Genomic DNA, 57,671 nt, shown 5'->3' with positions numbered 1-57,671 from the left:
TTGCGCGCCGCATCGATCGCCGCGATCACCGCGCCGGCCTGTCCATGGACATCGACGCCGAGTGCTTTCAGATGGGCGAAATGGACCGGCATTCCCGCCTGCCGGCCGATGTCGATGGCTTCCTGCACCGATCCGAGCAGGCCGATGCTGTAGCTCGATTCGTCGCGCTGGTGGGTGTCGTAGATGCCGCCGCGAATCGCCGCCTCGCGCGCCACGGCCACGACCTCTCCGGTGGTGGCAAAGCTTTGCGGCGCATAGAAAAGTCCGGTCGAAAGGCCCACCGCGCCTTCGCACATGCCCTTGGCGACCAGTGCCTTCATCCGGCCCAGTTCCGCCGCGTCCGGCGCCCGGGCATCCTGACCGAGCACCCGCCGGCGAACCGGTCCGAACCCGACGAACGATACGATATTGGTGCCGATCCCCGACCCCGCCAGCTTGCCGGCATCCGCCGCGACATCGGGCGTGCCCGAACCGTCGACCCCGATCATCACGGTGCTGACCCCCTGATCCAGCCAGGCCGCGTTGACGCGCACCGCCTTGTCGGGCGAGCGAATGAAGCTGTCGGCATGGGTGTGCGGATCGATGAAGCCGGGCGCGACGATCATCCCCTTCGCGTCGATGACCCTGGCCGCCGAATAGCGGCCCGGGCGGCCGACATGGACGATCCGGTCGCCGCGGATCGCGACATCGCCGACAAAGGGCTTGCCCTCGCCGCCGTCATAGATCGTCCCGCCCCGGATGATCACATCGACCGCCTCGTCCGGCTGCGCCGCCGCTCCCGCCACACAGATCAGCGCCGCAGCCGCCGAAAGCGAACCGATCGTCCGGCGAACCGAAAGCGAGGCAGGCGGCGACATCGGCGTTATCCTTCCGTGGGAGGGCGTGATGGCGAACGGCATTCGACGCATGCCGCCGGTCAGTTTTTTCCGGGGATCAGGATGTCCCGAATACGCGCTCCGCGTCCAGAGAGTGTTGTTGCACCCCCTATAACCCGATGGCATAGAGGTCAAAGCCGCAGCAAATATGCGGCCAAAACAAGGGGTGAATATACTCCCCCTGACCGCAGCTTTGGGATCGCAACGGATGAACCTGCGCCAGATCGAGATATTCCACGCGGTCTTCCTGCATGGCACGGTCAGCGCCGCCGCGCGGTCGCTCAACGTGTCGCAGCCGTCGGTGACCAAGGTGCTGCGCCATGCCGAACGCTCGATCGGCCTGACATTGTTCGAACGGTCGAAGGGGCGGCTGATCCCGACGCAGGACGCGCACACGCTGTTCGCCGAAGTGTCCGACATTCAGGACCGGGTGCGGTCGCTGCGCCAGGCCTGCCAGAATATGCGTCACGGGCGCGGCGGTCTGCTCCGCATTTCCGCGCTTCCCTCGCTGGGCCTGGGCGCGATCCCCGAGGCCGTGGCCCGGTTTCTGGGCGACCATGCGGACATCATGTTCGATCTCCAGACGCTGCATCATGATGAAATGGTGCGCAAACTCTACGAGCAGGAAACCGACATCGCGATCAGTTTCGAAGTTCCGCTGTCGGCCCCTGTCGCCCACCAGGTGATCGGCGAGGGCGAGTTGGTGGTCATCTATCGCGAAGAGGATATGCCCGGCGCGCCGCCGCGCCTGCGCCTCGACGAGCTATGCGGGCACAAGTTCATCAGCCCGGTCCAGGGCGGCCCGATCGGACGGATGCTGTCAAGCGAGCTCAATCGCCTGGAGGTCGTGCTGGACGAGGTGGTTTCGGCGCGCACCTATTATGTCGCGGCGGCGCTGGTCGGCGCGGGGATCGGCATGGCGATCGTCGACAATTTCACCGCCCATGCCACGTTGCCCCTCGGCTTGGCGAGCCGGCCTTTACAGCCCGCGATCACGTTCGACATCAACGCGGTCTATCTGCAGAACCGCCCGCCATCGCGAACAGCGTCGCAGTTCCTCGCGGTGCTCGCGACGGTGATCGAGGGGCTATAGCATCAAGCTATAGGATATAGGGCGCTAGATATTGGGGCATTGCGGCAGGTGGAGATAATATTGGCCTCTCACCATCACGCAGGTTTCCCTGACCCATGATCGAAACACCCTATCTTCTCTACCTCGGCCATTCGAACGACCCCGCCGACATCAAGACCTCGCGCGGGCTCGCTGTGTTCCGGCCCGACATCTGCATCGGCGAATATCGCCACGACGATTGCCCGCTGACTTTGGACCTGCCGTGTATGGATTTCGCCGCTGCGCACGCCGCTGGCGCGCGAACGCTGGTGCTGGGCATCGCCAATGCAGGCGGCAAGCTGGGCGAGGATCTGATCGTCGATGCGCTGGCTGCGATGGAGGCGGGGCTCGACATCGCATCGGGGCTGCACCACCGGCTGAACGCCGAACCGCGTCTGATCGAAGCCGCGGCGCGGCTGGGCCGCAAGCTGCACGACGTGCGCGAGCCGCGGCCCGACATTCCGATCGGCAACGGCAAGCGACGCGCGGGCAAGCGGCTGCTGACCGTCGGCACCGATTGCTCGGTCGGCAAGATGTACACGACGCTCTGCCTCGCAACCGCGCTCGAAAAGCGCGGGCTTAAGGCCGATTTCCGTGCGACCGGACAAACCGGCATCCTGATCGCGGGCGGCGGTGTCCCGCTCGACGCGGTGGTCGCCGATTTCATCTCGGGCGCGATCGAGCAGATTTCGCCTGCGCGCACCGACGACGGCTGGGACCTGATCGAAGGCCAAGGTTCGCTCTATCACCCCTCGTTCGCCGGCGTGTCGACGGGCCTGCTGCACGGCGCGCAGCCCGACGCGCTCGTCCTTTGTCACGACCCGGTACGCCCGCATATGCGCGGCCTGCCGCACTATCCGTTGCCCGGCATTGCCGAGTCCATCGAAGCCAATCTGCGCGTAGCGCGGCTGACGAGCGCCGACGTGCGGATGGTGGGCATCGCGCTCAACACCTCGGCGATACCCGAGGAGGAAGCGATCGCGCTCTGCGCCAGGATCGAAGCCGAATTCGGGCTGCCGACCAGCGACCCCTATCGCTTCGGGGTCGAGACGATCCTCGACCGGCTGCTCGGGACGGATGTCACTGTGCAAAGCATCGCTGAAACCGCCTGACCCGCCTGTCATGCACCGCACCCTGACCGTCGCCGGCGAGATCCTGCCGCTGCACACGCCCTTTCGCATATCGCGCGGGGTCAAGACCGCGGCGCAGGTCGTGACCGTCGCCATCATGCAGGATGGCGTAACCGGGCGCGGCGAATGCGTTCCCTATCCCCGCTATGGCGAGAATGCCGAAAGCACGGTCCTCGCGATCGAGGCAGCGCGCGGGGCGATCGAGCGAGGCGCGGACCGGCAAGAGTTATTACAACTGATGCCCGCCGGCGCCGCGCGCAACGCGGTCGACTGCGCGCTTTGGGATCTGGAATTACGGCTGGCGGGACGCGACTTCGCGACGGCGTTCGACCTCGAAAAACCGCTGCGCCCGATTGTCACCGCAATGACGGTCAGCCTCGATACGCCCGACCGTATGGCAGTCGCTGCCGCGGCGCTCGCCGACGCGCCGCTGGTGAAGGTCAAGGTCGACCGGAGCGATCCGGTCTCACAGCTCAAAGCCGTCCGTAACGCGGCGCCAAGGCCGCGGATGATCGTCGACCCGAACGAAAGCTGGGCCATCGACGAGGTCCGCGATCTGCAGGGGCTGATGACCGATTTGCGCATCGACCTGCTCGAACAGCCGCTGCCCGCCGATGCCGACGGCGACCTCGCCGGTTTCCGCTCGGCGATCCCGATTGCAGCCGATGAGTCGGTGCATGTCGCGGCCGATCTCAACGATCTGCCCGATGGCTATGCGGTCGTGAACATCAAGCTCGACAAGACTGGCGGGCTGACCGCCGCGCTCGATCTTGCGCGTGCGGCGCACGAACGCGGACTGGGCGTGATGACGGGCTGCATGATCTGTTCGTCGCTGTCGATCGCACCCGCCTGGGCCGTTGCGGCACAGAGCAGCTTCGTTGATCTTGACGGGCCGCTCTGGCTTGCAGAGGATCGCACCGGCGGCGTCAGCGGGGCAAACGGCATGCTATCGCCGCCACGGCCCGGCTTTTGGGGCGGGATTTGACACGATCGGGGCACATGGGTCGATGACAGGATTTCTTCGCGGCTGGTTCGCGATTCCGCTGTGGCAACGCGTGTTGGGCGCCATGGTGATCGGCGTGGTGCTGGGCCTTGCCTGGCCCGCCGCGACATCCGCAATAGCATTTGTCGGCGAATTGTTCGTCCGGCTGATCCGGATGCTGGTCGTCCCCATCGTGTTCATCAGCATCGCGTCGGGGGTCACCGCGCTCGCCGACCCGCGCAAGCTCGGGTCGGTCGGCGCACGAACGATCGGGCTGTTCGCGGCGACCACTTTCTGCGCCGTGTCGATCGGCATCGTCGTCGGCCTGCTGCTCGAGCCGGGTAAAGGGGCCGCGCTGGGCACCGCGGTCCCCCACGCGCTGGGAGAGGCCAAATCGCTGCACGACCAGCTGATCGGCATCGTGCCCGTCAATATCGTCCAGTCGCTGGCCGAGGGCGACATGCTCGCGATCATCTTCTTTTCCATGATTTTCGGCTTCGGCGTCATCCTGGCGGGTGAGCAAGGGCGCCCGATGGCGGACTTGTTGCAATCGGCCGGACAGGTGCTGTTCCACCTGGTGCGGATCATCATGGAAATGACCCCCTTCGGCGTGCTCGCGCTGATCGCCAAGGCGGTGGCCGATAATGGCGTCGCCGTGTTCACCCATATCGGCTGGCTGGCGGTCGGCGTCGCGGCGGGCGTGATCCTGCAAATCCTGCTCGTCCACCTGCCGCTGATCGCCTTTGTCGCGCGGCAGCCGGTCCGCCGTTTCTACCGGACGATCATCGACGCGCTGGCGGTGGCCTTTTCGACCGCGTCGTCCGCCGCCACCCTGCCCGTCGCGCTGCGCATCGCGCTCGAAGACCTGCGGATCGCCCCCGGCGTCGCGTCGACGGTGTTGCCGATCGGTGCGAGCATCGGCAAGGACGGCACCGCCATGTATGTCGGCCTGCTCAGCATCTTCAGCCTTCAGGCGGTGGGCGTCGATCCCGATCTGTCGATGCTGGCGATCATCCTGCTGACCGGCGCGCTCGCGGCCTTCGGCACCGCGCCGATCCCGTCGGCATCGCTGTTCATGCTCGCCGCGGTGCTTTCGTCGGTCGGCGTTTCGCCCGAGCAGACAGCGCTCGTGGTCGGCTTCATCCTCCCCTTCGACCGATTGCTCGACATGACGCGCACCGTGGCGAGCGCCAGCGCCAATCTGACGGTCACCACCGTGGTGGCGCGCTGGGAGAAGGCGATCGGGCCCGAGGCGGACGACCCGAAGGCAGACGCATGACCGCGGCGGCGATCGAAGCGAACGCCATGACGGGGGCGCTTCCGGCGCGCCCATCGCCGCGTCGCCTGCTCGGCCTCTATCTGCTTCTCGGCTTTGCGGCGGGGCTGCCCTTTTACATGTTCAATGCCGTGCTGACGCTGCGCCTCTCACGGCATGGCGTGGACATCGTGATCATCGGCTTCTTCGCCTGGATCGCGCTACTGCCGACCTTCAAATTCGCCTGGGCACCGCTGCTCGATCGGTACGATGTGCCGGGCTTCTCGCGCTTCTGGGGGCGCCGGCGCGGGTGGATCATGCTCTCGCAGCTCGGCATCTTTCTGTCGATGGTCGCGATGGCCTTCACGTCGAGCGACGAGAGTCTGCCACTGACCGCGCTGTTCGCCATCCTGCTCGCCTTCTGGACGACGACGCTGGAGGTTGCCGCCGACGGCTGGCGCATCGAACTCGCGCCGACGCAGGCCGAACAGGCGCCGATCGTCGCCGCCAATTTGTGGGGCTATCGCAGCGCCATGGTCGCGGCGGGCAGCGGCGCGGTGCTGGTCGCGGCGTGGGCCGACTGGACCTGGGCCTATCTGGCCATCGCGGTCGCAGCATTTGCGCCCTTTCCGATCCTCGCCGCGATGCGGCCCGAACATGAAGGCACCACAGGCCGCGTGCGCGCGCTGATCGCGGGGACGCTCGCCAGCCTGGCCGTGCTGCTCGGGGTCGCGCTCGTCACCACATTGGTGGGCTGGGCATTGTTGTCCGCGGTGCAGGGCGCGGGCTTTTCGTCGAAGACCAATGTGACGCCGATCGTCCTGGGCGTGGCGCTATTGCCCTTCGTAGCGCTGGCCTTGGCCCTGCCCCGCATCCGCCGCCTGCCCGCCGACGCGCCGGCGAGCATGTCCGCCTTCGTCGCGCCCTATGTCGAGCTGTTCTGGCGTTATGGTTATGCGGTGCTGGCGGTGCTGGCCTTTGTCTCGCTCTATCGCATGGGCGACGTCCTCACCCTGACGCTCTCGCATCCGCTGTGGAACGAGGCGGGCTACAGCCTGCAGCAGATCGGCGTCGCCGACGGCGTGGTCGCGCTTTCGGCGAGCATGGCGGGCGTCGCGCTCGGCGGCTGGCTGACGACACGATTGCCGCTCGCCTGGACGCTCGCAATCGGCGCGGTGACCGCGGCGGCGGGCAACTGGATATACGTCTGGCTCTGGCACAGCGAGCCGTCGGCCTTCGTCCTCTACACCTCCGTGGCGATCGACCAGTTCGGCAATGGTTTCGCGGGCGCGGTGTTCGTGGTCTATCTCTCGATGCTGGTGAGCCCGAACTATCCCGGGGCGCAATATGCCCTGCTGTCGGGCTTTGCCTTTCTGCTGCCGCGCCTGCTCGCCGGCGCATCGGGTACGATGCAGACGCAGATCGGCTACGACGGCTTTTTCCTGCTTTCGGGCGCCCTGAGCTTCGCGGCGATCTTCCTGTTGCCCGTGATCGCGCGTGTGAAAGGACGCACGCCGCCATGACGATCGAGGCGATTTGCGAACAAGGGTTCGCACCGGCGCTGGAAGCGGTCGAGAGCGGCCGCATCCCGGGCGCGGCACTGGGGGTAGTGCAAACCGACGGGCAGAGCGCCGTGTGTTTCGCCGGAATGGCGTCCCTCGTCCCCGAGCGCGAAACGCTGACACGCGATCACTGGTTCGACCTCGCCTCGCTCAGCAAGGTGATCGCGACCACCACGATGATCCTGACGCTCGCCGAACAGGGGCGCCTCGACCTCGACCGGCCGCTGACCGACGCGATACCCGACCTGCGCCAATATGATGTCGCGGGCGCCGCCGAGCGCCGGCTGACCTTTCGCGACTGCCTTATGCACCGGACCTTCCTGCCCGCGGTCGAGCCCATCTATACCTATGGCGACGACCCGGCGCGGCTGCGCGCCTTTGTCCTCCAGCGCGAATGGCGCCACGGCCCGCCGGTCTATTCGGACATCAACTTCATCCTGCTCGGCATCGCGATCGAGCGGATCACGGGCGCGCCGCTGTCCGACTGGCCGCTCGGCGAGGGGCTCGGCTTCGGCCTACCGCCCGGCCCGGCGGTCGCGACCGAGGATTGCAGCTGGCGCGGGCACGTGATGAAGGGCGAGGTGCACGACGAAAATGCCTTCGCGCTCGGCGGCGCGCCGGGTCACGCCGGACTTTTCGGCACCATCGACGGCGTGTTGGGCTTTGCCCGCGCGATGCTGGACGGATCGATGCTTTCGTCCGCGATGATGGCCGAGGTCCGCACCGCGCACGAAGGGCATCGGACCTGCGGCTGGGAGCGCGCCTTTGCCGGATGGCACGGGGGCGACGCGGGCTCGGCCGACACCATCGGCCACACCGGCTTCACCGGCACCGGGCTGTGGATCGATTTCGAGCGCGGCCTCGCATGGACCTTGCTCACCAACCGGGTCCATCCGACCCGCCACGCCGACAGCGGCATCGCCATCCTGCGCCCCGCGGTGGGCGAACGGCTTATCGCAGCATGGGACGAACAGAAAATCATATGAAAACATCGATCAAACATGTGGCCCCGGCCTTCGCCGCGTTGCTGCTTGCCCCCGCTCCCGCCCATGCCCAGACCGCCGCGAGTCCACCGGCCGCACCGCTGCTGACGACGGTCGAGCAGAAATTGGCCGAAGGGCCGGCGGGGGCGCGTTTTGGCGTGCTCGTCACGACGCTCGATGGCGAAATATTGGTGTCGATCGCACCCGACCAGCGTTTCATCCCCGCGTCGAACACCAAGATGTTCACCACCGCCATCGCTTATGCGCAGCTGCCGCTGCTTCAGCGGACCGCGAAGGGCACTGGGGTACGGCTCGAAGAAAGCGGCGGCGTGACCGACGTCGTGCTGCACGGCCGCGGCGACCCCCGCCTGTCGAGCGCCGACGACTGCGTGATCGACTGCCTGCGGACGCTGGCCGATGCGGTCGCCGCGAAGACGCGGCATGTCCGCCATGTCATTGGCGACGACAGCTGGTTTCCCGACGAGCGCTGGAGCCCGGGGATGAGCTGGAACAATATCCAGTCGCGCTATGGCACCGGCACATCGGCGCTGACGCTCGACGACAATGAGCTGGTGATAAAGCTGGCGCCGGGCGCCGTCGGCGCGGGCGCGAATGTGGAGGCGTCCGGCTATTATGAGATCGAAAATCGGGCCACCACCGTGGCGGGCAAGGCCGAGGACATCGCTGCCGTCCGCGCGCCGGGCAGCCGCACCTTCCGTCTGACCGGCACAATCGGCGCCGAGGCGCCGCCCGTCACGCTGCGTTTTGGTATCGACGATCCGGCGCATTATGCCGCGTGGCGCTTTCGCGACCTGCTGCGCGCGCGCGGGGTGCGGGTGGACGGCGATGTCGTGGCACGCCATCAGCCGCTGGCTCCCGCCTATGACGCGGCGGACCGCAAGGGCCCACCAGCTGTCGCGCAGGCCGAACCCGCGATGCTTGCCGAATTGCCCGTGCCGCCGCTCGCCGAAAACATGGTGCGGATCAACAAGGAGAGCCAGAATCTCCATAGCGAACTGATGCTGCGGCGCGTCGCGCGGCAATCGGGCAGCGGCTCGATCGCCGACGGGCAGGCGGTGATGCGGCAGGTGATGACGCAGGCGGGGCTGCCCGAGACCAGCTATGGCTTTTCGGACGGGTCCGGCATGTCGACCTATAACCGTATCACGCCGCGCGCCGCCGTCGGCCTGCTGACGTGGATCGCGCGCCAGCCCTGGGGCGCCGCGTGGCGCGATACGCTGCCGATCGCCGGGCGCGACGGCACGTTGCAGAGCCGCTTCAAGGGAACATTTCTGGAAGGCAGGCTGTTCGCCAAGACCGGATCGCTCAACGCATCCCGCGCGTTGTCGGGTTATTTCGTCACCCGCAGCGGACGGATGCTCGTCTTTTCGGCGCTGGCCAACGATATGCCCGACGGGACCGACAGTCAGGCGACAGCGGCGGTCGACCGCGCGCTGGTCGCCGTCGCCGAAGCGCTATAGGTCAATCGGCGGCAGGCGCCAGGATCAGTCGCGCGGCGGCGTGCCGATCGACCGCCGCCTCGCTGAACCACAGCGGCTGCATGGCGCCCGCAAGCCAGCGCGGATAGAAGTCGCGATAGCGCGGTGACCGGGGATCGGCGGACTGGCCGGGCAGCAGCAGGAAGCGGCTGTTGTCCCAAGCGCCGACGTCGGCAACGAACAGATAGCTGGCGCCATGCGACACCTGGAAACCGCGCTTGGCGTTGAAGCCGCGCGCCATCGGCGTGGTGCCGTCGCCGCCCGACCGGCCGCCGTCGATCTTGGGGAAAGCGGCTGCGATCGCCGGATTCGACGACAGCGGATGCGTGATGTTCACGCGGTGCAGGTCGCCCCACCGCCAGCGTGCGGGATCGGGGCCGCCCAGTTCGACCGCCTTCTTCCACCCGGCCGCCAGCGCGGCGTCGATCAGCGCGTCGCGCGCGGCAGCGGGATTCTCGCCCAGACGCTTGTCCGGCGACGCAAGGATGCGCAGCATTTCCGACAGATTGACCGACGGGATCAGGTCGCGCGCCGCCGCCGGCACAATCCGGTCGTAGAAGTCCGACGACAGCGCCGGCATCACCATTTCATACAGCAGCGCGGCCGCGCTGTCGGCCTCGATCCCGCAATCCCATCGCCGGAGCAGCGCGGCCGCCGGCGCCGCTTCTGCCGATAGGCTGGCCGGAAGGAGCTTCAACAGCGCCCGCGCCGGAAGCGACTGGACGTCGTGCTGGAGCGCGATGCTGTCCTCGATCCGATGCTTCGGCTGGCTGCGCAGCACCTCGGCGACTCGGTCGTAACGAAAGGGGTCGCTCCAGCTGAAGCTGATGATCCGCTCGCGATAGGGATAGCCGGCGGGCAGGTTCATCTGGTTCGCCGACGCGAACCATCCTGCGGGCGGGTTATAGACATGGGGCATATCCTCGACCGGCAAAATGCCCGTCCAGTCGAAATCGCCGTCGCCGGGCGCGGGGAACAGGCCGTCATGCTTGGGCCGCCGCGGGGCGAATCCGATCGTCTGCCAGCCGGTGTTGCCGTCGATGTCGGCATAATGGAGATTGGTCGGCGATACATGCAGCTTGCACGCCTGCCGCAGCGATGCCCAGTCCTTCGACAGATTGATCGCGATGATCGCGAACCGCTGGTTCGCACCGGGCAGCATGCTGACCGTGGCAAAGGCGACCGCGCGGCCCCGCGCTACGTCCTGCGACACGATCGGACGGCCCGCGGCATAGCGCAGCGTCACGCGTTCACTCGGCGCGCCCTTGACGACGATCTCGTCCTCGAACGTCTCGAAGGCCCGCCACGCGCCCTTGTGCCAATATCGGCCCGGATCATCCTCCTTGGTGCGCAGGATGAACAGGTCGGTCTGGTCGATGTGGAAATTTGTGCGGCCGAAGGCAAAGCGATCGGTGTGACCCTGCATGATGCCGGGCAGCCCCGGCGCGCCCGCGCCGATGACATCGAGCCCCGGTGCCGTCAGATGGCACATATGACGCGGACTCGCGCGGCCGATGCCGAGGTGCGGATCGTTGGCGAGGATCGGCCGCCCCGTCGCGCTGCGCGACGGCGCGATCGTCCAGGCATTGCTGCCCAGCGCAAAGCGGTCGCCCCAACGCTGTTCGGGATCGAACCGGGCCTCTTGGGCGGGATCGAAGGATGTCGGCCGGGTCGCCGGATCCAATATGCCGAGGTCGGCGTCGCTCACCGCCGCGCAGTCGAGCCCTGCCGGCACGGTGAAGGACCAGGCGGGGCGCAGCGGCGCCATCAGCAGATCCGCCTCCAGCAGGCCCCGCGCCTGAAGCTGCGCCCGGCGCACCTCGTCGTCGGCGTCGCCCATGCCGATGCCGCGGTTGCGCACCAGGTCGTTTATATCCCAGCGCAGCGGGCTGATCCCCAATATACCATATTCCAGCGGCAACCCTGCCGGATCGGCCACCAGTTCGTCGATCCGGGCGTTCACCCCGGCAACATAGCCGCGCGCGCATTCGAGCACGTCGGGCGGCAGCGCCGCCAGTTCGGCTTCGACATCGCCGCGATAGAGGAAGAGCCGCGCGCCCCGGTCGGCGGCGACAAAACGCGGGCCGAAGGCTTCGGCCATCCGTCCCATGTCGCGGCGATGCTCCATGTCAATCTGGAACAGCCGGTCGCGCGCGACCAGATAGCCCTGCCCGAAGAAAGCATCGTGCAGCGAGGCGGCGCGGACATGCGGCACACCCAACTCGTCTTCGATGACCTCGATCGCCGCACGCGAGCCGGGCAGCCTGATGGAGCGGGCGACGCCCTTGCCGCCTTTGACCCTTGGTTTCGCAATAAGGCTTCCCGGCATCGCGACGAGCGCGGCGGAAGCCAACAGGAACGCACGGCGCTGGATCAACAGGGCCTCCCCGACAAGGAATGAAGATGACGAAGCCCGACCTATCGCAACGCGGTGCCGCAACGCCATAGCAAGCGGTCTGCCGCCTATAACCGCAAGCTATCCGCATCCGGCGCCGACGCATTTCGGCGAAACCATTCCCTTGGGCTATATATCCATATCGCCAGGTTCATAGCGAAGCGGTTGACCGGCTGCGGCCACCCTGTAACCTCGCTGTCACGAACCCGGCTGTCCGCGCGCCTTGAACGTGGCGATGGCCGGACCGATACGACGAATATCACGAAAAACATAAGAAGGCGGAGCCAAGCGCCCGCCGGGCGGTCAGGTGGGACATAAGGGCAAGCCAACTCGGCGCACCGGCGCCGGGGTACGCCTCGGGCGGCGTGCGGCTTGGCTTCTGGGCAAAAAAAGGGGACTGTTAACATGCGTGATCTTGGACGAGCTCGTCGGCCGCTGGGCCACAAAATCCGTTTCGGCGCGGCGATGACCGCACTGGTTCTGGTTCAAGGAGCGCCGGCGCTGGCGCAGGAGGCCACGGCTTCCGCGGACAGCGATGCGGCGGCGGCCGACCAGATTGTCGTCACCGGCACGCGCATCGTGCGCGACGGGTTCCAGGCGCCGACGCCGCTGACCGTGCTGAGCGAAACGGAGATCGAAAACAGCTCGCCGACGAACAACATCGCCGATTTCGTCAACACGCTGCCGTCGCTTGCCGGCTCGACCCGTCCGTCCAATTCGCGCCTCAACATTTCAAGCGGTCAGGCGGGCATCAACACGCTCAACCTGCGCAACCTGGATGCTAATTCGAGCGGGACTCGGACGCTGGTGCTGGTCAACGGCCGGCGTTCGGTGGGCTCGGCGATCACCGGGGTGGTCGACATCAACACCATCCCGCAAGCGCTGATCTCGAGCGTCGAGGTCGTCACCGGCGGCGCCTCCGCGGCCTATGGCTCGGATGCGGTCGCGGGCGTTGTCAACTTCATCCTCAACAACAAATATGAGGGGCTGAAGATCGAGGCCGACAGCGGCGTCACCCAAGAAGGCGACGGCTTCAACTATTCGGCCAGCGTCGCGGGTGGGATGGCGTTTGCGGGCGGGCGCGGTCACATCCTGCTGAGCGGCGAGGTCGCGCACCGCGACGGCATTTTCCAGGTCGATCGCGACTGGAATCAGATCGGGTTTCTGCGGTTCGAGAACCCGGCCTATCTGGCGAACGCCAACTCGGGCGCGCCGCAGTATATTTTCGTGCGCGGCGCGGGCCCGGTCAACTCCACTCCCGGCAGCATCATCACCAATTCGACCGGCGGTGCGGCCAACCGGCTGCGCGGCCTCTATTTCGGCAATGGCGGGTCGGTCAACCAGTTCGTCTGGGGCGATATGACCTTCCCTTCGCCAACCGGCACCGCGGTGCCGCTGCGCACCCGGGGCGGCGACTGGCGGGTCAACGATTCAGGACGCAATATCGGCCTCGATCCGCGCGACGACCGTTACGGCGTGTTCGGCCGCCTCAGCTATGAGGTCAGCGACGGCATCGAACTGTTCGCCGAAGCCGCTTACAACAAGCAGGAGGTGTTGTTCAACGCCGGTCCGAACCTGCAGACCGGCATCGTGCTCAATGCGACCGGCTGCACCCAGACGCCGGTCCCGATCACCTGCAACGCTTTCCTGCTCAACACGCTGGGCGCGGCACGGTTGCAGGGCATCACCAGCGTCACCGTCGCCACGACGTCGGCCGACCTGCCGTTCCGCGGGATCAACAACAAGCGCGAGGTGCAGCGTTACCTGATCGGCGCGGAGGGGGAGTTTGACGCATTTGGAAAGACGGCACGCTGGGATATATACGGTCAATATGGCCGCGCCGAACTGCGTGAGCAACTGCGCGACATCCAGAACATTGCACGCATCAACGCCGCACGCGACGCGGCCTTTGCGCCCGCCGGCAGCGGCTTTCCCGCAGGGTCGATCCAGTGCCTGATCAACGTCGATGCGAACCCGAATAACAACGATGCGGCGTGCGTTCCGTTAAATCGCCTCGGCCTCGGCGTCGCTGATCCGGCGGCGATCGATTATGTGCTGGGCGATCCGTACCGCGACCAGGTGATCGAACAGATGGTGGTCGGCGCGAACTTCTCGGCCACGCCGTTCGCGACCTGGGCGGGCGATGTCAGCGTCGCGATCGGCGCCGAATATCGCAAGGAAGAGGTCAGCGGTTTTGTCCCCGATGAGTTCCAGCCGGTGCCGATCCGCGATGCGAACGGCAACGTCACCGGTGCCACCAATCGCTGGTCGGTGGGCAACTATCTGCCCAGCCGCGGATCCTATAACGTCAAGGAAGCCTATTTCGAAACCGTCGTTCCGCTCGGTTTCGGCCTGGAATTCAATGGTGCGGTGCGCGCGACCGATTATTCGACCGCCGGCTATGTCACGACATGGAAGGCGGGCGCGACCTGGCAGCCGATCGACGATATTCGCCTGCGAGTCACCCGTTCGCGCGACATCCGCGCACCCAACCTCAACGATCTGTTCCAGGCGGGTACGGCGAACAGCGATTCGGTCAGCAATCCCGGTTTCATTACGGGCACCAGCCCGTCCTTCGTCCCTGCCGGACAGCCGCCGCAGGCGGGCTACAGCTATTCCGGGTTCGCGACCGGCAACACCGATCTGACACCCGAAAAGTCTGACCAGTGGAATGTCGGCGCAGTCTTTACGCCAACCTTCCTTCCGGGGTTCAACCTTGCGGTCGACTATTTCGACATCAAATTGAAAAGCGGGATCAGCGCTTTCAGCGCCCAACAGATCGTCAATCTGTGCTTTCTGGGCGAGCAGGCGTTCTGCGACGCGATTAGCGTCGATCCAGCGCGAACCCAGAACCCAGCGCAGCCCTATTTGGTCATCCTGACGCGGCCGTTTAACGCGGCAAGCCAAAAAATGCGTGGCCTCGACATCGACGCGTCCTATCGCATCCCGCTCGGAGAAAGCAGCGGCACCTTCACGCTCCGCGGCCTTGCCACGCGCTATCTGGAAAACCGCTTCGACAGCGGCGTCCCCGGCACGGTGGTGCTCAACACGGTGGGCGTGAACGGCGGCCAGTTCAGCACGCCGAAATGGATCTACCGCGTCAGCGCCGCCTATGATCACGACGATTTCAGCATCACGGCAGTTGGCCGCGGCGTAAGCGCGGGCAAATATGTCGCCAACGGCATCGAATGCCAGACCACCTGCCCCGTCTCGACGGTCAACGCGCCGACCTATGAAAAGAACCGCGTCAAAGGAGCATTCTACGTCGATCTCAATCTGACGCAGAAATTCTCCGGCGGTGGCGACACGCAGGGCGAGTTCTTCTTTAATGTGACGAACCTGCTCAACGGCGACCCGATCCTGCTGCCCGAAACCGGCCTGGCCGCGAACAGCACCTATTCGGACCTCTTGGGCCGTGCATTCCGCGTGGGCGTTCGGTTCAAGACACGCTGACGCGAGGCGAACGAAAGAAAAAGGGAGGGCCCTGTAGCCCTCCCTTTTTTTAAGGCCAATCTCTGGGCCGATGCCCCCCGCGCTGCAGCCGGTCGAAGCGAAACACTGGCCTCCGGCCGCCATTTCGTTCATCAGACGGCGCTCACACTTGTCAAAGGTCTGGCGCCCCACTACCCCATCGCGGATGTAGCCCCGGCACGTTGACCAGCGGACGCCACCACCAAAGATTGCTTCAGCTGAGCCCTGTTCCAGCCACCCCCTACGTTGAACCGCTCAACATCGGGCTTGGGCGCCGCACGCTTGCCATAAGCCTGGCCGTTCTGATTCCCGGGCTCCTGCTGCTCATGCTGCTCACCTTTGGCTCGGAAACGCCGCCCGATTATCGGGAGGCGCGCGTCAGCGTGGTGAGCCTAGAGGCCACCGAGATTTCGGAGGAAGCGCCCAAACCGAGCAGCGCGGAGCGAACCGAGGAGCAGCCCGAACCGCCGCAGCCAGCACCTGAGGAACCGCTGCCGTCCAAACCGGCCGAACCGCTGCCCCCGCCCGTAGCAGTATCCAAGGCCGCGCCGGCAATAGCGACGCCAGCCGAACGGCTACCATCGCCGGCGCCTCCCCGGATCGGCACTCGTCCACCTGGCGGGCAGGTCTATGGGCCACCTAACATTGGCGGGAGCTCTTCCTCCCGCGATACGGAGCGGGTGGGAACGGCCCCCAATGGCGAGCCGCTCTATGCAGCGGCATGGTATCGCGAGCCGCGAGATGACGAGCTGCGCGGCTATTTGTCCACCGCCAGCGGGCCCGGTTGGGGACTGATCGCTTGCCGCACAGCGCCGGATTATCGAGTCGAGGATTGCGTCGGGCTCGACGAATATCCGAACGGATCGCAGATCAATCGCGCGGTGCTCGCCGCGGCGTGGGCGTTCCAGGTGCGGCCTCCGCGACTCGGTGGACGGCCGCTGGTGGGCGCTTGGGTCAGGATCAGGATCGATTACGGCATTGGCCGGCGTTAGTCAGGCCTCAAAGGCATCATAGCCTGAAGAGGACCGGGGCGGCGAGAACGATGGCGAGAGCAAGGCCTTCTGGCGGCTATCCGGACGAACTCGATGAAAAGCCGCCGCGGTCACCGCTGGCCATACCCTTTGAAGGCTTCCAGGATTCGCTCCATCTCGACAGGATCGAGCAGCTTGGGACTGCCGATCGCCAGCGTGCCGCAATAGACCGCCGCCTGCTCTTCGACCTCTTCGGCGATCGCCATGGCAGTGGCGAGGCTCGGGCCGAGCGCGATCAACCCATGATTGGCCATCAGGCAAGCGAAGCGGCCACCAAGCGTTTGCGCGACCCCTTCCGCAAGTTCCTCGCTGCCGAAGGTTGCATAGGGCGCGACCGGAACGCTTGCGCCGCCACTCACCGCGACCATGTAGTGAAGCGGAGGGATTTCGCGATGCGCGCACGCCAAAATGGTCGAATGACGCGCATGGCAGTGGACGATGGCTTTTGCATCGGCGCGGCGGCGGTAAAGGCCGAGATGCATCTGCCATTCGCTCGAGGGTCGCGCAGCACCCGGCGCGACGCTGCCGTCGCCGTCGACGAAGACGATCGTGTCGGGCACGAGGCGATCGGGCGTGATACCCGAAGGCGTGACCAGCATGCCGGAAGCGTAGCGCACCGAAAGATTCCCCGATGTGCCGCGATTGAGTCCGCGCGCATCGAGCGCGCGCATCGCATCAACGAGTTGCTGGCGGGCTTCGGCGTCGGTCATCGCACCTCTCCACTAACGGGTGTGTCGCGCGCAAACGCGCGCGTCTCATCATAGCCTCCGAGCCGGCCCAGCGTTCCGATGCCCAGAGCAACCTGCGCCGCCGTCGCAACCGCGAAGCGCAGGGCCGCCTCCCCATCGAGTCCCCGGCTTCGCCCGGCATGGAAGCCCGCGCACAAACTGTCCCCGCAGCTTGTCGTATCGACGGGGTCGATCCGATAGGCGGGGACGTGGATTTGCCGGTCCGACTGCACCAGCAAGGCGCCCTTTGCGCCCAGCTTCACAAGGCAGCCGCCAGCACCCTTGGCCATGAAATATCGCGCACCCTCCACCGGATCGTCGGTGCGGGCAAGCGCGCGAACTTCGGCCAGGCTTGGCATGAACAGATCGATATGCGGCAGCAGCCTATCGAGGTCGGCATTGGCGGCGTCCGACGGCGCGATCAGGTCGCATGACGTGAACGCGCCCAGCGCGCGCGCCTGACGGAGAAAATCGGCGCCGCGATCCGCGACGCCCGGGAAGTCGACGGCTCCCCAATGAACCGCCGTCGTACGCGGCAGCGCTGCGAACATCGCATCAGTGACAGGCGCAAAGACGCTGGCGCCCATCATGTGCCAGTTCGGCCGTTCACCGCCCGGACGGACCGGGAGCACGGTCGTCGAGGTCGGCATATCCGACTGCGTGGCGAGCATGCGGGTGTCGACGCCTGCTGCAACGAACATCGAACGCACAAGCTTACCCTGCGGATCGTCGCCGACCGCCGAGGCGATGCCGGCCGCCATACCGAGTTTCTGCGCAACAAGCGCCGTCCCGCCGGCCGTACCCGCGGGCGAAAGCACGATCGAATCGACAAGGTCGCCGGTATCGGCGTCGGGAAGCGACGACACCGGATGGACGGTGATGTCGAGCGTCGTGAGCCCGACCGCCAGCAGGTCGAGAGGCTGGTCCATGCGGCGCCTCAGCCGGCCGTTTCGGGCGTCGCCATCGCCGCCGCCATCGCGACAAGCACCGCGTGCGGGACGAGCTCGTCGCGGCGCGCAGCAATGGCGCCGAACGCATCCCTGGCGGCGGCGATAGTGCGGTCGATGTCGGCCTCGGTCATCGCGGCGCAGAGGAACATGTTGTGCCACGGGTGAACATAAATCCCGCGCGCGAGCATTTCCTCGGCCCAAGCATAGCCGACGCGGAAATCGGGGTCGCCCTCGAACATGATCTGCGGCATCTGGACCGGGCCGGTCTGGCGCAGCACAAAACCGCTTCCCGCGGCGGCAGTGTCGAGCCCCGCTCGCAGTCGGTCGCCGAGGCGGATCATATGCTCAAGATAATCGGTCTCGCGAATGATACGCAGCGTCTCGATCGCCGCCGCCATCGGGACGGCGGAAAGCCAGAAAGACCCGGTCGCATAGATGGCACCGGCACCCTCGCGGCAGCTGTCCGAGCCGAGCAGCGCCGAAATCGGGTGCCCGTTCGCGAAGCATTTGCCCCATGCGCTGAGGTCGGGCGCCACGCCGAGGTCGGCCCAGCTGCTGCCCCGCGCGATACGGAAGCCCGCGCGAACCTCGTCGACGATGAGCATCGCGCCGGTCGTGTCGCAAAGCGCGCGCGCGCGGCGGGCATAGGCGGGGTCGGGTGCTTCTTGATCGATGAAGGCATCGTGACGGAACGGCGATGCGAAGATCGCGGCGAGATCGTCGCCCGCGTCGGCGACCGCCGCCTCGAGGCTGGCGACGTCGTTATACGCATAGGTACGGACATGCGCGCGATCCTCGGCGACCGTGCCCGCGGGGATCGGCGTGCACCACGGCGCGGCCCCATGATAGGCGCCTTTCGCCACCAGCACGATCCGCTTGCCCGTCTGCGCGCGCGCGCTGCTCATCGCCATCGTCGTGGCGTCGGTGCCATTTTTGCAGAACATCACCCAGTCGGCATGATCGACCATCGCCACCAGCGTTTCGGCGAGTTCGACCATCGCGGGCGACGGACCGGTCAGCGTATCGCCGAGCGCCGCCTGCGCGCGCGCCGCGGCCTCGACCCGCTCGTCGCGATAGCCGAGCAGGCTCGGGCCATAGGCGCACATATAATCGAGATAGCGATTGCCGTCGGCATCCCAGATATAGGCGCCTTCGGCCTTGCTGAAGAATTGCGGAAAACTGTCCGGCAACAGCCGCACCGATTCATGCCCGTACATCCCGTTCGGGATCACTTTGAGCGCGCGCGCGCGCAGCGCAGCATCCTGCATTCTGGTCATATCTATCTCGCTTGCTTTGTCAGAATTTCAAGACGGCCTGAACGCCGTAGGTCGCCGGATCATTGTAGTTGAGCTGATCCATCGTCACGACGGGCGAGACATAGGTCACATAGCGCGTGCCGGTGATATTCTTCGCCCAGAGCGCGACCTCCAGATTCTCGTCGGCCGAGAGCCAGGACAGGCGCGCATTGGCGATGCCGTAGGGCTTGACCCGGTTGGCCCGGATATTGTCGGGCGTGAGGAAGGTTTCGGACTGGAGGCTGCCGTCGACGCGCAGCTTGAGCGCGCTGTCGCCCGGCAGCGGCTGGGTCAGCGAGAAGCCCGCCGAGATTGCATATTCGGGCGCATTGACGAGCTTGTTGCCCGAATAATCGTCGGCCGCCAGCGCGGTGAAATCCTTGTAGCGCGCGTGCAGCAGGCTCGCGTTGACGAAGGCGTTGAAGGTGCGCGAGGGCTGCGCCTGAAGTTCGATTTCAAGACCGTAAAGCTCGGCATTGCCGGCATTGAGCTTGCGCTGGACCGGCAGCACCCCCGACGTGTCGAAAACGAACACCTGCAGATCGCGATAATCATAATAAAAGGCCGCCGCGTTGAAGCGTAGCGTCCGGCCGAGCAGATCGCTCTTGAAACCCGCTTCATAGGCATAAAGCTTTTCCGAGCGGAACGGCTGCAACTGCGCCAGATCGCTCGACGATCCGCCCGCAAACCCGCCGCTGTTATACCCCTTCGACGACGAGGCGTAGAAGAGCAGGTCGTCGGTCGCCTGGAACGACAGCGCCGCGCGCCACGACAGGTCCTTGAATGTCTTCGACCCCTCGAAATCAAGCACCGGAACGACGATCACATCGTCGAAGAAGCTGTGGAAATCGAAATCGATGCTGTCGGCCGAATAGCGCAGGCCGCCCGTCAGCGTCAGCCGATCAGACAGCTTCACATCGGCCTGCGCGAACGCCGCCCAGCTTTCAGTCTTCTGGGTATAGGGATAGGCGAAATTGCCGATCGAATTGACCGGGTCGAACGTGCCGAGAAGATCGTTCGGATCGCGGAACACGCGCAATATGTCGAACGCGCTTTCGGTCACCAGCTTGTCGTGGAAATAATAGCCGCCGACGATCCAGTTGACCGCGCCGCCGTCGCGCGACTGCAGGCGCAGTTCCTGGCTATATTGCTGCGGCCGATCGATATAGGTCGCGGTCAGCACGTTGTTCGGGCTCGCATCGGTATCCTCGACCGTGCTGCGGCGTACCTGCTCATAAGCGCTGATCGAGGTCAGGGTGACGCCCGAAAAATTGATGCTGGCGGTCAGCGAGGCGCCGAACACATTGACGCGCTCCTGCCCCTCGATGTCATAATCGCCCGCGTTCAGATCGCCATCGGTGTCGGCATAGCCCAAGCCATCGAGCGGCACACCGTCCGCGAAATTGGGATTGCCGGCAAAATCCACGCCCTGCCCCCGGTGCTGGAACTGGCGCGCGCCACCGCGATTCTGGCCGCCGTGGACGATCGCGCGGATCAGGACATCTTCGCTCGGCGTGAGGTCGACGATTGCGCGGCCCGCCCACATATCGAGGTCGTTGAGCTTGTTGCCGGTGACGCGGTTGAGCAGCCAGCCGTCGCGGCGAAGATAGGTGCCCGCGACGCGCATCTTGAGGAGATCGGTGACGATCGGCCCGCCAACGCCGCCTTCGACCTGCACCTCGTTGAAACGGCCATAGGATAGCGCGGCGTTGGCGCTGAACTCGTCGGTTGGCTTGCGCGAGGAAAAACGGATCGCGCCCGCAGTCGTATTGCGGCCGTAAAGCGTGCCTTGCGGGCCCTTCAGCACTTCAATGCCATCGCTGTCGAAGACGTTGAAGAGCTTGCCGGCATTCGCGCCGAGGAAGACATCGTCGACATAGACGCCCACCGCGCCCGTCGTGTTCGAGTTGAAATCGCCGATCCCGACGCCGCGTAGAAACAGCGAGGTGGTCGTGGCCGACGTCCCGGCTTGCGACGAGAGGCCGGGGACGAGGATCGAGAGGTCACGCGGATCGCGGATGCCGACCTCGGTGAGCGCTTCGCCGCTGATCGCTGCGATGCTGATCGGCACATCCTGGATATTCTGCGACCGCCGCTGCGCGGTCACGACGATCTCGCCGAGGCCCTCCTGGGGGGCAGTGGAGGCCGCATCGGCCGGGACATCGGCGTCCTGCGCCGATGCAACCGCCGGAGTGAGTGCCAGCAACGAAACCGAAATCATTGCAAAACCGCGTTTCATCGACTTCCCCTTCTCCATTTCGGATATTTATCCGGTTTAGAGAGCAAGCAGCAACCAGAGAGTCAAGAAAATTTCATCTTGCCGACATCAAAACCAGATAAAAGGTTGATTTGAATTGACGCCTGAGGAATAGTCGACGCGACCAGGAGCGCGCATGACCACAAGTGAATTGACCCGGGCGGAAATCCGCCGCCCCGCCCAGAAACGGAGTCGTGCCCGGTTTGAAGCTATTCTCGACGGCGCCGAACGCTTGCTCGACACGCTTCCGCCCTCGGCGATCAGCATTCACGCCATCGCCGCCGAGGTCGGCATCTCGCCGCCGTCGATCTATCATTTCTTCCCCGAGCCGCAGCTCGTGTTCAGCGCGCTCGCCGAGCGCTATCTCAAGCGCTTCGAGGAAGGTGTGCTGACCGAAGCCCCGGGCCATGTCGAAAGCTGGCAGGAACTGCAGACCCTACAGTTTCGCGCCGGGCAAACATGGTTCAACGCGCACCCGGCCGCTCGCCAGGTCCTGCTTGGAGGGCCCGCATGGTCCTCCGACATTCACGCGCAGGATCTCGACAGCAATTTCGTCATGGCCGGCCGCAGCATCCAACTGATGGCCCAGCGATTTTTGATGCCCGACATTCCAGACATCGAGGATCGCCTGGTCGAGGTCATCGCGATCAGCGACGCGATCTGGTCGCTGTCGATCCATCGTTACGGCGTCATCACCGACGCGATGGAAGAACAGGCTCGCCGCGCCCGGATTGCCTATTCGCGGACCTTCCTTCCCGAATATCTCCCCCTGCGCAATGACGGGACCCTGCCGTCTTGACCGCGCCGCTTCTGCCGGTCGACGGTCGCACCCTCACCACGTCCATCCTGATCGGGTCCTGCGCCCTGCTCGTCCTCGGGGTGCAGCCCGTGCTGCTCGGCGCTCTGGTGCAGGAAGGCCGGATCGCCGACAGTCAGGTCGGCAATCTCGTCACGATCGAAATGCTCGCGATCGTTCTCGGGTCGCTTCTCGGCATCGGGATGCTGCGCAGAATCGGCGCGAGGATTGTGATCGGCGTCGCCGGGGTCACACTCGCGGCCGCCAATTTCGCGATGCTCGGGCAATCGGGGATGCTCTTTCTCTCGCTGATGCGGGCCGCAACGGGGCTGACCGAGGGGATTCTTGTCGCCGCCGCGCTCGTCGCCATTTCGCGCGTCGCAAGGGTGGAGCGCGCCAGTGCGATCTTCCTCGTCGCGCAGACGCTTCTGCAAGCGGCCGTCGCCGGGGCGCTTCCCCTGCTGTCGGTCGCCCAATCGCGGACCGACGCCGCGCTCGCCACGCTGGCGGCGGCCGGCGTGGTTGCGGCCGTATCGGTCGTCGCATTACCGTCACAGCTCCGGCCAGCCGAGCCCGACGGCGAACGCGGCGCGCTGACACCCGCCAGCCTGACCGCGCTGCTTTGCGCCGGGCTGTTCCTCGGCGCTATTGTTTCGGTGTGGAGCTATTTCGGCCTTTGGCTGATCCAATATGGATACCCGCCAGCCTTCGAAGGAACGGCGGTAGCGCTATGCCTCGTCTCGCAGGTCGTTGGTGCGCTTGCCGCCGCGCGCTTCGGTGAACGACTGCCCAACCGGAAGACGATTGCCGGCTGCGCCCTGACGGGTGCGTTGTTGGTGGCGCTCTTCTTCCTCTTCCGCGGCAGCGCCGCTGCCATCATCACGATCAGCATGGCGTTCGGTTTCGTCTGGCTCTTCACACTTCCCTTTTTCGCAGGGTGGCTCATCGAAATCGATCCGGCCCGCCGCGCTATTCTCTATCTAACCGCCTTCCAACTCGGTGGAGCGGCGCTGCTGCCATCGCTGGCCGGCCTGGCCGTCGGTCGCTTCTCGATCAACGCGATGCTCGTCTTCAGCGGCGTCATATTTGCGGCGCTCGCCGCAATCGCGTGGAACGCCGGCGGGCGAAAGGCATAGCTTGGCCGGTTGTGGCCACACCGCTTTTGAGGGCGCCCCCACGGAGCGGACGATCGATGTAGACGCCTTCATCCTTTTCCATCATCTTGAGACCCGGCTGCAACTTTTGCCGCGTGCAGACGAATATGGAATTGGAGGACCGCAGATGACGATCCAAAAGAAGATTGCGATGTCGTTTGGCCTTGGCCTGCTGCTGGCTGTCATTCCTGCTCAGGGTATCGCGGCGCTCCAGCAAGGTGCGAAGGCGCCCGACTTCACACTGAACGCCGCGCAGGGCGGCAAGCCCTTCAGCCTGTCGTTGAAGCAGACGCTGAAGAAAGGGCCGGTCGTGCTCTACTTCTTTCCCGCCGCCTTTACGCCCGGCTGCACGGTGGAAGCCCATCTTTTCGCCGAAGCGAGCAGCAGCTTCAACCGGCTGGGCGCACGCGTCGTTGGAGTAACCGCCGGCAACATCGATCGCGTCGCGGAGTTTTCCAGGTCGGAATGCCGCGACAAATTCGCCGTCGCAGCCGATCCGGGCGCCAAGGTCGCGGCGAAGTATGACACCGCCGTACAAGGCCCGGGCAAGACGATGATCTCCAGCCGGACGTCGTTCGTGATCGCACCGAACGGGACCATCCTGCTGAGCTACACCGATAGCAAGCCGCAGGCGCATATCGAAAAGACGATGGCTGCGGTTCGCGCCTGGAAGGCCAAGCACCGCTAATCCGCGTTTACCGAACGACTGCCTTCAGGGCAGGCCCATCGTTTTTCGAACGACCGAGTTGGGGCGTGAAGCGGTCATCTGGACGATATTCGCCGCGCTCGCGTCGGATCGCGTCGCGCGCGATCAGCGCCAAGGAGTAGCAGCAACTCCGCCATCGGTATCCCCGCCTCCTGCCCGCTCAAAATCGCGATCATCTGCTCTTCGTTGAGCCCGCTTCGCTTCATTCCATCCGCCTCCATCCCGTCGGACTCTACTCAAATCCGGTCGCATTTTCCGGGGAGCTCATCGGTTCCCTTGATTGCGGCAGGCCTCTCGAAATTCTCTTTTTTTCCCGCGTGTTACGAGCCAATTTCGTAGATGTTTCAGAGCATAGAATAAATGGTAGCTTTCTATATAAAATTAGATATAGATACCTTACTACTAATTGGCGGCGCGAGATCGTCCAAATGGGAGAGAGAAGGATGAAAGTGGGGAATTTCGGTCGATCGGCCATGGGCCAGGGCGCGAGTCGGTTTGCCCTGGGCGCAGCATTTGTCGCGTCGCTTTGGGCCATTCCAGCCTGGGCGCAGGAGGCTGCGCCCGCAACAGCCGAGCCGCAGGATGACGGCACTGCGGAAGAAGACGCGGCCATCGTGGTGACCGGGTCGCGACTTGCGACAGGATTCAACGCGCCAACGCCGGTGTCCGTGATCGGCGCCGACCGATTGGAGGCGAGAGGGTCGAGCAATATCGGCGACGCGCTGAACGAGCTTCCCTCCTTCCGAGCCACCCAGACGCCCGCGTCGTCCGGCCTCAGTGCCGCCGCGGGTTATGTCGGGGGCCGCATCCTCGACTTGCGTGGGCTCGGCTCGGTTCGCACCCTCACTTTGGTCGACGGCAAGCGCTTCGTGCCTTCCACCACCCAATCGACCGTCGACACCAACATGATCCCGTCCATCCTGCTGTCGCGCGCCGAGGTCGTCACCGGCGGCGCGTCCGCAGTCTATGGCTCCGATGCCGTTGCGGGCGTCGTCAACCTGATCCTCAACGAAAAACTTGAGGGCTTTCGCGTGACCGCGCAGCAAGGAATTTCGAAATATGGCGATAATTCCACGACGCAGCTCGGTGCGGCCGCGGGCTTCAAACTTGGTAGCAACGCGAACCTCGTCGTTGGCGGCGAATATGAAAAAAGCCGCGGCGTTGGCGGCTGCCCGGAGCGTGACTGGTGCCGGGAAGAGTGGTTGAACTGGGGTCGCAACCCCGGCCTGACAAGCCTTCCGGCGAACAATATCCTCTCGAATGTCATTCCATGGACGGCCAATTATAACGGCGTCACCACGCCGCCGAACGCGGCCTATGCCGGTCGACTATTGCCCGCTCTCCGCCCGATCGACGGTATCACGTTCAACAATGACGGCACGCCCCGCCGCTTCCAGTTCGGAACCATGGCAAACAATCTCTACCAGGTCGGCGGAGAGAGCAACGGCGACGGCGAAAACATCTATTTCAAGGGCTTGTACATCGTCTCGCCGACCGAGCGCTATTCGACGATGGCGAACCTGAGCTGGGAGCCGAGCGACGGCCTCAAGATTGGCCTGAACGCCAGTTACGGCCATCTCACGGGTCGCCATCGCGGCGTCGCCTATCGCAACACCGCGATCACCATCATGGCGGACAATGCGTTCCTGCCCCGGTCGGCTGATCCAACGCTGGATATCCCGACAGTGCTTGCCGCGAGCGGCCTGACATCCTTCACCCTGGGCAAGGGCTTCGACGATGTCGGCCAGGCGGACATCCGCATCAGGAACAATGTCTATCGCGCGGTCGCGTCGGTCGAATATGACATCGGCGGCGGCTGGGACTTCGACGCCTATTATCAGTTCGGCCTCAACAAGTTCCGCAGCGATACGACAAATGGCAGCATCGCAGCGCGCGTGCTGAAGGCCGTGGACGCGGTGCGCAATAGCTCGGGGCAGATCGTGTGCCGCGTGAATGCCGACGCGGTCGCCACCAACGACGATGCGGCCTGCGTTCCGCTCAATCCGTTCGGCTATGCCAATGGCCCAACCTTTGCGGCGGCGCGCGATTATGTCACGGAAAATGGTTTCCAGACCAACAAGACGACCGAGCACGTGCTGGCCGCCAACGTGCGGGGCGAGCTGTTCGATTTGCCCGGCGGCCCCGTGGCGGTTGCGGTCGGCGGTGAATTCCGGAGCGACAAGGTCAACGGCGTCGCCGATCCCCTTTCGCTCGCCAACCAGTTCTTCTCGGGCAACGGTTCCCTCATCTCCGGCAAGATCGATGTGACCGAGGGATATGCCGAAACCGAAATCCCCTTGCTCAGGGACACGCCGTTCTTCCACGAGCTGGGTCTGAGCGGCGCGGTGCGCCGGACACATTACAAGCGATCGAGCGACTTCCAGCCGAGCTCGACGGTCAATGTCACAACCTGGAAGGTCGGCGGCGTTTGGGCGCCGGCGGAATTTATCCGCTTTCGCGCCACGCGTTCGCGGGACATTCGCGCGCCCAACGTATCCGAACTGTTCGGCCCCACGCTCCGCGTGCAGGGAATCCTGACCGATCCCGCGCGCGGCGGCCTCCAGGTTGTAGCCCCGATCACGCTCGGGTCCAACGGCAGCCTTATCCCGGAAAAGGCGGATACTTTCACCGTCGGCGTGGTGTTGCAGCCCCGCGGCGGCTTCCTCGGCCGCTTCCGCGCCTCGATCGACTATTATGACATCAAGATCGACGACGCGATCAGCACGCTCGGACAGCAGAATATCGTCACCCGCTGTTTCCAGGGAGACACGCTCAGCTGCTCGCTGATCACGCGCGATCCGGCCAATACCGACGGCGATGGCAATGTCGGCAACAATCCGATCATCAACATCGTCGATACGTTCCAGAACGTGAACAAGCTGATCAGCAGGGGCGTCGACGCCGAATTGAGCTACCGTCAGCCATTGGGCGGACTGGGCGAACTCGATACCCGCGTTCTGGTGTCCTATGTGAAAGACCTGATCACGGTGGACGCGATCGGACCCACCCAGCGTGCCGGGCAGACGGGCCTGCGCGCCGGGACGCCACCGGGAATTCCGGACTGGACGGTCGATCTGCTGGCAACGTGGAAATATAATGACAGCTTCTCGCTTACCGGACACGTCCGTTACATCGATTCCGGCTTTTACAACGCGGCGTTCATCGGCGCGGAGCAAGATGGCTATGCCATCACTTTGCCCAACAGCTCCAACACGAACCGGGTTCCGTCCAAGACTTATGTCGACCTGCTCGCGACGTACAAGGCGAACGACGTTTTCACCTTCTATGCCGGTGCGGACAATATCTTCAATGTCGATCCGCCGCGGGTTCCCGGTGCGAACGGCACCGGCAACAACGTCATCTTCAACCCGGTCGGTCAGACCTTCAAGGCCGGCGTGCGACTGAATTTCTGATGGCCTCCCCTGGGCCGTGCCCGCGAACAGGCGCTGCCCATTTTTCCAGCTAATATAAGGATAGTTCATGCTCGACCGCCCCTTCGACCCGGAAACACGCATCGTTTCGCGCAAGGACCAGCCTCCGGTCCTGGAGCGCTCGTGCGATATCTGTGTCGTCGGGTCCGGCGCATCGGGGGCGTCCGCCGCGATAGAGGCGGCGCGCGCCGGCAACAGCGTGATCCTGGTCGACGGCCTTCCGTCGCTCGGCGGTCAGGCGGTCAATTCGATCATCGGCATGTTTTGCGGGCTCTTCACACCCGGACCGGAGGGAACCCAGCTTACGCATGGCATTGCCGACGACATCATCCATGATCTCGGCGCCACGGGTGACGCGCATATCATCGCAGGCGGGGTGATGAAGACCGTCATGTACAACGAAGTCGCGCTCGGTCGCTGGGTGGAAAATGCAATCCTGAAAGCCGGCGTCCAGCCGCTGACCGGGGCGATCATCCGCGCCGTGAACATGGAGGGACGCCGCGTCGCATCGCTCGACATCGCCACGCGTCATGGCGATGTGCGGATCACCGCCAACGGTTTTATCGATGCATCGGGCGACGCCGCGATCACCTGGCAGGCGGGGCTCGATTGCCGTGTCCAGAAGACCGGCCAGATCTATGGGTCGCAGATGCTGATTATCGAGGACTTCGACGACAGCAAAAAGCCCGATTGGGATACGATGGCCGCCCGCATTGCGGAAAAGGGCGAGAAATACGGCATGATGCGGCGCGATGGTTTCGCCGCGACATTCCCTGGCCGCAATGTCGCGATGGTCAATATGACGCATATCGAAACCCCGCTCGATCCGTTCGACGCCGCCGCCAAGCAGATCGACGGCAAGGAGCAGGCGGATCGCACGCTCGTCTTCCTCCAGAACGAATTTCCCGAAGCGTTCGGCACAGCAAAGATCCGCGCCTATGGCCTGCCCGGCATTCGCCAGACACGCTGGATCGTCGGTACGCACCATCTGACCACCGAAGAAGTGCGTGGGGCGAAGAAATTCGACGATGCGATCGCACGATGCTCATGGCCGCTGGAGCAGCATCACAACCAGGAGGGCTATGTCTGGGAGGTGTTCGGGCCGGACCACGTCCATACTGTGCCACTGGGGTCGCTGACGGTGGCGGGCGCGGACAATCTGGTTGCAGTGGGGCGCTGCATCGACGCGGACTCGACCGCGCTTTCGTCGGTCCGCGTCATGGGACCGTGCATTGCGATGGGTGCGGCCGCCGCGCATGCCTTGACGCTTGCCGGATCGGGCAGCGTGCATCAGATCGACATGGCGGCGCTCAAGAACCGCCTGAGAGACAATCTGGAGGGTTAGGATTATGGCGAGCGCCCCGCGCACCATCGACATCGCAACGTTCATCGACGGGCGCAAGCTGGGGCCGTTCAACTATAAGCTGATCATCCTCTCGTGGCTGATCACCGTGTTCGACGGCTTCGACATGATGATGATCAGCTTCACGGCGCCCTACATGCGCGACGAGCTGGGCCTCGACAAGATCATGCTCGGCAATGTCTTTTCCTCCGGGCTGTTCGGCATGATGCTGGGGGGCTTCGCCTTCGCCTATATCGGGGACCGGATCGGGCGGCGGCGGACGATCATCTCTGCGGCGTTCGCCTTCGGTGTCCTGACGACGGCAACCGCATTCGCGCAAAGCTATGAGGCGCTGCTGGTGCTGCGCTTTCTCGACGGCTTTGCGATCGGGGGGATGTTGCCGCTCGCCTGGGCCTTGAACATCGAATATGTCCCCAACCGGATGCGCTCGACCGTGGTGACGATCATCATGGTCGGCTACAGCCTTGGCACGGCGCTGGCGGGCCCGGTGACCGTCTGGTTGGCGCCCCAATATGGCTGGGAAGCGGTTTTCATTTTCGGCGGCGTCGGCACATTGCTGTGTGCCGTCGCATTGCTTTGGGGTCTGCCGGAGTCGGTGCGTTTCCTCGCGAGCAAGGGAATAAAGCCCGACCTCATTGCATCGACGCTCAACAAGGTCGATCCCGCGCTGGGTGCAACCGCGGCAGAGGATTTTACCGTAAGCGACGAGATCAAGGTGAAGGGCGAGTTCAGCGTGAGCAAGCTGTTCCTGGGCGATCTCAAATGGCTGACGCCGTTCCTTTGGCTCGCTTATATCGCCAGCACGCTCGCGGTCTATTTCAAGGCGAACTGGGGTCCGATCGTCTATGAGGACCTGAATTTCGATCGATCGACGGCCGCCTATGTATCGTCCTTCGGCGGCATTCTGGGCGCCGTCTTCGGGCTGCTGCTGATGCGCTTCACGGACAAGAAAGGACCGTTTGCGGTCGCGGTCTATCCGTTGCTGGCGCTTCCCTTCCTGCTGCTGGTCGGGCTGGTGCCGATGTCGCAGAATATATTCCTCGTCATCTCGCTGATTGCGACCAGTTTTGTGGGCGGCGCGCATTTCGGCATCCTCTCGATCGCGGGGATCTATTATCCGAGCGCCATCCGCGCGAACGGCGCCGGCTGGGCGACATCCATCGCGAAGATAGGCGGCATCTCCGGCCCGATCATTGGCGCCCTTGTTCTCTCCAGCGGATTGCCGATTGTACGCAGTTACGCGATCCTGGCGATCTGCCCGGCTGTGCTGGCAGCGTGCGCGATCGGGATCGGCCTGATCGTCCGTCGCCGCGGATCGGCCGTCCCGGACAGTCCGGTCCCGAGCGCGGTCCCGGCATCTTAACCAGGAAAGTATTTTCATGACCCTCCGCAGCCTTGCCTTCAATTCCCCTGTTCGCCGCGCCCATTGGCGCGCGCTCGGCCTGACCGAGGCGGACATGCTCAAGCCCAAAATCGCCGTGGTGAATTCGTCCTCCGAGCTCGCGATCTGCTTCTCGCATCTCGACGGCGTGGCAAAGGTGGTGAAGGAAGCGATCCGCGCCGCGGGCGGCATTCCGTTCGAGGTGCGGACCACCGCGCCTTCGGATTTCATCACCGGCGCCGGCAAATCGGGCAGCTATATTCTTGCCGCCCGCGATCTCGTCACCAATGACATCGAGGCGCAGGTCGAAGCCGCGATGCTTGACGGCATGGCTTGCCTGACGTCCTGCGACAAGACACCGCCGGGCCATCTGATGGCGGCCATGCGGCTCGACATACCGACCCTGCTTGTGATCGGCGGGTATCAGGCGTCGGGGATGATCGGCGACGACCATGTCGATATCGAGGATCTCTTTTCCGGTGGCGTCGGGGCCGCGCTTGGCAAGCCGGGCAAGCACAGCATGGATGCAATGGCCGAACAGGCGATCCGCGGCCCCGGCGTGTGCGCGGGCATGGCGACGGCGAATACCATGCATTGCGTGGTCGAGGCGCTTGGCATGTGCATGCCGGGGTCCGCGCCGGTTCGCGCCAATAGCGACAAGATGTTCGCTGCCGCCAGCGCGGCAGGCGCGCGCATCGTCGAAATGGTCGGCGAAGGGCTGACGCCGAGACAGGTCATGACTGAGGGCGCGTTCCGCAACGCAGCGGCCATGGTGCTGGGCGTCTCGGGATCGATCAACGCGATCAAGCATTTGCAGGCGACCGCAACCGAGGGGAAGACCGGCTTCGACATCTTCGCGATCTGGGAAGAAATGGGGCAAAAGATACCGACCCTTGCGGCGGTTCGTCCCAATGGCCCGGTTCGCATCGAAAAGTTCGAGGATGCCGGCGGCGCGCGCGCGATGCTGAAGCAACTGGCCCCGCTCATCGATACCACGGTGATCACCTGCACCGGCAAGACGCTGGGCGAAGACCTGGCCGATGTCGTGGTGGCGGACGCGGACATCATCCGTCCGCTCGACAATCCGATCTCCGAAGGTCCATCGATCGCCATCCTCAAGGGCTCGCTGTCCCCGGAAAGTTCCGTGGTCAAACTCGGCATACGCGACGGATCCCGCCCCGAAGCCTTCGACGGCACCGCACGCGTGTTCACGGACACCGCGACGGCGATGAAGGCGATCGCAGACGGCGAGCTGAAAAAAGGCGATGTGCTCGTGCTGCACGGTCAGGGATTGAAAGGCGGGCCGGCGATGGGCGGCGGCGCTTCGATCGTGCTGTTCGCGATCGATGCGGCGGGCCTTGCGAAGGATGTCGCGTTCGTTACCGACGGCCAGCTTTCGGGGCTGTGCCTCAAAGGGCTGACGATAGCCGAAGTCTCGCCCGAAGGTGCGGCGGGCGGTCCCATCGGCAAGGTGCGAAACGGGGACAGGATCGTGATCGATGTGGCAGAGCGCCGGCTGGACCTCGATGTGCCGAACGAAGAACTCGCACGCCGGTCGGCGCCGGGCAACGTCTACCCTGTTCCCGCGGACGGCTATCTCGGCATCTATCGCCGCGACGTGCAATCGATGGCGTCGGGCGCGGTCCTGACCGATCTCGATGCCTGACGCGCCCCACGCCTCTGCCTTGTCTTCCGAACGGGATGGGCGCTATGAATCGGATATGCGAGGGAAGAATTGTCATCGCCGGTCGATAGCTGCATGAGCGCGAAGGGACGCAACGGCCCGCGATCGGAGCAGAAGCGCGGCCCCAAAGCCGCGCCCGAACGCGACGTGCTGGCCGAACAGGCTCGCCGCGCGACCGCGCCATTTGGCGGATACCCCCTTGACGAGGCCGAGCGTCACCTGATCAGCTATCACAGCCAGTTCGAAGAGGGCACGGACGACGATATCTATTTCCGCACCACGCGGGCGATCGTCGTCGCGGCGCGGCGCTGGCGGAAGATTGCCAACGATCGCGTCAAAGGCCTGGGCCAGACAATGGCGCGTTGGGAAACGCTGTTCCTTGTTGCGTTTTCCGGCGACGAACTGACGCAGGGCGAACTCGCGCGCCTGATCAGCGTCGAAGGGCCGACGATGGTGCGAATGCTCGATACGCTGGCGCAGGACGGCCTCATCGAACGCCAGCAAAGCGAAGCCGATCGCCGTGTCACCGTCAACAAGGTTACGCCAAAGGGTAAAAAGGTGATCCGCGAAATCATGAGCGTAACCAACGGTCTGCGTACCGAGCTTCTGCACGACATTGAGCCCGACAAGCTGGAAATCACGATCGGGGTCATGTCGCAGATTCTGCGCCGCCTTGACGAAATGCGCTGATGCGCTGGCTTGCAAGGACCGGATTCCAACATGATATGTAGCTTTCTATCTAATAAGGAACATTCCCCATGGTGACCCTGACCCGCGAAGAGCAGGCGATGCTTGACGGCGAACAAGGTGCCGCCGTGGCAAAAGCAATGGAGTTGCTGATCCGCTACGCCGATGCCTTGGGCGCCGAGCGTTTCGTCGAGACCAACAATGTTGCCGGCGTGCCGGGATCGGCGCCTCCCTGGCTCAAAAATTACTACAAGGACGATGGCGGGGACTATCGTGCGGTGTTCTCCAGATTCGATCTCGACGCCGACGAGGTGGTCGATGTGCCGCGAATGAACGCATATTCCTGCCATCTGCAGGGTGGCATGGATCCGGAGCTTTGGGCGGAACAGGGCATGACGCAGGAGGCGCATGATAATTTCATGTCCGACGAACGCGAGACGGCAGCGCACGGCATCCAGATTCTCAAAACCTGCACGCCCTACATCGCAGGCAATGTGCCGGTGATGGGCGAGCATTGTGCGTGGATGGAAAGCTCGGCTGTCGTGTTTTGCAATTCGGTGATCGGCGGGCGCACGAACTGCGAAGGCCGTGAATCGACAAGCGCCGCCATGCTGGCCAAGCGCATCCCCGATTGGGGATTCCATCGCGACCACTATCGCCTTGGCCAGCACAGCGTGAAGGTTGAGGTGCCGATCGAGGATGTGTTCGATTGGGGCATGCTCGGCTATTTCGTCGGAGATGTGGTGCAGGACACGATTCCGGTGATCGCCGGCTCAATCGCAAAGCCGAGCTTGATCCGTCACAAGCATTTCGGGGCGGCGGCCGCCTCCTCGGGCGGAGTGGAAATGTACCATATGGTTGGCATCACCCCGGAAGCTTCCAGCGTGGAGCGCGCCTTTGGCGGCGCGGCGAAAGGCGAAACCTTTGTCTATGATGCGGCAGCCCGCAAGCGCATCTACGAGACGCTGAACAGCGTGGGGCAGAGCGAGGATGTTGACTATGTCATGCTCGGTTGCCCGCATTATTCGATCGAGCAGATCGCCCATGCCGCCCATCTGATCGAAGGGCGCAACGTCCACGCCAACAGCGCACTGTGGGTCTTCACCAGCCGTGCGGTCAAGGCAACCGCCGACGCCAATGGCTATACGAAGACGTTGCAGGACGCCGGCGCCTATCTGATGACCGACACCTGTTCGGCGATCAGCCAGGCGATCCCGCCTGGAACGAAAGTTGCCGCCCTCGATAGCGCCAAGCAGGTCCATTACCTCCCCGCCATGATGGGAATCGAAGGCTGGTACGGGACAACCGGGGAGTGCATCGACGCCGCTTGCACGGGGAAGTGGAAGGGGCGGCTGCAATGAGCGCGGACACACTTGCGAAGCCCGACATCGTCCTGACCGGTCGCGTTGTGGTCGGCGGAGTGGCGGAGGGCGAAGCGCTGGTCACGCGCGAGACCATCTCCGGCTGGGGCGGCGTGCACGCGATGACCGGCACCATCATCGAAAGCCGCCACGAGTTGAAGGGCCAAAGCTTCGCCGGCAAGATTCTTGTATTCCCGGGCGCAAAAGGATCGTCGGGCTGGTCGTCGATCTTTCACATGGCCCGGCTTGCCGGGGTGGCGCCAAAAGCGATGCTGTTCAACGTGACGACCACCAAGGTAGCGCTCGGCGCGGTCGTGATGCGCGTGCCGAGCATCACGGATCTCGACCGCGATCCGCTTGACCTCATCGAAACCGGAGACTGGGTTCGCGTGGACGGCAATGCGGGAAGAGTCGAGATATGGAAAGCCTCAAAAACGTGATGAATTCGCCCCGGGTCCGGAACGGATAGCAACGCAGGTGGCGGCGATCAGGTGTGCCGTCCCACGGGGATCATCGTGCCCTGGATGACGGCGACCTGCCGCACTGTTCCCAAGCCGTCCTCGGTCACCTGATCGCGACAACGGAAATCGACGAGACCCAGTTCGAACGCGCCACCGCGCTGATTCGCACCCGGCTGGAAGGCCTGTACTTGCCTCCTGACGAGGCGGTGCAGTTGCCGTCGGCCGTCCAGGCGCTGATGACTGGATGGTCGACCTTCGCCCATGTGCCTTACGCCCGCCTGCTGGCCGAATTGTTCGACCTCGATTCGATTGCGCTGAAAAGCCTCGACGCGCTGATCGCGGGATGGCCGTATCGCGAAACCCCAGCCGCCACGGATTAGGTCAGGCCCTAGCCGCGCTCGCCCCAAAGATGGCGCAGGATCGGCACCAGATGAGGCTGGAGTTCCACCGGCACGCGCTCGACCAACCTCGCCTCGAAGGCGTGTACGATCGCCCATGCCCGCTCCAGCATCCGATCCCCGGCGGGCGACAGCGACAGTGCCTGCGACCGCCCGTCGACCCGCTGGCGCAGCAGCCATCCCCGCCCTTCGATCCGGGCGATCAAGCCGACCATGTTGGCGCGCTGGATCCCCAGCATGCGCGCGGCGTCGCTTTGCGTGACGCCGGGGTTCGCGCCGATCAGTATCAGCAAGGATGCGTCGGTATGATTGACGTCGATCTCGGCCAGCCGCTGGTTCAGGTCCGCCAGCGCCGAAGCCGATGCGCGCCGCAATAAATAGCCGGGCAAGGCGGAAAGTGGATCCTGCATGATCGCTGCCTAGCAAATGCTATTGCTCATAGCAATCTACATCGTTATATATTATAGCAATCAAAGGAGAGGATCGGATGGAATTCGAGCGAATCAACCCGCTAACGGGAGGCATTGCATCAACCGCCGCAGCCATGCAGCCGTCCGATATTCCCGCCATCGCCGCGCGCGCCGCGGCCGCCTTTTCCGCCTGGGCCGCGATGGGTCCCAACGCCCGCCGCACCGTGCTGATGAAGGCCGCGACCGCGCTCGAGGCGCGCGCCGATGCTTTTGTCGAGGCGATGATGGGCGAAATCGGCGCTACGAAGGGTTGGGCGCTGTTCAACCTCGGCCTCGCCGCGTCGATGGTGCGCGAGGCGGCGGCACTGACCACGCAGATCGCAGGCGAAGTGATCCCGTCGGACAAGCCCGGCTGCCTCGCCATGGCGTTGAAGGAGCCGGTCGGCGTCATCCTCGGCATCGCACCATGGAATGCACCGATCATCCTCGGCGTGCGCGCCATCGCCGTCCCGCTCGCTTGCGGCAACAGCGTGATCCTGAAGGCCAGCGAAAGCTGCCCACGCACCCATGAACTGATCGTCGAGGCCTTTGCCGAGGGGGGATTTCCGGACGGGGTCGTCAACATCGTCACCAACGCGCCCGCCGATGCCGGCGAGGTCGTCGGCGCGCTGATCGATGCGCCCGAGGTCAAGCGGATCAACTTCACCGGCTCGACCGCGGTCGGCAAGATCATCGCCCGCCGCGCCGCCGGTCATCTGAAACCCTGCCTGCTCGAACTGGGCGGCAAGGCACCGCTGATCGTCCTCGCCAACGACAGCGCCTATGGTCTGTCGGCTGCCGTCTTCACCCGCGATACCGCGCGCGGCCTGGGCGTCGCGCGGCAGATCCGGTCGGGCATCTGCCATGTCAACGGCCCCACCGTGCACGACGAAGCGCAGATGCCCTTCGGCGGCGTCGGCGCATCGGGATATGGCCGCTTTGGCGGCAGGCAGGGCATCGACAGCTTTACCGAAACCCGCTGGATCACGATCGAGACCCAGCCGGGCCATTTCCCCATTTAATCGAAGGACAATCCATGACCAGCGAACGCACCGAAGAAGAAACTGTCGCCTTCACCGTCGAGAACGGCATCGCCTGGGTCCGTTTCAACCGGCCCGAAAAGCGCAATTGCATGAGCCCCAAGCTCAACCGGCAGATGAAGCGCGTGATCGAGGATCTGGAGTTCCGCGACGATGTGAAGGTGCTCGTGCTGGCCGGCGAAGGCGAAGCCTGGTCGGCGGGCATGGACCTCAAGGAATATTTCCGCGAAACCGAACAGCAAGGCTTAAGCGCCATCCGCAAGGCGCAGCGCGAAGCGTACAGCTGGTGGGAACGGCTGCGCTGGTATGAAAAGCCGACGATCGCGATGGTCGGCGGCTGGTGCTTCGGCGGCGGCTATGGTCCGCTTTTCGCCTGCGACATCGCGGTCGCGGCCGAAGATGCGCAGTTCGGCCTGTCCGAAATCAACTGGGGCATCCTGCCCGGCGGCGGCGCGTCGAAGGTTGTCGCCGATCTGATGCCGCTGCGCAAGGCGATGTATCATGCGATGATGGGCGAAAATCTGACCGGTATCGAGGCCGCCGAGCAGGGGCTGGTAACCGAGGCGGTTCCCGCCGACCGGTTACAGGCGCGCGTGCTGGAAATCGCCGAAGCGCTGGCCAAGAAGGACGGCCACGCGCTGCGCGCGACCAAATGGGCGGTGCGCCGGATGACCGAAATGACCTATGATAATGCCGAGGATTATCTGATCCGCGCGCAGGAGGCACTGCACAATTTCGGCGGGGTCGAGGCGCGCCACGAAGCGACCCGCCAGTTCCTCGACGAAAAATCCTTCAAGCCCGGTCTCGGCACCTTCGATACCAGCAAGATCAAGCGCTGACCGGACGCGACGCCCCATGGTCACCGCCACGCTTTCCCGCCATGCGGTCGCGCTGGCCCTTGGCGGGTCGGCGAACGCGCACAACGGCACCGATCCGTCGACCGGCGAGATCGAAGAAATGCTGCGTTCGGCGGAAGCCTTCGCGCAACGTTGGCTGGTGCCGCTCAACGCCGAGGGCGACCGGACCGGCAGTCGGCTGGTGGGCGGGCGTGTCGTTACCCCCGCCAGCCACAAGCCGGCATGGCGGGCGTACCGCGACGACGGCTGGCTGCTGATCGACGCCGACCCGGCGCACGGCGGGCTGGGCCTGCCCACCGGCGTTGCGTCGGCGGTGCAGGAAATCTTCGACCGCGCCTGCCCCGCCTTTGGCATGATGCCGGTGCCGATCCGCGCGGGATCGCGCCTGCTGGCCGCCTATGGCAGCGCCGAACAGCAGGCCGAATGGCTGCCCCGATTGGCCAGCGGCGACTGGGGGGCGACGATCTGCATCTCCGAACCCGACGCCGGGTCCGACGTGCGCCGCATCCGCACATCGGCGCGGCCCTCCGCCGACGGACGCTGGTCGATCGAGGGTGAGAAATGCTGGATCAGCTTTGGCGACCAGGACCTGACCGACCGTATCGGTCATTTCCTGCTCGCCAAGACCGGCACCGACCGGATCAGCCTGTTCCTCGTCCCCGACCGCTTCGGCGCGACACGCAACCGCATCGTCGTGCGCCGTGTCGAGGAGAAGCTGGGCCTCCACCTCTCGCCCACCTGCGCGCTGGGTTTCGAGGGTGCTACGGGCTTCCTGCTCGGTGAGGAGGGGCGCGGGCTGCAGCAGTTGTTCGTGATGATCCGCCACATGCGGCTGGCCACCGCAGTGCAGGGCGCGGGCATCGCAGCGCAAAGCTATGCGACTGCGAAAGCCTATGCCGCCGAGCGCCGTCAGGGCGGCAGCGGCCCCCTGCCCGTACCGATTGAGACCCACGCCGACATCCAGCGGCAATTGCTGTCAATGGCGGCACGGCTCGAATGCCTGCGCGGCCTGATCCAGATCGCCGCCAAGCATATTGACCGCGCCGACCGCACCGGCGACCCCGAACAGCGCGCCCATTCGGCGGCGCTCACCGCGTGGCTGCTCCCGATCGTCAAGACGATGGGCGGCGAAACCGGGTTCGACGTCGCCAGCGATGCGATCCAGATATTGGGCGGCGCGGGCTACACGAAGGAATGGCCGGTCGAACAGCGCCTGCGCGACGCGCGCGTGTTAACGATCTTCGAAGGCACGACCGGCATGCAGGCGCAGGATCTACTGTTCCGGCAGTTGCGCAAGGATGGCGGCGCGCCCTATCGCGCCTTTCTGACCGAAGCGCGCTGCGAGGCGGAGAATTGCCCGCCGCTTGCAGAGGCGCTCGATTGCCTGGAGCAGACAACCGCGCGATTGACGCACCCCGGCCATGACGCGCGCGCGGCCGAGTGGAGCGCGACGGGCTATCTGGCCCTCGCGTCCGCCGTCGCAGCCGGCTGGATCGCGGCGGCGCTGTTGCGAACGGCCGGCGACGACGACGCGGCGCGACATTTGCGCGCCGCGGGCGCTGAAATGATCGACGATATGCTGTGCCGGTTGCCCTATCTGGAGCAGGCGGCCGTTGCCGACGCTCCCGATCCGGCGCGGTTCGGCGCGCTGATATGACCCCGCAGGCCCGCCAGCGAACAGAGGAAAAACCAAAGCCATGACCGACGCCACCATCAGCCTGCCCGCCAAATCGATCGATCGCCTGCTCCGCCCGACATCGGTCGCAATCGTCGGCGCGTCGGCGACGCCGGGCGCCCTCGGGTCGACGGTGCTGGCCAATCTCGAGCGGCAGGGCTTTGCCGGCGAGATCCACCTCATCAACCCGAAACGCCCGACGATCGGGTCGCGCCAGGCGCTCGGCGCCATCGACGAGCTGCCCGGCGGCGTCGATGTGGCGGTGCTCGCCATACCCCGCGCCGCCGTGCTGGACAGCATCCGCGCGCTCGCGGCGCGCGGCGTCGGGTCGGCGATCATCTTTTCGGCGGGCTTTGCCGAGGGCGGCGAAGAGGGTCTAGCCGAACAGCGCGAAATCGCGCGGATCGCCGACGCCCATGGCATGGTGATCGAAGGACCGAATTGCCTCGGCCTCGTCAATTATATCGACATGATCCCGCTGACCTTCGTCGAAACCCCGTCGGCGCCGCTCGGCGATCGCCAGGGCGTCGCGATCGTGTCGCAGAGCGGGGCGATGGCCGCCGTGCTTGCCGGTACGCTCTTTTCGCGCGGAATCGGCGTTTCCTATTCGATCTCGACCGGCAACGAGGCCGCGAGCGGGGTCGAGGATTATGTCGAATATCTGATCGCGGATACCCGGACCAAGGTCATCGCGATGATCGTCGAACAATTCCGTCAGCCGCAGCGTTTCCTGGCGCTCGCCCAAAAGGCACGCGCAGCGGGCAAGCCGATCGTGCTGCTGCACCCCGGCAAGAGCAGCGCGGCGCGCGAATCCGCCGCCACCCACACCGGCGCGATGGCGGGCGATTATGCGCTGATGCGGGTGAAGGTCGAGCGCGCCGGGGTGCTCGTGGCCGACACGCTGGAGGAACTGGGCGATACCGCCGACATCATCGCGACCTGCGGCGTCGTTCCCGCGGGCGGCGCCGCCGTGCTGACCGAGTCGGGCGCGTTCAAGGCGCTGACGCTCGACCTGTGCGAGGAGGTCGGCCTGCCGCTGCCCGTCGTGGGCGATCATGACACCCCGGCGCTGCGCGCGGCGCTGCCGCCCTTCGTGCCGGTGTCGAATCCGGTCGACCTGACCGCGCAGGCGCTCGTCGATCCCGATCTGTATCGCCGCGCGCTCGCGGCGCTGCTCGGCGACGACCGCTTCGGCAGCGTCGTCTTTGCGATCATCCAGACCGACGCAGCGACCTGCAACCTCAAATTCCCGCCGATCATCGAGGCGATCCGGACCTTGAAGCCTTCGAAGCCCATCGTCTTTGCCGGGATGGACGACGGCGCGCCGGTTCCGCCCGACTATATCGCGGCGCTACGCGCGCTGCATGTTCCTTACTTCCCGACCCCCGACCGGGTCTTCCGCGCGCTGGCGCAACTGGACCGTTTCGCCGCGCGCTATTCCGATATTGCGGCGCCTGCCGCCGTGTCGATCACGCTGCCTTCGGCCGGCGTGGTTCCCGAATATCGGGCGAAGGAACTGCTCGCGCCCCTGGCCATCCCCTTCCCCGCCGCACGCCTCGCGCGCACGGTCGCCGAAGCGCAGGCGATTGCGGCCGAGCTCGGCTATCCAGTGGTGCTCAAGGCGCAGTCGCCCGCCCTGTCGCACAAGAGCGATGCCGGCGGGGTGATCGTCGGTGTCGGGGACGATGATGCGATCGCGGCGGGCTGGGCAAAGATGCAGGCCAGCGTTGCCGAATACAGCCCCGGACTCATACTCGACGGCATATTGGTCGAGGCAATGGGCGCGCGCGGGCTGGAGCTCATCATCGGGGCGAAGAATGACCCCGATTGGGGGCCGATCATCCTCGCCGGCTTTGGCGGGGTCCAGGCGGAGATATTGAAGGATGTGCGCCTGCTGCCGACCGACCTGACGCGCGGCGCGATCGTCGACGAACTTCACGCGCTCAAAAGCGGGGCGCTGCTTCAGGGCTTTCGCGGATCGCCCGCGATGGACGTCGGGGCGGTGGCGGACATCGTCTTGGCACTCGGCGCCGTGCTGGCGGCCGGTCCCGCGATCCGCGAGATCGACCTTAACCCCGTCGTTGTTTATCCCGACGGCGAAGGCGCGGTGGCGCTCGATGCGCTGATGCTGATCGGCTGAGGTCCGGCGCTGCCGCTAATCGGCAGCGCGCTCCTTGAGCATCAGCAGCGCGATCGCGGCAAGCAGCGAACCGAAGCCCATGCACAGCGCGACGGTCTGCAAGCCGAACCCGGCAGCGAACAGATAGCCCGCGAGCACCGGCGCGAGCGCCGCGCCGCCGCGCCCGACCCCGATCGCAAAGCCGGTTCCCGTCGCGCGGACATGGGTCGGGAAAACCTTGGCGAACAGCGAATAGAGGCCGACGATCGCGCTGTTGGTGAAGAAACCGGTCGCCGCGACCATCATCGACAGGCGCGCCAGATCGTCGGCGCCCGAACCGAACCAGAAGATCATGCCCGACGAGACGACCAGCGCGATTACCGTCAGCGGCTTCAGGCCGAAGCGGATCGCCAGCATCCCGAAAATCGCGCCGCCCGTCGCGCCGCCAACATTCGCCCAGGTCAGCACGCCGGCTGCGGCTCTCGGTTCGAACCCCATATCGACGACGATCTTGGGCACCCATTTCAGGATGAAATAGAAGCTGGTGATGTGCGCGAAATAGGCAAAGGTGATGAGCAAAGTCGTCGCGATCAGCGCCGGTTTGAAGATGTCGGCGATCGACCTTTTCGGCGCGCCTTCGGCCTCGACCGACAGCGAGGCAACCGCGGCGTGGCCAAAGCGGAGCAGCGCCTTGTTGACGCGCTGCAACGCGCCCTCGGGCCGCCTGCGATCGAGGAAGGCCGGGGTTTCGGGGACGAAGAACCAGACGAGCGGAATGAAGGCCGCGGTCGCCCACGCGCCGAACGAAAACACGTCCCGCCAATTGCCGGCGACGAGCAGTTGCTGCACCACCAGCCCGCCGATCACACCGCCGAGCGGATAGCCGATCACCATCAGCGACATGGCAAGACTGCGATAGCGGTTGTTCGAGAATTCCGCCGCCGCCGCGTTGATCGCTGCGAGCATGCCGCCGATGCCGAGCCCCGTCAGCAGCCGCCAGCCCAGCAGCTCGTTCACGCTGCCCGCGACGCCCGCGAAGTGCATGCCGATCGTCATCGCGACGAGGCACCCCAGCATCGTCGGACGGCGACCGACCTTGTCGGCGACCCCGCCGAGCAGCACCGATCCGACCGCCATGCCAAGCAGCTCCATCGACAGGATCCAGCCGAGGATGCTTTGATCGACGCCCCATTCCCGGGCGATGCCGGGGGACGCGAAGCTTATCGACAGCACGTCGAAACCATCGAGGCCGTTGAGCCCGACCGTGATCGCGACCGCCAGCCATTGCCAGGCGTGCATTGGACCGTCGTCGATCGCCGATTTCGGATTGGCCCCGACCATCACATCTCTCCCGTTCGTTTTTCTTTTTTGTTCACTCGTGAATGCGACTTAGCATCTCGATCAACTGGCTGACTTCCTTGTCGGTGAACCGGCTTTTCAGCCAGCTCTCATGATCCTGGATCGCGGACTTGGCTTGCCTCAGCGTCGCGCGTCCTTGATCGGTCAGGTTTAGTGTCTGCTTGCGCCCGTCGTGCGGCGATTTGCCGCGCACCAGATAAGATCGCGCCTGCAGGCGGTTGACGATTGCCATCGTCGTGGCGCGGTCCATGCGCATGCGCTGCGCCAGATCGGTCTGGGCGATGTCGGGATGATCGTCGATCAGCCACAGCACCGACACCTGCTTCTGGGTCAGCTCGACATGCTCGAACGTCTCGGTGAAATGCCGATACACGGCGCCATGCGCCAGCCGGATATGAAAGCCGACGATATTGCGGATCTCGCCAATATCTTCGTCGCCTTCGACATGCGGCGTCGTCGGCACCAGCGTTTCTTTTTTCCTTGTCATCGGCTCCCCTTGCGGTGATTGTTAGTAGAACATACAAGTTATGTCGAGAGGCTGCATCATGGCACATTTTCCGGCAACGCCGAGTTTTACGGGTTTCAACACGCCGTCGCGGATCGAAGCGGATATATATGATCTGGCGCATCAGGGAAGCATCCCGCCCGAATTGAGCGGGGCCTTTTTTCGCGTCCAGCCCGATCCGCAATATCCGCCGCGGCTGGGCGACGACATCGCGTTCAACGGCGACGGCATGATCACGCGGTTCCATTTCCATGACGGCCAGTGCGATTTCCGCCAGCGCTGGGCAAAGACCGACAAATGGCAGTTGGAGCATGACGCGGGCGCCGGACTGTTCGGTGCCTATCGCAACCCGCTGACCGACGACGATCGTGTGCAAGGCAAGATCCGCGGCACCGCCAACACCAACGCCTGGATCCATGGCGGCAAGCTCTATGCACTGAAGGAAGACAGCCCGGCGCTGGTCATGGACCCCGCGACGATGGAGACTTTGGGCTACACCTGGTTCAACGGCAAGATGACCGGCCAGACCTTTACCGCGCATCCGAAAATCGATCCGGCGACCGGCAATATGATCGCCTTTGGTTATGCCGCGTCGGGTCTGTGCAGCGACGATTGCACCTATTACGAGGTCACGCCCGAGGGGGAGTTGATCCACGAAATCTGGTTCAAGGCGCCCTATTACAACATGATGCACGATTTCGCGATCACCGAGGATTATGCGCTGTTCCACATCGTCCCGTCGATCGGCAGCTGGGACCGGCTGGAAAGGGGGCTGCCGCATTTCGGGTTCGACACAAGTTTGCCGGTATATCTGGGTGTGCTGCCGCGCCGGGCGGGCGCGAGCGCCGACGACATCCGCTGGTTCAAGCGCGACAATTGCTTTGCAAGCCATGTGATGAACGCCTTTCAGGAAGGGACAAAAATCCACTTCGACACACCCGAGGCGAAGAACAACATGTTCCCCTTCTTCCCCGACGTCGATGGCGCCCCCTTCGATCCGGTCGCAGCGTCGAGTTACCTCACGCGCTGGACCGTCGACATGGCCTCGAACGGCGACGGCTTTGCCGCGATCACACGGCTGACCGAGACGGTCGGCGAATTTCCGCGCATCGACGACCGCTTCGCCGGCCTGCCCTATCGCTATGGCTGGATGCTCGAGATGGACATGCGCCGCCCCTGCGAACTGCGCGGTGGCAGCGCGGCGGGGATGTTGATGAACTGCCTGTTCCTGAAAGACCATCGGACGGGGGCGGAGCAGCATTGGTGGTGCGGGCCGGTCTCGTCGCTGCAGGAACCCTGTTTCATCCCGCGCGCGAAGGACGCGCCTGAGGGCGATGGCTGGGTCGTGCAGGTCTGCAACCGGCTGGAGGAAGCGCGCAGCGACCTGTTGCTGTTCGACGCGCTCGCCATCGAGAAAGGACCGATCGCGACGATCAACATCCCTATCCGGCTGCGCTTCGGCCTGCACGGCAACTGGGCCGACGCTGACGCGATCGGGCTGGCGGCCTGACGCCATTAGGTAGCGCAGCCCCGCGCTAGATCGCCTCGCCCGCGGCGCGCGCGCGCTCGATCAACCCTGCCTCGTCGCGGCGCACCCGGCGCGCCAGCAGGATCAGCAACACGACAATCACCGGCGCCACCCAGTTGATCGACAGGATCGCAGGCGCTAGGCGGCCGCCCTTGGCATCGGCGATCATGCCGACCAGATAGGGCCCGATGCCAAGGCCGAGGATCGTCGTCAGCATCAGGTAGAGGCTGGTCATCACCCCGCGCATGCGCGGCAGCACCTGATCGTACATCACCGCATAAAGCGGCGGCAGCCAGCCGGTCAGCACGATGCTGTAAAGCAGGAAGCGGCCGTAAAAACTGGCCGCATCCTCCGCCGCATAAACCCACAGCGCGATCAGCGGCGACAGGCCGAGCGAGAAGAGCGTCACCCAGATGCGTCCGCTGCCTGGAAAGCGGCGGTTGATACGGTCCGACAATGGCCCGGTAATCATCGGCCCGACAATGCCGATCCCGGCCGAGAGCAAACCGAATTTCAGCCCGACCTCGGTCGGCGACAGCGCGAATTCCTTCATCAGGAAGGACGGCGTGAAACCCATCACGCCATAGTTGATCATTGTCTGGAGCGCGCCGATGCTCATCGCCATCATCAGCGCGGGCGAGCGGGAAATAACTGCGAAGGCCGGTTTGTCGGCAAGGCTCAGGCCTTGCAACAGGTTGAAAATCACGAACAGCCCAAAGCCGACGACGCTCCACTGCAGCACGTGCGGATCGAGCGCCAGCCCGCCGATCTCGAGCGGCGGGCGCGGCGAAAAACGCTGCGCCGCCCAGGTGGCGGCAACCATTGCGGCGACGATCAGCAGCAATACCGCGATGTTGAGCAGCCATTGGCGCGCCGAAGCCTTGCGGCCATAGAGGCTGATCCAGTTGAGCCCCGGCGTCACCGACCCGAGCACGGCAGCGCTGGCGCGAAAGGGTGCCCGATCGTGCGCCGTCGGGATACCGTCCATCACGCCGCGCGCCGGTTCGCGCAATCGCCACAGCAAAATCGCGAGCAAGAAGCCTGGCGCGGCGGCGACCAGAAAAGCGAACTGCCAGCCGCGCAGGCTGGAACCCGGCTGGGTCTGATTCCACCAGTCGGCGGCATAGCCGCCAAGGATCGATGATCCGCCCAACCCGACGGCGATCGCGGCGGCGAGCACCGCCATCACGAAACCGCGCCGCTCGCGCGGCCAATAATCATAAACCAGCGAGGTTCCCGCCGGCTGGGTCGCGGCCTCGCCGATCCCCACGCCGAGCCGCGACAGCGCCAGCATGGCAAAGCCGCTGGCAAAAGCGGCAAAACCCGTAGCCAGCGACCAGAAAGCCAGGCTGATCGCGAGCAGCCGGTTGCGGAACCAGCCGTCGGCCAGCCGCCCGAGCGGCAGCGAGAAGAGCGCATAGAACAGCGCGAAGACGGTGCCGTAGAGCAGCCCCATTTCGGCATTGCCGATCCCCAGATCGTCTTTGATCTGCGGCGCGAGGATCGCCAATATGTTACGATCGAGCAGGCTGAGCGCGTTTGTCAGCGCGACGAGGGCAAGCGCATATTTCGCGCCGGCCGGAACACGCATTCCGACAGGTTGCTGCTGATCCACCGCCGCCATCAAACGGCCAGCGCCGCGGCGATGGCGGCCGAATGGCCAGTGGTCGGCCGACCCGTCAGGCGACTGATCGTCCGGCTGTCGTCGAACAGGGCATCGCTCGCCGCCGATGCGCTCGACTGCGCGATCATCGCCGCGACCGGTGGCGGCAGGCCGGCGCCTTCGAGCGCTTTGGCATAATCGGCTTCGGCCATGTCCCGATAGACGACGGGCTTGCCCGACTGTCTGGCGATCTCGGCGGCGAAATCGGCCATGGTGAAGGCGGTGTCGGCCGCCAGTTCATAGGTCTGGCCGTTATGTTCGCCGCCGCCCGCGAGCACCGCCGCTGCGGCAGCCGCCAGATCGGCGCGGGTTGCCGCCGCGATCCGGCCCGCGCCGGAACTGCCCATCATCACGCCGAACTGCAGTGCGGGCGCGATGCCGCCCAGATAATTTTCCATATACCAGCCATTGCGCAGCAGCGCGAAGGCCAGCCCGCTGGCGCGCAGCGCGGCCTCGGTCTGGCGATGCTCCTCGGCCAGGCCGATCGGGCTCGTGTCGGCATGCAGCACGCTTGTATAGGCGACAAAGCCGACCCCGGCCTCGCGCGCGGCCTCGATGACGGCGCGGTGCTGGGCCACCCGCTGGCCCACCGCGTTGCCCGAGATCAGCAGCAGCCGATCGACGCCGGCCAGCGCGGGGAGAAGGCCTTCGGGTGCATCATAGTCGGCCGCACGGACCGCAACGCCCAGCGCGGCGAGATCGGCCGCCTTCGCCGGGTCGCGCACCAGCGCGACGATCCGCGAGCCCAGTCCTTGTTCGACCAGCTGGCCGATGACAAGGCGCCCCAATTGACCGGTCGCTCCGGTAATGCCGATCATGTTCGTTCCCATCGTCTCTCTCCCTGGTTCGTTGCAGTTCACAGCCCGAACCAGCGTTCGGCGTTGGTCTGGAAGAACTTCTTTTTAAGCTCCGGGGCCATGTCCATATTGTCCATCGCCCGGACCTCGTCGGCGACATATTGATAGGGATAGTCCATCGCGTACATGACGCGATCTTCGCCAACGACCTGTTGCGCGAACTTGATCGCGGGCTCCCACGCCATGCCCGAATTGGTGACCAGGACGTTCGAGCGCATATACCCCGCGATCGTCTTGTTTAGCGGCTTCATCCGCGCATAGCGGTTCGCGCGCACCCCGGCCTGGTGCATGAAATCGAGCCGGTACAGCCAATAGGGCAAGGCCTCCCCCATATGGCCGACCATGATCTGCAGATCGGGATAGCGGTCGAAGATGCCGATGGTGATGAGCCGTAGCAAATGCATGCCCGTCTCGACCCCGAAGCCGAAAATCGCGCCGTCGAGCCCCGCCTCGAGCATCGGATCGATCATGCTGTCGGGCGGCGTCGCAGGATGGATATAAAGCGGCTGGCCGGTATCGGCGAGGGCGCGGAAAATCGGGTCATATTTGGGATCGTCGAGATATTCGCCCTGCGTATGGCTGTTGATCTGGACGCCCTTGAAGCCGAGTTCGGCCGCGCCGCGCCGGATTTCGGCGGCCGACCAGTCAGGATCCTGCGGCGCCACCGCGGTCATGCCGATGAAGCGGTCGGGATGCGCGGCGCGGGCGTCGGCGAGCCGGTCGTTCGCGTTTGCCGCGATATGTTTTGCCTCCGCAACGTCAAGCATCGGCTGCACCCCCGGCGAGGTCAGCGCGAGCACCGCGCGGTCGATCCCGGTTTCGTCCATGTGGCGCAGCCGCTGCTCGCCCAGATCGAGCAGCCGGTCCATGATCTGCGTCGCGCGCTCCGACGGCGAGGTCGCGTAAAAGCCCCAGAGCGACACCATGCCCTTGTCGGCTGTGCCGTCGCGGACCATCCGCAGGAAGACGTCAATCTGTTCCTGCGTGGCGAAGGCTTCTTCGGTCGCGATCCGCAGATAGCCCCGATCTCCGCCGGTATTCAGTTCGTGGGTCATATCATTATCCCTCGTGAATCGCTTTGAGCACCATGCACGCCATCAGCCCTTCGGTGCCGTCCTCATGCCCGTGGCCCGACCATTTGACCCCGCCGAAGGGGGCGTCGGCGCCGCCGATCATCGTCGTGTTGACGCCGACCATGCCGGCCTCGACCGCGCGAGCGACGCGGCGCTGCCGCTCGGCATCCTTCGTCCAGACATAGGCGGCGAGCCCGTAGGGCAGCCGGTTGGCCTCGGCGACCATCGCCGCCTCGTCGGCAAAGGCGTTGATCAGCGCGACCGGGCCGAAGGGTTCCTCGGTCATGATCGCGCAATCGGCGGGCACGTTGGACAGCACCGTCGGTGCATAGAAAAACCCGCGGTTGCCGATCCGCTGGCCGCCGCAGCCGAGCGCGGCGCCGCTCGCCACCGCTTCGCCGACCAGCCGGTCCATCGCCTCGGGCCGCCGCGGATTGGCCATCGGTCCCATCTGGACCCCGTCTTCCAGACCGTTACCGACGGGAATTTTCGATGCGCGCTCGATGAAACCATCGCGGAAGCGTTCGAAAATGCCCTCCTCAACGACAAAGCGCGTCGGCGATACGCACACCTGCCCCGCGTTGCGATATTTGTGCGGCACGACCGTATCGAGCACCCGATCGACATCGACATCGTCGAACACCAGCACCGGCCCGTGCCCGCCGAGCTCCATCGTCGTGCGCTTGCAATCGTCGGCCGCCAGCCTAGCGAGGTGCTTGCCGACCGTCGTCGAGCCGGTGAAGCTGAGCTTGCGGATGACCGGTGAGGCGAGCAGGTGGCGCGATACTTCGTCGGGAACGCCGAACACGATCTGGCCGACATCGCCCGGCAGCCCGGCGTCGAGCAGGCATTGCAGGACCGCGAGCGCCGACGCGGGCGCCTCTTCGGGCGGCTTCAAAATCACCGAACAGCCCGCGGCAATCGGTGCCCCGAGCTTGCGCCCCGGATTGCCGATCGGGAAATTCCACGGCGCAAAGGCCGCGACAGGGCCGACGGGTTCATAGGTGACCGTCGATCGCATCCCGGCGGGACGAACGAGCTGACGCCCATATACGCGCTGGCATTCGCCGGCGTAGAAATGGAACAGGCCGACGTTCATCATCACTTCGATGCGCGTTTCGGCCAGCGTCTTGCCCTGCTCGAGCGTGGCGATGCGCGCGATCGCTTCTTTGCGTTCGAGCATCAACCGCGCCGCGCCGGTCAGCACGGCGGCGCGTTCGGAGGCGGGGGTGCCCTGCCAGCAGACGAAACCCCGCTGCGCCGCCGCGAGCGCGCGATCGAGGTCGGCCGCGCCGGAAAGCGGCAGTTCGCCGAGTATCTCCTCGGTCGCCGGGTTGACGACGCGATGGACGCGGCGGTCGCCAGCGGCAACGCGCTCACCGTCGATCAGCATGTGGAGCGAGGGATAATCGATCATATTCGGTTCCGTTTCAAATAATCGGGCCGGGTCATTGGCCCAGCGCTTCGAGCCTTGCGACTTCTTCGCCATAGGGGCGGATCGCCTTGAACATCAGGAAAGTGGCGAGCGGCAGCAGCGTCCCCGCGGTCATCAGCAGCGCTCGCCACAGCTGCGCCGGATCGCCGACGACATATTCAGCGACCAGGCCGATGACGAAGCTGCCCATCGCACCGAAAAAGGTGAACATGAACAGATAGAAGGCGGTCACCTGCCCCCGCATCGCATTGGGCGCGACACGCTGGATCGCCGCATTCTGCGGCACCGCCCCCGCCATGCCGAACATGCCGGCAAAGCCGAAGGCGATAAGCGATCCCCAGGCACTGGGCATCAACAGCGCGGTAATTGTGCTGACCGTCGTGCCGGCGAAAAAGATGCACGCGGCGCGGACATTGGCGTCCTTGTGCCGCTTTGCCAGCCACTCGACGAAGACCCCGCCCAGCGCCAATCCGGACAGCGACGCGATCAGCACCGTCAGGCTGAGCGCCGCCCCGATTTGCGCTTCGTTCCAGCCGAAGGTGCGGATCAGGAACGGCACGCGCCAGAATTGCAGTCCGAAAACTTCGACCGCGCTCAGTGCCAGCGCGCCGAACAGCGGGTAGTAGACGCGCCCGTTGGCGTGGATCGCCTTCGCCGCGTCCCACCCCATGAAGGTGACGATCTGCCGGCCAAGCGAGACGCCGGTCGGGGGCTGCGGCGTGTCGGCGGCGGGGGCAAGGCGACCGGGTTCGCGGATGGTCAGGAACAGGCCCGCCACGAGCAGCGAGGGCAGCCCGAGGAGGAGCAGGATCCACTGCCAGCCGAGGATGCGCAGCCCCATGACCTCGCTCGCGCCCCAGCCCGCCGCCGCGACGACCAGCATGCCGCCGATCACCGGCCCCAGCGTCGTGCCGCCGATGAAGCCGAATTGCAGCAGCGCAAAGGCACGCGTCAGTTTTTGCGGCGGAAAGGCGTCGGCGAGCAGCGAATAGGAGGCGGGGGCGTGCGCCGATCCGCCCGCCGCCAGGAAGACGCGGCTGGCGACGAACTGGCCGAAATTCTGCGCCAGCCCGCCCAGCGAAATGATGACCCCGACGATCCCCGCCCCCGCCGCCAGCACATATTTGCGCGGATAGATGTCGGCCAGGCGCGCCATCGGGATGCCGATGAAGAAATAGCAGATGATGCTCGCCGGCCCGGCCAGGAACCCCAATTGCGCGTCGTTCAACCCGAAATCGGCCTTGATGCGTTCGGCGAGCATGCCGAACAACACCGCGTCGAAAAAGGTCAGGAAGGTCGCCAGCACAATGACGAACAAGGCCCAATAGGCAGCGCCCGACGACGGCCAGACCCGCTCGCCAGTGGCGATGGCCGGGTTCGCGCGCACGGCAACGGGGGACCCACCTGCCATCAACCTCTCCTCTCTCACAATCGCTTTACAACGACCATATTGTATGTGTTAGATACAATCCTGTTCGCGAGCACTTGTCCAGCGCTTTGTGACGGGAGAGGAAAAAATGCAGAATCTCGAAAGGAAAACCGCCTTCATAACGGGCGGTGCCTCGGGCATCGGGCTGGGAATCGCCAAGGCGTTGCTCGGTGCAGGCATGAATATCGTCGTCGCCGACATCCGCGACGACCATCTGGCCGATGCGGCGAGTGAACTGGGCCACCCCGAACGGGTGCTGACCGTCCGGCTCGACGTCACCGACCGGGCCGCGTTTGCCGCCGCCGCCGATGCCGCCGAGGCGCGGTTCGGCAAGATCCACCTGTTGTGCAACAATGCCGGGGTCGCCGTCGTCGGCCCGACCGCGATCGCCACATTTGCCGACTGGGACTGGGTGATGGGCGTCAATCTGGGCGGCACGATCAACGGGATCGTCACGATCCTGCCGCGCATCCAGCGCCATGGCGAAGGCGGCCATATCGTCAACACCGCGTCGATGTCGGGGCTGGTCCCGGTCGGCGGGACGACCATCTATTCCACCGGCAAGGCGGCCGTCATTTCGATGATCGAATGCATGCGGCCCGAGTTGGAGCCGCAAGGCATCATCTGTTCGGCCTTCTGTCCCGGCGCGGTCCAGTCGAACATCGCCGAAGCGGGCCAGACGCGGCCGGCGGACCTTGCCGACAGCGGCTATGCCGAGGCCGACAAAAGGCGGCGCGAGGGCGGCAACTTCTTCCACCTTTACCAGACCAAGGAAGAGGTCGGCGAGCGGGTGCTCCGCGGCATATTGAACGACGAGCTCTATATCCTGACCCACAGCGAATTCCTGGAAGGCGTACGCCGGCGGGGCGACGCGACGACCGCCGCCGTTCCGGCCCATCTCCCTGAGAATGCGGAATATAAACAGACGTTCGCGATGCTGTTCGAAAACCCCATCCACGCTGCGGAAATCGCCCGTCAGGAAGGGTTGAAGCCATGAACCCGCGTCGCCCTGTCCTGGCGCTCGTGGCTGCGCTTTCGGCGGTCACGGCGCTGGCCAACCCTGTTTATGACGCGCACTATGCCCGCGACCGGGCCGAGATCGAAGATCTGCAGGCGCGCTACATGTTCGCGCTCGACTGGTTCGATGCCGAAGCCTACGCCGCCACCTTCACCGAAGACGGCACGCTCGACTGGGCGCGGGGCACGGTGACGGGACGCGATGCCATCCGCGAGGAAGTACGCGGAATGCGCGCCCAACTCGCGCCCTATTACGGCGACGACGGATCGGGCAAGCCGGTCACGCTGCGCCATTTCATCACCAATATTTCGATCAGCGTGGACGGCGATACGGCGACCGGGCGGTCCTATTGGTTCGAAGTCGCCAACAACGGCCCGGGCCATACGCCGAAGGTCGGCGGCTTTGGCCATTATGAGGACGAATTGCGCCGGGTCGATGGCCGCTGGCTGTTTGCCCACCGCAAAATCTTTAACCAGCAGCTGGAGGGACGGTCCGCCGCGCCCGAGAATCCGGTGAAGTAGAAGCAGGATTGTGACATGATCAATTTCTCAGGACGCACGGCCTTTGTCACCGGCGGCGCCAACGGCATCGGCATCGGGCTGGTCCGCGCACTGCTCGCCGAAGGGTGCAAGGTCGCGATGGCCGACATTCGCCAGGATGCAATCGACGCGGCGCTGAAGTCACTCGATAACCAGATGGTGATGGGGGTGCAGGTCGATGTGTCGTCGCGCGAAGGCATGGCGGCGGCGGCCGACACGGTCGAGGAACGCTTCGGGCCGGTCAGCCTGCTGTTCAACAATGCCGGCATCAACCTGTTCCAGCCGATCGAGGAATCGAGCTATTCGGACTGGGACTGGGTGATGGGGGTCAATCTGCACGGCCCGATCAACGGCGTGATGACCTTTGTCCCGCGGATGATCGCGGCGGGCCAGGGCGGCTATATCGTCAACACCGCATCGATGGCAGGCTGGCTCGCCAGCGGATCGCCGGGGATATACAATACGACCAAATTCGCGGTGCGCGGGATGAGTGAAAGCCTGCGCGCCAGCCTGGCCCCGCACGGCATCGGCGTGTCGATCCTGTGCCCGGGCCTGGTCAAATCGCATATCTTTGCCAGCGACGAGGTGCGTCCGCCCGAACTGATGGTGGGCGCAAAGCCCGTCGATACCGCACATGTCGAACGGCTCGCCGGGGTGCATGAATTCGGCATGGAGCCCGACGTCATCGCGGCGCGGGTGCTGGACGCGATGCGCGAGAACCGCGCCTATATATTTTCGCACCCCGAGCACCGCGAAGAGGTCGCCGAATTGTTCGCCGAGTATCTGGCCGACTACCGCGACTATCCCGAAGACCCCGGCTATGATCAACGGGTCGGATTTGAAGCCTTTCGCCGCAAGAGTTACAAGGATGCACGCGACGCAGCGCAAAATGCAACCTGACAGGACCAGAAGCGATGCACATAGAGGCGCTCGACCATGTCAACATCATCACGGCCGACCTCGACGCGACGTGCGCCTTCTACGCCGAATTGCTCGGTCTCGAACGGCGCGATGCGCCGCCGCCGCTGACGCCCGGGACGGCGCAGTGGATGCACGATACGGCAGGCCGCGCGATCCTGCACGTCAACAGCCTCGACTGCGTCCGCGCCTATGACCGCGAAGTGGCGTCTGGACCGACCGGGTCAATCCACCATGTCGCGTTGCGCTGCGTCGGCCATAGCGAGACGGTCGCGCAGCTCGACGCGCGCGGCGCCGATTATCAGCTGAACCTGGTAGCCGCGATCGGCCTGCGCCAGATTTTCACGATGGACCCCAACGGGATACTGCTGGAACTCAATTTCTTTGGCGATTGAACCGCGCGGTCAGGGGCGCAGGGTCACAGACCGTTTCGCCGGTTATAGCCGTCGATCCAGTCGACCGTCGCCTTGATCCCGCCAAAGGGATAGAAATGCAGCCGCACGCGGCCGTGTTCGTCGCCCAGCCGGTCGGCGAATTCATCGACCAGCCGGTCGGGACCGGCGCTGCCGATCAGGCTGGTCAGCGAGATGCCATATTTCTTCATCACGCTGGTCGATGCACCGACGCCGCAGCGCGCGGCGAAACGCAGCAGCGTCTTGATGCTGGCGGGTCCGGGGATGCCGATGCGGATCGGCGTGTCGATCCCGCGCCGCCGCGCCTCTTTCAGCCAGCCGAGAAAGGCGTTCGGATCGAAGCCGAACTGCGTCACGACCAGCGGCGACATCCCGCGCCGTTCGATGTCCCCGACCTTGCGCTCCAGCACCGCCCAGCATTCGGCGGGCGACATCACCGGATGACCCTCGGGATGGCCGCCGACACCGATCGCCTTGATGCCCGCGCGTTCGAAGGCGCCGGTGGCGATGAGCGCCGATGTGTCGAAAAACGGGCCTTGCGGTTCGGGCGGATCGCCCGCGACGATGAAACAGCGCCGCACCCCGGCATCCTGCGCGACGGCCGCCAGATAGGTCTCGAATTCGTCGTGCGAGACGATCCGCCGCGCCGAGAAATGCGGCATGGGTTCAAAGCCGAGCTCGCGTACCGCGACCGCGGCGGCGACCCGGGCCTGCGCCTCCTCACCGGGCAGAAAGGTGATCGCGACCGGCGTTTCGGCCGGGATCAGCGGGGCCGCCTCGCGCAATGCGGCGACGTCCTTTGCAGTGATTTCCAGCGAATAGCCGTCGGTCATGCCGGCCGGCGCCTTCGCCCAATTGGGATGGATCAGGGGTACGACCATCCGGCCCTCCATATCAGGCGGTTGCCGCAGCCCGCACCATGCCGATAACCGGCGCGGCGCGGGCTGCGGCGACCGGATCAGCGCTGGGTGCGCCAGCCTTCGGCATAGTTTTCGCGCGCGACCCGGCTATAGGGCACCGGGCTTACGACCGCGCGCACCTCGATCTGCTTGTGCCGCTCGACCGTCGTCTTGCGGGTGCCGCCATTTTCCTCGCCCCACACGACGCGAAGCTCGGTTCCGACGGGGATTTCATGGTCGATCGTCGCCAGCGAGAGCGCCTGTTTTTCGTTGTAGCTAAAGCCGGTGAACATCGACAGGCCGACCGTCCGACCGCCCGCGTCGACGACGCGGTCATAGTTGGACGAGGCATAGTTGGCCAAGGGCACGTCGAAGAACTTATACTGGTCGCCGTCGGGATCGAACAGCGAGGCCATGATCTTCGCCATGTCTTCGGGATGCCAGGCCAGCGTCACCTTGGCCCGCTGTTCGGCCGGGTTCATCGCCTCAAGCGCTTCGCGGCCGTGGAAATCATGGTCGAACTTGACGAACGGGCCGTAACCCAGTTCCCATGGGTTGAGGTAATAATCCTCGATATTGTCCGACACGAAGCTGCCGCCGATCGATCCGGTCGCCTCATAGCTGTCGGCGCCGAGCCATTCGCGATAGGTCTTCAGCTTGTCGCCGGTGTAAATCGCCGGGAGCGGCGACGGGATCCAACCCGATTCCAGCGTGTTCGACGGATAGGCGCGGCTGCCGCACGGGACTATGCCGAATTCCTTGCCCGCCTCGAGGATGGCGGCGCGAACCTCTTCCTGCTCCTCATACGGACCCCAGATTTCGAGCCCCGGGGCGCCCGACATGCCATGGCGCAGCGTGCGGATCGTCTTGCCGGCGATGTTCATCGTCGACATGTTGAAGAATTTGAGCTGTTCGAGCGGACCGCCGTGCAGCTTCTCGATGATCGCCCACGCGTTCGGTCCCTGGATCTGGAAGCGCCAGCACGAACGGGTGACGGGCTTGCCCATCGGGCGCATCGGCGAACGGTCGTCGAGTTCGAGCTCGACGTCATAGCCGCCCGTCGCCGCATGGAAACGCAGCCAGTTCGACGCCGGCGCGCGGCCGACATAAACGAACTCCTCTTCGGCGAGCCAGAAGATGATGCCGTCACCGATGACATGGCCATAGGGCGTCGTCGGCACATATTGCTTGGCCTTGTTCACCGCCCACCCCTTGGGCGAGTTGATCATCGTCTCGGTCAGCAGCCGGAGCGCGTCCTTGCCGCGGATGTAGAGATTGACCATGTGGTGCGACTGATCGAACAGCACGGCGCTGTGTTGCCACGCCCATTGCTCGTCGCGCCAGTTGTGAAACTCGGGCGCCACCACCGGGTAGACATAGGCGCCAAGCTGCGAGTTGCGCAGCATTTCGACAGGATTCCCGGCTGCTCCCAAGACCTGTTCCAGATTCTTCGCCGACACTTGCCCTCTCTCCTTATCTCAAGAAATTTATGGGCAAGGCATATCAAAGTTTGTATGCAACACAAACAATAATTTTGTGAGAGCACGACTCTCATGTCGTCAAGCCCGGGAGAGCGGATGATGCAGTCGGCGGTGGCAGCGGACAACAAGGGCTCCGACGCTTCGGCGCAGCGCCGGAAGGCGTTCATCGACGCTGCGCTATCGGCTTTTTTTTCCCAGGGCTATGCCGGCACCGTTATGTCGTCGATCGCGAGCCAGGTCGGCGGCTCGAAGACAACCCTGTGGAGCTACTTCCCATCCAAGGAGGAACTTTTTCGGCCGTCGTGGACGATATTGTCGAGCGATATGACGCCTCCTAGTTCTTAACGGCTACGGGCAATATGAACCTCCAGCACCGGACGGGAAGAAACGGATGCAAGGATGCCGTCGCGCAGATTTTCACCATGTCCCACGCGCCTGGCCGATCGAGGTCTGAAACGGGTGCAGAAAGGGAGCCGGCGCGCGCGACGCGGAAGTCGCGAGACCGGCAATGGCAAGGAAATTGGCGAGAAGTTCGTATCCATATTCGGTGGCCACGCTTTCGGGATGGAATTGCACGGCATGTATCGGAAGCGCGCGGTGGCGAAATCCCATCACCGCGCCGTCATCGCTGGTTGCGTTGACAGCGAGGCATTCTGGAATATCGACCACCTCGAGGCTGTGATAGCGTGTCGCCGTCAGCGGCGATGGCAGGTCGGCAAAGAGACCCGAGCCGTCATGGCAGACGGGCGAGGTCTTGCCGTGCATCAAATGCCCGCGCTGCACTGTCCCGCCGAAATGCTGGCCGATCGCCTGATGGCCGAGGCATACGCCGAGAAGCGGGCGCTTCGCCTCGGCGCACGCGGCGACAAGATCGAGGCTGACACCGGCTTCCTTCGGCGTGCAGGGGCCGGGCGAAATCAGGAAGGCAGACGCCTCGCTTGCCAGGGCTTCGGCCGCGGTGAGCGCGTCATTCCGCTCGACACGGACATCCGCCCCGAGCACGATCAGATAGTGAACGAGATTGAACGTAAAGCTGTCGTAATTGTCGATGACGAGGATCATGACAGCGCATTATCCCTGCGCGGTTTCGAAGGAAGGTAGCGAAGGATGCGATACGCAAAGGCCTTCTCTACCTTTGCCGCGTCCAGCAACGGGATGCCGACCGCATCGACGCAGCTGACATGGTCCGCTCATCATTGCTCCCGCCCAATAACCGGTTTCGAAACCCGTTCGCCCTGAGCTTGTCGAAGGGCCGTTCTTCCGTCCTCCCGCTCCGAAGAAGAGCACAGTGCTTCGACAAGCTCAGCACGAACGGATTATTTGTCGCCTAGAACACCACCACCGAGCGGATGCTCTCACCCGCGTGCATCAGGTCGAACCCCTTGTTGATCTCGTCGAGGCTGAGGACATGGGTGATCATGGGGTCGATCTGGATCGTGCCGTCCATGTAAAGATCGACGATCTTGGG

The 57,671-nt window shown here is 64.8% G+C and carries 47 protein-coding genes and 1 pseudogene (1 of these 48 running past the window's edge); 30 read left to right on the top strand and 18 right to left on the bottom strand.

The features are described 5' to 3' along the window. Positions 1–857, bottom strand: partial view of an N-acyl-D-amino-acid deacylase family protein gene (locus V6M50_RS16430; RefSeq protein ID WP_332819658.1) — the 5' portion only. 793 nt of this gene lie to the left of the window's left edge; 857 of the gene's 1,650 nt are visible here — the first part of the coding sequence; it begins with the start codon at positions 855–857; its stop codon lies off the left edge, out of view. Positions 858–1,083: 226 nt separating this feature from the next. On the opposite strand from V6M50_RS16430, the gene V6M50_RS16425 reads away from it, so the two are divergent. From V6M50_RS16425 to dacB, 7 genes are all read left to right on the top strand, one after another. Continuing rightward, positions 1,084–1,968 carry a LysR family transcriptional regulator gene (locus V6M50_RS16425; RefSeq protein WP_332819657.1) on the top strand — a complete coding sequence of 295 codons (885 nt, stop codon included), beginning with the start codon at positions 1,084–1,086 and terminating at the stop codon, positions 1,966–1,968. Positions 1,969–2,063: 95 nt separating this feature from the next. Further along, positions 2,064–3,098: an N-acetyltransferase DgcN gene (gene dgcN / locus V6M50_RS16420; protein ID WP_332819656.1), complete on the top strand. Its 1,035-nt coding sequence runs from the start codon at positions 2,064–2,066 to the stop codon at positions 3,096–3,098. Between the two features lie 10 nt (positions 3,099–3,108). Continuing rightward, positions 3,109–4,101 carry an N-acetyl-D-Glu racemase DgcA gene (gene dgcA / locus V6M50_RS16415; RefSeq protein WP_332819655.1) on the top strand — a complete coding sequence of 331 codons (993 nt, stop codon included), beginning with the start codon at positions 3,109–3,111 and terminating at the stop codon, positions 4,099–4,101. 22 nt (positions 4,102–4,123) lie between these two features. Next, on the top strand, positions 4,124–5,377 hold the full coding sequence (locus V6M50_RS16410; RefSeq protein WP_332819654.1) for a dicarboxylate/amino acid:cation symporter: 1,254 nt from the start codon (positions 4,124–4,126) through the stop codon (positions 5,375–5,377). Beyond that, on the top strand, positions 5,374–6,876 hold the full coding sequence (locus tag V6M50_RS16405; RefSeq protein ID WP_332819653.1) for a permease: 1,503 nt from the start codon (positions 5,374–5,376) through the stop codon (positions 6,874–6,876). The genes V6M50_RS16410 and V6M50_RS16405 overlap by 4 nt, the downstream gene beginning before the upstream one ends. Then, positions 6,873–7,901: a serine hydrolase domain-containing protein gene (locus tag V6M50_RS16400; protein WP_332819652.1), complete on the top strand. Its 1,029-nt coding sequence runs from the start codon at positions 6,873–6,875 to the stop codon at positions 7,899–7,901. Before V6M50_RS16405 ends, V6M50_RS16400 begins: the two co-directional genes overlap by 4 nt. After that, positions 7,898–9,379 (top strand): D-alanyl-D-alanine carboxypeptidase/D-alanyl-D-alanine endopeptidase, encoded by a 1,482-nt coding sequence (dacB, locus tag V6M50_RS16395; RefSeq protein WP_332819651.1) that lies wholly within the window; start codon positions 7,898–7,900, stop codon positions 9,377–9,379. The genes V6M50_RS16400 and dacB overlap by 4 nt, the downstream gene beginning before the upstream one ends. Position 9,380: 1 nt before the next feature. On the opposite strand, the gene V6M50_RS16390 is transcribed toward dacB, so the two are convergent. Beyond that, entirely contained in the window at positions 9,381–11,774 is a 2,394-nt protein-coding gene (locus V6M50_RS16390; RefSeq protein WP_332819650.1) for a penicillin acylase family protein, read from the bottom strand. 483 nt (positions 11,775–12,257) lie between these two features. Here V6M50_RS16390 and V6M50_RS16385 point away from each other — a divergent pair, with 483 nt between their 5' ends. Continuing rightward, the gene (locus tag V6M50_RS16385; protein ID WP_332819649.1) at positions 12,258–15,245 is read left to right on the top strand and encodes a TonB-dependent receptor plug domain-containing protein; all 2,988 of its coding nucleotides are present in this window, start codon (positions 12,258–12,260) and stop codon (positions 15,243–15,245) included. A 227-nt stretch (positions 15,246–15,472) separates the two neighbouring features. Further along, positions 15,473–16,255, top strand: a complete 783-nt coding sequence (locus tag V6M50_RS16380; RefSeq protein ID WP_332819648.1) for a hypothetical protein — start codon at positions 15,473–15,475, stop codon at positions 16,253–16,255. A 110-nt stretch (positions 16,256–16,365) separates the two neighbouring features. On the opposite strand, the gene V6M50_RS16375 is transcribed toward V6M50_RS16380, so the two are convergent. Genes V6M50_RS16375 through V6M50_RS16360 form a run of 4 tightly spaced genes read right to left on the bottom strand, consistent with a single transcriptional unit; the run spans position 16,366 to position 21,506 of the window. Continuing rightward, positions 16,366–17,004: a class II aldolase/adducin family protein gene (locus tag V6M50_RS16375; RefSeq protein WP_332819647.1), complete on the bottom strand. Its 639-nt coding sequence runs from the start codon at positions 17,002–17,004 to the stop codon at positions 16,366–16,368. Continuing rightward, positions 17,001–17,951: a carbohydrate kinase family protein gene (locus V6M50_RS16370; RefSeq protein ID WP_332819646.1), complete on the bottom strand. Its 951-nt coding sequence runs from the start codon at positions 17,949–17,951 to the stop codon at positions 17,001–17,003. Before V6M50_RS16370 ends, V6M50_RS16375 begins: the two co-directional genes overlap by 4 nt. An 8-nt stretch (positions 17,952–17,959) precedes the next feature. Further along, positions 17,960–19,249 carry an aminotransferase class III-fold pyridoxal phosphate-dependent enzyme gene (locus tag V6M50_RS16365; RefSeq protein ID WP_332819645.1) on the bottom strand — a complete coding sequence of 430 codons (1,290 nt, stop codon included), beginning with the start codon at positions 19,247–19,249 and terminating at the stop codon, positions 17,960–17,962. Between the two features lie 19 nt (positions 19,250–19,268). Then, a complete protein-coding gene (locus V6M50_RS16360; RefSeq protein WP_332819644.1) occupies positions 19,269–21,506 on the bottom strand; it encodes a TonB-dependent receptor in 2,238 nt (745 codons plus the stop codon). A 154-nt stretch (positions 21,507–21,660) separates the two neighbouring features. Between V6M50_RS16360 and V6M50_RS16355 the strand changes: the two genes are divergently transcribed. The 11 genes from V6M50_RS16355 to V6M50_RS16305 all read left to right on the top strand — a co-directional run bounded on the left by V6M50_RS16355 (position 21,661) and on the right by V6M50_RS16305 (position 34,928). Beyond that, positions 21,661–22,323, top strand: coding sequence for a TetR/AcrR family transcriptional regulator (locus tag V6M50_RS16355; protein ID WP_332819643.1), 663 nt, complete (start codon positions 21,661–21,663; stop codon positions 22,321–22,323). After that, complete coding sequence (locus tag V6M50_RS16350) at positions 22,320–23,456, top strand: MFS transporter (RefSeq protein ID WP_332819642.1); 1,137 nt, start codon at positions 22,320–22,322, stop codon at positions 23,454–23,456. Before V6M50_RS16355 ends, V6M50_RS16350 begins: the two co-directional genes overlap by 4 nt. A 1-nt stretch (position 23,457) precedes the next feature. Further along, the gene (locus tag V6M50_RS16345) at positions 23,458–24,162 is read left to right on the top strand and encodes a peroxiredoxin (RefSeq protein ID WP_332819641.1); all 705 of its coding nucleotides are present in this window, start codon (positions 23,458–23,460) and stop codon (positions 24,160–24,162) included. Positions 24,163–24,608: 446 nt separating this feature from the next. After that, positions 24,609–27,593 (top strand): TonB-dependent receptor domain-containing protein, encoded by a 2,985-nt coding sequence (locus V6M50_RS16340; protein WP_332819640.1) that lies wholly within the window; start codon positions 24,609–24,611, stop codon positions 27,591–27,593. A 67-nt stretch (positions 27,594–27,660) separates the two neighbouring features. Continuing rightward, complete coding sequence (locus V6M50_RS16335; RefSeq protein ID WP_332819639.1) at positions 27,661–28,956, top strand: FAD-dependent oxidoreductase; 1,296 nt, start codon at positions 27,661–27,663, stop codon at positions 28,954–28,956. Positions 28,957–28,960: 4 nt separating this feature from the next. Beyond that, the gene (locus V6M50_RS16330; protein ID WP_332819638.1) at positions 28,961–30,337 is read left to right on the top strand and encodes an MFS transporter; all 1,377 of its coding nucleotides are present in this window, start codon (positions 28,961–28,963) and stop codon (positions 30,335–30,337) included. 16 nt (positions 30,338–30,353) lie between these two features. Further along, on the top strand, positions 30,354–32,021 hold the full coding sequence (locus tag V6M50_RS16325; RefSeq protein WP_332819637.1) for a dihydroxy-acid dehydratase: 1,668 nt from the start codon (positions 30,354–30,356) through the stop codon (positions 32,019–32,021). A gap of 93 nt (positions 32,022–32,114) precedes the next feature. Continuing rightward, on the top strand, positions 32,115–32,729 hold the full coding sequence (locus tag V6M50_RS16320) for a MarR family winged helix-turn-helix transcriptional regulator (RefSeq protein WP_332819636.1): 615 nt from the start codon (positions 32,115–32,117) through the stop codon (positions 32,727–32,729). 68 nt (positions 32,730–32,797) lie between these two features. Further along, the gene (locus V6M50_RS16315) at positions 32,798–34,087 is read left to right on the top strand and encodes an aconitase X catalytic domain-containing protein (protein ID WP_332819635.1); all 1,290 of its coding nucleotides are present in this window, start codon (positions 32,798–32,800) and stop codon (positions 34,085–34,087) included. Beyond that, positions 34,054–34,527: an aconitase X swivel domain-containing protein gene (locus V6M50_RS16310; protein WP_332819634.1), complete on the top strand. Its 474-nt coding sequence runs from the start codon at positions 34,054–34,056 to the stop codon at positions 34,525–34,527. The genes V6M50_RS16315 and V6M50_RS16310 overlap by 34 nt, the downstream gene beginning before the upstream one ends. Positions 34,528–34,580: 53 nt before the next feature. Beyond that, a complete protein-coding gene (locus V6M50_RS16305; RefSeq protein WP_332819633.1) occupies positions 34,581–34,928 on the top strand; it encodes a hypothetical protein in 348 nt (115 codons plus the stop codon). A gap of 8 nt (positions 34,929–34,936) precedes the next feature. On the opposite strand, the gene V6M50_RS16300 is transcribed toward V6M50_RS16305, so the two are convergent. Next, entirely contained in the window at positions 34,937–35,356 is a 420-nt protein-coding gene (locus V6M50_RS16300; protein ID WP_332819632.1) for a MarR family winged helix-turn-helix transcriptional regulator, read from the bottom strand. A 77-nt stretch (positions 35,357–35,433) separates the two neighbouring features. Here V6M50_RS16300 and V6M50_RS16295 point away from each other — a divergent pair, with 77 nt between their 5' ends. The 4 genes from V6M50_RS16295 to V6M50_RS16280 are packed head-to-tail and all read left to right on the top strand — an operon-like array spanning position 35,434 to position 41,107. After that, positions 35,434–36,417 (top strand): aldehyde dehydrogenase family protein, encoded by a 984-nt coding sequence (locus tag V6M50_RS16295; RefSeq protein WP_332819631.1) that lies wholly within the window; start codon positions 35,434–35,436, stop codon positions 36,415–36,417. A gap of 14 nt (positions 36,418–36,431) precedes the next feature. After that, complete coding sequence (locus tag V6M50_RS16290; RefSeq protein ID WP_332819630.1) at positions 36,432–37,274, top strand: p-hydroxycinnamoyl CoA hydratase/lyase; 843 nt, start codon at positions 36,432–36,434, stop codon at positions 37,272–37,274. Between the two features lie 16 nt (positions 37,275–37,290). Continuing rightward, on the top strand, positions 37,291–38,949 hold the full coding sequence (locus V6M50_RS16285; RefSeq protein WP_332819629.1) for an acyl-CoA dehydrogenase family protein: 1,659 nt from the start codon (positions 37,291–37,293) through the stop codon (positions 38,947–38,949). Between the two features lie 40 nt (positions 38,950–38,989). Beyond that, positions 38,990–41,107 (top strand): acetate--CoA ligase family protein, encoded by a 2,118-nt coding sequence (locus V6M50_RS16280; protein ID WP_332819628.1) that lies wholly within the window; start codon positions 38,990–38,992, stop codon positions 41,105–41,107. Positions 41,108–41,122: 15 nt separating this feature from the next. Here the strand turns inward: V6M50_RS16280 and V6M50_RS16275 are convergent, their stop codons facing one another. Further along, a complete protein-coding gene (locus V6M50_RS16275) occupies positions 41,123–42,427 on the bottom strand; it encodes an MFS transporter (RefSeq protein ID WP_332819627.1) in 1,305 nt (434 codons plus the stop codon). A 31-nt stretch (positions 42,428–42,458) separates the two neighbouring features. Next, positions 42,459–42,932, bottom strand: coding sequence for a MarR family winged helix-turn-helix transcriptional regulator (locus tag V6M50_RS16270; RefSeq protein ID WP_332819626.1), 474 nt, complete (start codon positions 42,930–42,932; stop codon positions 42,459–42,461). A 58-nt stretch (positions 42,933–42,990) separates the two neighbouring features. Here V6M50_RS16270 and V6M50_RS16265 point away from each other — a divergent pair, with 58 nt between their 5' ends. Then, positions 42,991–44,460: a carotenoid oxygenase family protein gene (locus V6M50_RS16265; RefSeq protein ID WP_332819625.1), complete on the top strand. Its 1,470-nt coding sequence runs from the start codon at positions 42,991–42,993 to the stop codon at positions 44,458–44,460. Between the two features lie 25 nt (positions 44,461–44,485). Here V6M50_RS16265 and V6M50_RS16260 read toward each other — a convergent pair whose 3' ends face one another. The 5 genes from V6M50_RS16260 to V6M50_RS16240 are packed head-to-tail and all read right to left on the bottom strand — an operon-like array spanning position 44,486 to position 50,917. Continuing rightward, the gene (locus V6M50_RS16260; protein WP_332819624.1) at positions 44,486–46,069 is read right to left on the bottom strand and encodes an MFS transporter; all 1,584 of its coding nucleotides are present in this window, start codon (positions 46,067–46,069) and stop codon (positions 44,486–44,488) included. A gap of 32 nt (positions 46,070–46,101) precedes the next feature. Then, positions 46,102–46,971, bottom strand: a complete 870-nt coding sequence (locus V6M50_RS16255; protein ID WP_332819623.1) for an SDR family oxidoreductase — start codon at positions 46,969–46,971, stop codon at positions 46,102–46,104. A gap of 26 nt (positions 46,972–46,997) precedes the next feature. Further along, a complete protein-coding gene (locus V6M50_RS16250) occupies positions 46,998–48,053 on the bottom strand; it encodes an amidohydrolase family protein (RefSeq protein WP_332819622.1) in 1,056 nt (351 codons plus the stop codon). A 4-nt stretch (positions 48,054–48,057) separates the two neighbouring features. Beyond that, positions 48,058–49,488 carry an NAD-dependent succinate-semialdehyde dehydrogenase gene (locus V6M50_RS16245; protein ID WP_332819621.1) on the bottom strand — a complete coding sequence of 477 codons (1,431 nt, stop codon included), beginning with the start codon at positions 49,486–49,488 and terminating at the stop codon, positions 48,058–48,060. Between the two features lie 31 nt (positions 49,489–49,519). Further along, on the bottom strand, positions 49,520–50,917 hold the full coding sequence (locus V6M50_RS16240; protein WP_332819620.1) for an MFS transporter: 1,398 nt from the start codon (positions 50,915–50,917) through the stop codon (positions 49,520–49,522). 106 nt (positions 50,918–51,023) lie between these two features. Here V6M50_RS16240 and V6M50_RS16235 point away from each other — a divergent pair, with 106 nt between their 5' ends. From V6M50_RS16235 to V6M50_RS16220, 4 genes are read left to right on the top strand one after another with little or no spacing between them, the layout of a single operon-like run. Beyond that, complete coding sequence (locus tag V6M50_RS16235) at positions 51,024–51,932, top strand: SDR family NAD(P)-dependent oxidoreductase (RefSeq protein ID WP_332819619.1); 909 nt, start codon at positions 51,024–51,026, stop codon at positions 51,930–51,932. Beyond that, positions 51,929–52,474: a nuclear transport factor 2 family protein gene (locus V6M50_RS16230; protein WP_332819618.1), complete on the top strand. Its 546-nt coding sequence runs from the start codon at positions 51,929–51,931 to the stop codon at positions 52,472–52,474. The genes V6M50_RS16235 and V6M50_RS16230 overlap by 4 nt, the downstream gene beginning before the upstream one ends. Positions 52,475–52,489: 15 nt before the next feature. Beyond that, the gene (locus V6M50_RS16225) at positions 52,490–53,392 is read left to right on the top strand and encodes an SDR family NAD(P)-dependent oxidoreductase (protein WP_332819617.1); all 903 of its coding nucleotides are present in this window, start codon (positions 52,490–52,492) and stop codon (positions 53,390–53,392) included. A 14-nt stretch (positions 53,393–53,406) separates the two neighbouring features. After that, positions 53,407–53,805 (top strand): VOC family protein, encoded by a 399-nt coding sequence (locus tag V6M50_RS16220; protein ID WP_332819616.1) that lies wholly within the window; start codon positions 53,407–53,409, stop codon positions 53,803–53,805. 23 nt (positions 53,806–53,828) lie between these two features. Here the strand turns inward: V6M50_RS16220 and V6M50_RS16215 are convergent, their stop codons facing one another. Further along, positions 53,829–54,704: a methylenetetrahydrofolate reductase gene (locus V6M50_RS16215; RefSeq protein WP_332819615.1), complete on the bottom strand. Its 876-nt coding sequence runs from the start codon at positions 54,702–54,704 to the stop codon at positions 53,829–53,831. A gap of 77 nt (positions 54,705–54,781) precedes the next feature. Next, complete coding sequence (ligM, locus tag V6M50_RS16210; protein WP_332819614.1) at positions 54,782–56,182, bottom strand: vanillate/3-O-methylgallate O-demethylase; 1,401 nt, start codon at positions 56,180–56,182, stop codon at positions 54,782–54,784. Between the two features lie 117 nt (positions 56,183–56,299). Between ligM and V6M50_RS16205 the strand changes: the two genes are divergently transcribed. Next, a complete protein-coding gene (locus V6M50_RS16205; RefSeq protein ID WP_332819613.1) occupies positions 56,300–56,548 on the top strand; it encodes a TetR/AcrR family transcriptional regulator in 249 nt (82 codons plus the stop codon). Positions 56,549–56,620: 72 nt separating this feature from the next. Here the strand turns inward: V6M50_RS16205 and V6M50_RS16200 are convergent, their stop codons facing one another. Together V6M50_RS16200 and V6M50_RS16195 are read right to left on the bottom strand one after the other, a co-directional pair. Beyond that, positions 56,621–57,265 (bottom strand): anthranilate synthase component II, encoded by a 645-nt coding sequence (locus V6M50_RS16200; RefSeq protein ID WP_332819612.1) that lies wholly within the window; start codon positions 57,263–57,265, stop codon positions 56,621–56,623. Between the two features lie 265 nt (positions 57,266–57,530). Then, a pseudogene (locus V6M50_RS16195) lies at positions 57,531–57,671 on the bottom strand (S-(hydroxymethyl)glutathione dehydrogenase); the annotation flags it as partial.

It is taken from the genome of Sphingopyxis sp., assembly GCF_036675685.1.
GTDB lineage: Bacteria > Pseudomonadota > Alphaproteobacteria > Sphingomonadales > Sphingomonadaceae > Sphingopyxis.
The sequence above is the reverse complement of the archived record's forward strand: the minus strand, read 5'-3'. Positions and strand labels throughout refer to the sequence as shown.

Coding starts and splice junctions, on each gene's coding strand:
- V6M50_RS16260 (WP_332819624.1), bottom strand. CDS start 46,069: ATGCGTGTTCCGGCCGGCGCGAAATATGCGCTTGCCCTCGTCGCGCTG.
- V6M50_RS16325 (WP_332819637.1), top strand. CDS start 30,354: ATGACCCTCCGCAGCCTTGCCTTCAATTCCCCTGTTCGCCGCGCCCAT.
- V6M50_RS16240 (WP_332819620.1), bottom strand. CDS start 50,917: ATGGCAGGTGGGTCCCCCGTTGCCGTGCGCGCGAACCCGGCCATCGCC.
- V6M50_RS16370 (WP_332819646.1), bottom strand. CDS start 17,951: ATGGACCAGCCTCTCGACCTGCTGGCGGTCGGGCTCACGACGCTCGAC.
- V6M50_RS16275 (WP_332819627.1), bottom strand. CDS start 42,427: ATGGTCGGGGCCAATCCGAAATCGGCGATCGACGACGGTCCAATGCAC.
- V6M50_RS16270 (WP_332819626.1), bottom strand. CDS start 42,932: ATGACAAGGAAAAAAGAAACGCTGGTGCCGACGACGCCGCATGTCGAA.
- V6M50_RS16230 (WP_332819618.1), top strand. CDS start 51,929: ATGAACCCGCGTCGCCCTGTCCTGGCGCTCGTGGCTGCGCTTTCGGCG.
- V6M50_RS16405 (WP_332819653.1), top strand. CDS start 5,374: ATGACCGCGGCGGCGATCGAAGCGAACGCCATGACGGGGGCGCTTCCG.
- V6M50_RS16300 (WP_332819632.1), bottom strand. CDS start 35,356: ATGCAGGATCCACTTTCCGCCTTGCCCGGCTATTTATTGCGGCGCGCA.
- V6M50_RS16285 (WP_332819629.1), top strand. CDS start 37,291: ATGGTCACCGCCACGCTTTCCCGCCATGCGGTCGCGCTGGCCCTTGGC.
- V6M50_RS16335 (WP_332819639.1), top strand. CDS start 27,661: ATGCTCGACCGCCCCTTCGACCCGGAAACACGCATCGTTTCGCGCAAG.
- V6M50_RS16280 (WP_332819628.1), top strand. CDS start 38,990: ATGACCGACGCCACCATCAGCCTGCCCGCCAAATCGATCGATCGCCTG.
- V6M50_RS16360 (WP_332819644.1), bottom strand. CDS start 21,506: ATGAAACGCGGTTTTGCAATGATTTCGGTTTCGTTGCTGGCACTCACT.
- V6M50_RS16410 (WP_332819654.1), top strand. CDS start 4,124: ATGACAGGATTTCTTCGCGGCTGGTTCGCGATTCCGCTGTGGCAACGC.
- V6M50_RS16205 (WP_332819613.1), top strand. CDS start 56,300: ATGATGCAGTCGGCGGTGGCAGCGGACAACAAGGGCTCCGACGCTTCG.
- V6M50_RS16340 (WP_332819640.1), top strand. CDS start 24,609: ATGGGAGAGAGAAGGATGAAAGTGGGGAATTTCGGTCGATCGGCCATG.
- V6M50_RS16365 (WP_332819645.1), bottom strand. CDS start 19,249: ATGACCAGAATGCAGGATGCTGCGCTGCGCGCGCGCGCGCTCAAAGTG.
- V6M50_RS16225 (WP_332819617.1), top strand. CDS start 52,490: ATGATCAATTTCTCAGGACGCACGGCCTTTGTCACCGGCGGCGCCAAC.
- V6M50_RS16265 (WP_332819625.1), top strand. CDS start 42,991: ATGGCACATTTTCCGGCAACGCCGAGTTTTACGGGTTTCAACACGCCG.
- V6M50_RS16290 (WP_332819630.1), top strand. CDS start 36,432: ATGACCAGCGAACGCACCGAAGAAGAAACTGTCGCCTTCACCGTCGAG.
- V6M50_RS16215 (WP_332819615.1), bottom strand. CDS start 54,704: ATGGTCGTACCCCTGATCCATCCCAATTGGGCGAAGGCGCCGGCCGGC.
- V6M50_RS16355 (WP_332819643.1), top strand. CDS start 21,661: ATGACCACAAGTGAATTGACCCGGGCGGAAATCCGCCGCCCCGCCCAG.
- dacB (WP_332819651.1), top strand. CDS start 7,898: ATGAAAACATCGATCAAACATGTGGCCCCGGCCTTCGCCGCGTTGCTG.
- V6M50_RS16330 (WP_332819638.1), top strand. CDS start 28,961: ATGGCGAGCGCCCCGCGCACCATCGACATCGCAACGTTCATCGACGGG.
- dgcN (WP_332819656.1), top strand. CDS start 2,064: ATGATCGAAACACCCTATCTTCTCTACCTCGGCCATTCGAACGACCCC.
- V6M50_RS16385 (WP_332819649.1), top strand. CDS start 12,258: ATGACCGCACTGGTTCTGGTTCAAGGAGCGCCGGCGCTGGCGCAGGAG.
- V6M50_RS16295 (WP_332819631.1), top strand. CDS start 35,434: ATGGAATTCGAGCGAATCAACCCGCTAACGGGAGGCATTGCATCAACC.
- V6M50_RS16315 (WP_332819635.1), top strand. CDS start 32,798: ATGGTGACCCTGACCCGCGAAGAGCAGGCGATGCTTGACGGCGAACAA.
- V6M50_RS16320 (WP_332819636.1), top strand. CDS start 32,115: ATGAGCGCGAAGGGACGCAACGGCCCGCGATCGGAGCAGAAGCGCGGC.
- V6M50_RS16400 (WP_332819652.1), top strand. CDS start 6,873: ATGACGATCGAGGCGATTTGCGAACAAGGGTTCGCACCGGCGCTGGAA.
- V6M50_RS16425 (WP_332819657.1), top strand. CDS start 1,084: ATGAACCTGCGCCAGATCGAGATATTCCACGCGGTCTTCCTGCATGGC.
- V6M50_RS16235 (WP_332819619.1), top strand. CDS start 51,024: ATGCAGAATCTCGAAAGGAAAACCGCCTTCATAACGGGCGGTGCCTCG.
- V6M50_RS16250 (WP_332819622.1), bottom strand. CDS start 48,053: ATGACCCACGAACTGAATACCGGCGGAGATCGGGGCTATCTGCGGATC.
- V6M50_RS16220 (WP_332819616.1), top strand. CDS start 53,407: ATGCACATAGAGGCGCTCGACCATGTCAACATCATCACGGCCGACCTC.
- V6M50_RS16245 (WP_332819621.1), bottom strand. CDS start 49,488: ATGATCGATTATCCCTCGCTCCACATGCTGATCGACGGTGAGCGCGTT.
- V6M50_RS16375 (WP_332819647.1), bottom strand. CDS start 17,004: ATGACCGACGCCGAAGCCCGCCAGCAACTCGTTGATGCGATGCGCGCG.
- V6M50_RS16200 (WP_332819612.1), bottom strand. CDS start 57,265: ATGATCCTCGTCATCGACAATTACGACAGCTTTACGTTCAATCTCGTT.
- dgcA (WP_332819655.1), top strand. CDS start 3,109: ATGCACCGCACCCTGACCGTCGCCGGCGAGATCCTGCCGCTGCACACG.
- V6M50_RS16255 (WP_332819623.1), bottom strand. CDS start 46,971: ATGGGAACGAACATGATCGGCATTACCGGAGCGACCGGTCAATTGGGG.